This is a genomic window from Mycobacterium sp. NGS48, assembly GCF_059812585.1.
In genome coordinates this window covers 172480-228894 of sequence record NZ_JCALCY010000005.1, presented here as the reverse complement: position 1 = coordinate 228894, position 56415 = coordinate 172480, and the positions used below count along the sequence as shown (strand labels likewise).

Here is a 56415-nt window from a genome sequence, read left to right as displayed (position 1 = left end):
GCTCGGGCGGCGGTTACGCAAACCGCCGCGGGGCTGTTCGGCGGCGACGGTGTCCTCGGCGGCGGGCAGTTCGTCGGCGGTCGACTCAGGTTCTTCGGCGGTCGACTCGGCGATCTCGGTGGGTTGATCGTCGGCCGCGACGGTCTCGTCATCGGCAGCGACGGCTTCCGCTTGTTCCGTCTCAGCGGTTTCGGCTTCGTCCGCCTCGGCTGCTTCGTCCGCCGAGACCTCTTCGCCGGCTTTCTTCTTGCCCCGCAACCGTCGCTTGGCTTTCTTCGGCTTCAGCGGTTTCGGTGGTGGCGGCGGCAGCTCAGCGACGAAGGACAGGTAGAAGCCGAAGATTCCGAGCAACGCGATCGCGGCGGCCGCGCCATAGATCCCGAACAGCCACTGTCCGGTGGCGTCGAGATTCAGCCAGAGTTCGCTGATTGAGGTGCCGACGATCAGCACACCGGCCAGCACGTGCGCGACGATCGACCAGGTGCGCAGACTGAGCGCGAGCTGCGGGGTCCCGTACTCCGGCTTGCGGGTACGTAACAGCGTGAACACGACCGGCAAGGCGGCCAGGGCGATCAGCACCCCGGCCACGATGCGCAGCGCCGTGCCCAACGTGTGCGAGGTGTCGCCCATCAGCTCAAGCCAGCGCGGCAACACGAAGAAGAAATAGAGGACGCCGGCAGCAATCGAGAACGACGCGTGCCACAGCGTGGCGGCGGTGCGCCCCATACCCCTCCTCAACTTGGCGGTCTAGCACGACCATCGAGCCAGGTCGCGCCCCAGACCGAGCGCGGAGGATGCGGGATTTGAACCCGCGAGGGCTATTAACCCAACCCGCGTTCCAGGCGAGCGCCATAGGCCACTAGGCGAATCCTCCGTCGGCCATGGTAGCCGAGCTGTCAGAGAGCGCCTTCGGTCACTGCGCAAGTCGGGTACTACACTCTCGGTGGACCCCGCGCGGCGTTTATCCTGTGAACTCCCCCAGGGCCGGAAGGCAGCAAGGGTCAACGGGCTCTAGCGGGTGCGCGGGGTCCCCCATGTCGGAGCCGGCGGGGCGGTCCGACTTTTGTTACTCACGGCGTTGACGATGAAAGGGCGCATGGTGTCGGTCGGCTCCTTTAGCACCCTCAGCTCAGCGGACCTCGCGGCTCTGCACGCACGCCACCAGCAGGACTACGCCGAGCTGCAGGCCATGAAGCTGGCGCTGGATCTCACCCGCGGCAAGCCGTCGGGCGAACAGCTCGACTTGTCCAACGCGCTGTTGAGCCTGCCGGGGGAGGACTTCCGCGACGCGGACGGCACCGATACCCGCAACTACGGCGGCCTGCACGGGTTACCGGAGCTGCGAGCGATATTCGGCGAGCTGCTCGGCATCGGGGTGCCGAACCTGATCGCGGGCAACAACGCCAGCCTCGAGTTCATGCACGACGTGATCGTCTTTTCGATGTTGCACGGCGGCGTGGACTCGCCGCGGCCCTGGCGGGACGAGCCGAACATCAAGTTCCTCTGCCCGGTGCCCGGCTACGACCGCCATTTCGCCATCACCGAGACGTTGGGCATCGAGATGATCTCCATCCCGATGCGCGACGACGGCCCCGACGTCGACCTTATCGAGGAACTGGTCGCCGCCGACCCAGCGATCAAGGGCATGTGGGCGGTACCTGTGTTCGCCAATCCGACCGGGGTGACGTACTCCTGGGAGACGATTCGGCGCCTCGTCCAGATGCATACCGCGGCAAGCGATTTCCGGCTGTTCTGGGACAACGCCTACGCGGTGCACACCCTGACGATGGACTTCGACCGGCAAGTGGACGTCTTGGGCCTGGCCGCCGCCGCAGGCAATCCCAACCGACCCTATGTCTTCGCGTCGACGTCGAAGATCACCTTCGCCGGTGCGGGTGTCAGCTTCTTCGGCGGATCGCTGGGCAACATCGCCTGGTATCTGCAGTACGCGGGCAAGAAGTCGATCGGCCCGGACAAAGTCAACCAGCTACGGCATCTGCGCTTCTTCGGCGACGCCGACGGCGTACGCCTGCAGATGCTTCGCCACCAGCAGATCCTGGCCCCCAAATTCGCGCTGGCGCTGGAGATCCTCGACAAGCGCCTGGGTGAGTCCAAGATCGCCTCGTGGACCGAGCCGAAAGGCGGCTACTTCATCAGCCTTGACGTGCTGCCCGGCACCGCGCGCCGCACCGTCGCGCTGGCCAAGGATGCCGGTATCGCGGTCACTGAGGCGGGCGCGTCGTTCCCGTACCGAAAAGACCCGGACGACAAGAACATCCGAATCGCGCCGACCTTCCCGTCGATACCGGACTTGCGCAACGCCATCGATGGGCTGGCGACGTGTGCGCTGCTGGCCGCAACCGAATCCTTGGTCAAATCGTCGACCCCATGACGCCGAGCGTGAAGTTAGGGACACGTTCGCGCACAAGCGTGAAGCCAGCTTCACGCTGGGCGTGGGCGGTCGTCCGTCACACCTCGTCGGTAGCCTGCTGACTGTGGCTCTCTACCGCAAGTACCGACCGGCAACCTTCGCCGAGGTAGTGGGGCAGGAGCATGTCACCGAGCCGCTGTCGACGGCTCTGGCGGCTGGTCGCATCAACCACGCGTATCTGTTCTCCGGCCCGCGCGGGTGCGGGAAGACGTCGTCGGCGCGCATCCTGGCGCGCTCGTTGAACTGCGCGCAGGGGCCGACTCCCACCCCGTGCGGCGTCTGTGAGTCCTGCGTCGCGCTGGCGCCCAATGGGCCCGGCAGCATCGACGTCGTCGAACTCGACGCGGCCAGCCACGGCGGCGTTGACGACACCCGCGAGCTGCGGGACCGGGCCTTCTACGCGCCGGCCCAGTCGCACTACCGGGTGTTCATCGTCGACGAAGCGCACATGGTGACCACCGCCGGGTTCAACGCACTGCTCAAGATCGTCGAAGAGCCGCCCGAACATCTGATCTTCGTCTTTGCCACCACCGAGCCGGAGAAGGTGCTGCCGACCATCCGGTCGCGCACTCATCACTACCCTTTCCGGCTGCTGCCGCCGCGCACCATGCGGGCACTGATCGAACGGATCTGTCAGCAAGAGGGTGTCGCCGTCGACGAGGCGGTGTATCCGTTGGTGATCCGCGCCGGCGGCGGCTCGCCCCGCGACACCCTCTCGGTGCTCGACCAGTTGCGGGCCGGTGCCGACGACAACCGGATCGGCTACCAGCGAGCGTTGGGCCTGTTGGGCGCCACCGACGTCGCACTGATCGACGACGCCGTCGATGCGCTGGCCGCAGGCGACGCCGCGGCACTGTTCGGGGCAGTGGAATCGGTCATCGACGCCGGCCACGACCCACGTCGGTTCGCCACCGACCTGCTGGAGCGGTTCCGCGATCTCCTTGTGCTACAAGCCGTTCCGGATGCCGCAGCGCGCGGCGTGGTGGATGCTCCGGAAGACGTGCTGGACCGGATGCGGGATCAGGCGACCCGGATCGGGCCGGCGACGCTGACGCGGTACGCCGAAGTGGTGCAGGCCGGACTCGGTGAGATGCGCGGTGCGACGGCACCGCGGCTGCTGCTGGAGGTGATCTGCGCCCGGCTGCTGCTGCCCTCGGCCAGTGACACCGAGTCGGCGCTGCTACAGCGGCTCGAGCGAATCGAGACGCGGCTGGACATGTCCATCCCGTCGGACACCGCGCCAGTCGCCCCGACGAAGGCCGCTCCGCCAATGGCCGTCCCACCGAAAGCCGCCCCGCCCCCGCCCCAGCCGAAGGCAACTCCGCCGCAACCCGCGGCGGTCCCCGAACCGGCACCTGCAGCCACCGCGGGGGAGCCCGGCGCGGCCGCGGTGCGAACGCTGTGGCCCACGGTGCGCGACAAGGTGCGTCAACGCAGCCGCACCACCGAAGTGATGCTGGCCGGGGCAACTGTCCGCGCGGTCGAGGGCAATACGTTGGTGTTGAGCCACGAGTCGGCGCCGCTGGCCAGGCGGCTCTGCGAGCAACGCAACGCCGACGTCATCGCCGAAGCCCTCAAAGATGCACTGGGCGTCAACTGGCGGGTGCGCTGTGAGCCCGGCGTGGCTGCGGCACCGGTCGAGGACGGCAATTCTGCTCAGCCCGCCGAAGAGGACAGCATGCTCGCCGAGGCCGGCCGCGATGACACGTTGGCGCCGCGTCGCGATCCCGAAGAGGCGGCCCTGGAGTTGCTGCAGAACGAGCTCGGCGCGCGCCGCATCGACAACGCCTAGCGGTGCTACCGCAAAGTTACGGCTGCCACCACGGCCGCAGCGGTAGCCCGCCGTCGTCGCCGCGTGCGTCGGATTTGACGGCCAGCACGTGATGCAGCTGAATGTTGTTCTGCTCGAAGCCGACTCGCGAAGCCGCCATGTACAGGCCCCAGACTTTGGCGATCGGCAGACCGACCTCGGCGACCGCCTCATCCCAGTGCGCCACCAGGTTGCGGCACCAGTCGCGCAATGTCATCGCGTAGTGATGACGGAAATTCTCCTCGTGTAAAACCTCGAGCCCGGTCTCTTGGATTTCGGTGGTGATCCGCCCCGAGCCGGTCAATTCCCCGTCAGGAAAGACGTAGCGGTCGGTGAAGCCGCTGCCGCTGTACTTCGACCGGTTGTCGTGGCGGGTGATGCAGTGATTGAGCAGCAGGCCCCCGGTGCGCAACTTCGTCTTGAGGAAGCCGAAGTAGGCCGGGTAGTTCTTCACCCCGATGTGCTCGGTCAAGCCGATCGACGAGACCGCGTCGAAGCCGCCTTCGCGGACGTCGCGGTAATCGGAGTGTCGCACCTCCGCCAACTGCCCGAGGCCCTCGGCCTCGATCGCCCGCTGCGCCCAGGCGGCCTGTTCGGCGGACAGCGTCGCGCCGATCGCGCGGACGCCGTGGCGGGCGGCGTAGCGGACCATGCCGCCCCAGCCGCAGCCGACGTCGAGCAGCCGGTCGCCCGGCTGCAGGCGCAGTTTGTCGAAGATCAGCCGGTACTTGTTCTCCTGGGCTTCCTCGAGCGTGGCCTCGGCATGGGGATAGACCGCGCAGGTGTAGGTCATCGACGGTCCGAGCACCCACTCGTAGAAGGTGTTGGAGACGTCGTAGTGGTGGTGGATGGCCTCGGCGTCACGGGTTTTACTGTGCCGCAGCCCTTCTGCGATACGACGCCACCGAGGCAGCGCCTCCTGCGGCGGCGGCGCGACGGGCAGCAGTCGCTCGAATCCGATCGAGCGAACGACGTTGGCCAAAACCAGCGGCGAGGGCCGCTTGAAATCGAGTTTGTCGACCAGCGTGGTGAGCAGCTCGTAGGGATCGCCGGGATGCACGCCGTGTGCCTGCAGATCACCGGAGACGTACGCGCGGGCCAGCCCGAGCTCACCGGGCGCGGTGGCCAGGTAGGTGGTGCCGCGCGGAGTCAGCAGATCCAGCCCTAGTACGGCATCGTCGGGGCCGGCGCTGCTGCCGTCGTAGGCGGTGAACTTCAGCGACTGCTTACTGCCTTCAGTCAAGATCGCCAGGATTTCGGCCAAGCTCAACTTGCCGTGGGTCGACGCGGGTGCCCGACCCTCTTTGATCGCCGTCATCGCCGTTGCACCGCCTTCGCGTAGAGGTCGAGGAGACGCGAGTCCGGGTCATACATCTTCTTGACCGTTTTGTAGGCCTCCCCGCCGTAGAGTTCGTCGAACTCCTCACGGGTGTAATAGGACTCGGAGTACAGCGACTTGTGACCGTGAAGCTCGCCGACCTTCGCCTCGATCAACCGGTTCGTCGCACCCACGGCGGCGCCGACCGGCACCGACGACCAGAAGCCGGCGTTGACGTAGGTGCGGCCCGCGCCGATCGGATACAGCGGCCAGCCGTCGTGGCCACGCAGCCGCAGCGGGCATAGCCAGACCGGCGTGATCGGGACATTGCCGAGGAACCACGTCAAGAATTCCTCGACGTGTTCGATCGGCACCTCGATGTCCTGAACCACGCGCTCGCGCGGCGGGCGGCCGTTGCGCTTCTCGATCCGGTCGGCGATATCGAACCGCTGGTCCAACGCCACCAGCTTCCAGTAGAAGCTGCTGCGCCGGTAGCGGCGTGGCCACCACCGCCGGATGCGGGGGTTCTGCGCGCCGAACGAGCGTGAACACCAGAACCAGTCGGTATCCCAGCGCCAGAAGTAGTCGTGCATCGTCAACCGGTCTTCTTTGCTGCCGGTGTCGTGCTGGATCGAGCGGTAGTAGATGTTTTGCCCGGTGTAGTCGCTGACCGGTCCGGGTGTGCTGGTCCGCGCACCGATGCACAGGTAGCTTTCGTCGGCGCTGAACACCACCCCGTCGAGGTAGTCGACGGGGACACCGTCCCATCCGCCGGTGTCGATGATGCGATCCATTGCCGCCACCATGTCGGTCAGAGCATGAAATCGCAGGTGCCGCAGCGCGACGAAAGGTTTGACAGCCTCCAACTCGATCCGCAGCCGGGTCGAATAGCCGAGGGTGCCATACGAATTCGGGAATGCCCGATACAAGTCAGGGTGCTGTTGCGGCGAGACGGTGAGCAATTCGCCGGCCCCGGTCAGAATGTCCATCTCGAGCACCGACTCGTGGGGCAGACCGTTGCGGAACGACGCCGACTCGATGCCCAGCCCGGTCACCGCCCCGCCCAGGGTGATCGTCTTCAGTTGCGGCACGACCAGCGGCGACAGACCGTACGGCAGGGTCGCGGCGACCAGGTCCTCATACGTGCACATGCCGGCCACGTCGGCGGTGCGCGCCTCGGGGTCGACGGAAATGACGTTGGTCAACCCCGATGTGTCGAGCCCGGGCGCAGTCCGCTTACTGCGGGCGCGAAACAGATTGGACGTGGGCTTGGCAAGCCGGACAGACGCCGTCGCGGGAATGGAGCGATAGCTTTCCAATAACCGCTCGACGCCCGCCCGATGTAAGTCGGCTTCGCGAACAGGCACCACAGTTACCCTAGTCCCCGACTGCGGCCAACGCATCGATACAGCAACGTGCGGCACACAAGTGTCAGCACATCCACAGCAAAGGAGTCTTGCCTGATGGGACAGGTCAGCGCAGCCAGCACGATCTTGATCAATGCGCAGCCCGAGGCGGTGCTGACCGCCATCGCCGATTACAGAGGAGTCCGCCCCAAGATCCTGTCCGAGCACTATCGCGACTACCGGGTGCTGCAAGGCGGCCAGGGCCAGGGCACCGTTGCCAGTTGGAAGCTGCAGGCCACCAAATCCCGGGTGCGCGATGTGCAGGCCAGTGTCGACGTCGCCGGTCACGCCGTCATCGAGAAGGACGCCAACTCGACGATGGTCACCAACTGGACGGTGGCGCCGGCGGGCCCGGGTTCCAGCGTCACCGTCAAGACCACCTGGACCGGCGCGGGCGGGGTGAAAGGTTTCTTCGAGAAGACGTTCGCCCCGTTGGGGCTGAAAAAGATTCAGGCCGAGGTGCTGACCAATCTCAAGAAACAGCTGGAGACGTAGCCTGGCTGCCCAGGAACCCCGCGATGCCCTTGACCACCGCGTCGGCGTACTTCTGCCTGCCGGCGGGGGTTTGCATCAGCGCCGAGTCGGCGGGGTTCTTCATGTTGCCCAGCTCAACGAGCACCGACGGGTATTGCGCCAGGTTCAGGCCGGCGAGGTCGGACCGTCCGTAGAGACCGTCCTGGCCGATGTAATTAGCCGGCGGGATACCCGACCCCTGCAGTTGGTCGCGCATGATCCGGGCGAACTGCACTGACGGGCCGGCCTGGGCCTGGTTGAGTGGCGGCGCCGAGTAGTTGACGTGGAACCCCCGCCCGGTCGCCGGACCGCCGTCGGCGTGGATGCTCACGATGGCATTCGGGTGTAACGCGTTGGCCATTGCGGCCCGCTGGTCGACGCAGGGCCCCAGCGCGTCGTCGTTTCCGCGCGACAGGGCGGTTCGTGCTCCCAGCGCGTTGAGCGCGGCGCGGATCCGCAGCGTGGTGTCCCAGGTGAACGTGTGCTCTGGGTAGCCGTCGTTGGCCGTCGTGCCGCTGGCCTGGCAGTCTTTGGTGCCACCGCGGCCGGTGGGCACCTGACGGCCGATGGAAGAGTCGTTGGCTCCGTTGTGGCCGGGATCGAGGAACACGATCATCCCGGCGATGTTGCTGGGCACGGCGGTGGCCGGCGCCGGAGCAACCATGAAGACGGCAGCGGTGATCGCGATCCCGACACGCAGGCAAACGACTGATACGCGCACGGCGCCACGGTAGCCCGGCGCCGACTAGGCTTGATGTTTCGAACCGCCCGATCGACTTAGCCGAAACCGAGCCGAAACCAACTCGAGACCACGACGCAAGGGGACTGTCATGCAACCCGAAGGCCAGCCTGACATGTCGGCGCTGCTCGCGCAGGCGCAGCAGATGCAACAACAACTGATTGCCGCCCAGCAGCGACTTGCCAATTCCGAGGTGCACGGCAAAGCCGGCGGCGACCTGGTCGACGTGACCGTGAAGGGCAGCGGCGAGGTTGTGGCGATCAAGATCGATCCCAAGGTCGTCGATCCCGACGACGTCGAGACGCTGCAAGACTTGATCGTCGGGGCGCTGGCCGATGCCTCCAAGCAGGTCACCACGATGGCGCAGGAGCAGCTCGGCCCGCTGGCCGGCGGGATGGGCAGCGCGCTGGGCATGCCGGAGTCCTGACGCACCGACATGTTTGAAGGACCTGTCCAGGACCTCATCGACGAGCTCGGCAAGCTGCCGGGCATCGGGCCGAAGAGCGCGCAGCGCATCGCGTTCCACCTGCTGTCCGTGGAGCCGGCCGATATCGACCGGCTCGCCGCAGTCCTGGGCAAGGTCCGGGACGGCGTGCGGTTTTGCGCGGTGTGCGGCAACGTCTCCGACGACGAACGGTGCCGCATCTGCGCGGATGCGCGCCGGGACGGCTCGCTGGTGTGCGTGGTCGAGGAGCCCAAAGACATCCAGGCCGTGGAGCGCACCCGTGAATTCCGCGGGCGCTACCACGTGCTGGGCGGGGCCTTGGATCCGCTGTCCGGGGTCGGTCCCGAGCAACTGCGGATCCGCGAGCTGCTGAACAGGATCGGTGAGCAGGTCGACGGGGTGGACATCACCGAGGTGATCATCGCCACCGATCCCAACACCGAAGGCGAGGCGACGGCCACCTACCTGGTACGGATGCTGCGTGACATCCCCGGCCTGACCGTCACGCGGATCGCGTCCGGGCTGCCGATGGGCGGTGATCTGGAGTTCGCCGACGAGCTGACGCTGGGCCGTGCGCTGACCGGCCGACGCGCGATGGCTTAGCTCACTCGGGCGCCCCCACCAGCACACCCTCGATCGTGCCGTCGGTTGTCACCAACAATCCGCGGCCGACCGGCAGCTGCTGCGCACTGACCCGACCGAAGACTTTCACCGTCGCCGGGTCGTTGTCCATGAACAGAGTGGGTGCCCGCGAGCCGATCAGCTTCTGTAAGAACGGGTTCATCACCGACGCGCCGGCCCAGTTGCCGGGCAGCCGCGAGGCGATGACATGCAGACCGATGTCGCGGCTGCGTTCGATCAAACGCCACAGCGGTGCGGTCGCGGCGGGTTTACCGATCCCCCCGTGCGGCCGCAACTCCTGTTCGTCGTCGATCAGCACGAAATGGCGTGGGCCGTCCCAGGTGTCGCGGCTAAGCAGTTCCTGTTGGCTCAGACCCGACGGCGGCAACCGGTGGATCATGAGTTGCGCCAGCTCTTCGACCACCCCGTCAATGTCCTCGGGCGTGTACGCGTAGGCGCGCACATGCGGGCCGCGGATTTTGCCGATCAGTGCGGTCTTTGGGTCGATGATCGTGATCTGCGCTTGGTCAGGCCCGAATCGGCTGGTGATCGCCTGCCCCAAGGCCGCCAAAGTCGTGGTCTTGCCGCACGATTGGCGTCCGACGACCAGCAGATTAGGCAGGGTCCGCATCGGCAGTACCACCGGCTGCAAGGCGCTCTCGCCGAGCGCGAACGCGACGTTCAGCGGATCGGCCGCCTCGGCGCTGTCGGCGAAGCGGGCGATAATGCGTTTCAGCGCAACATGTTCAGGCAGACGGGCGAGGGCTTCGAGCCGCTGAACGCCGGGCAGTTCGGCGATGACGGCTCCCACGTCGCGCGCCGCTAACCGCGCGCCATCAGCGGCGGTGATCTCAGGTATCCCGACCAGCAACTCGTATCCCAGCGGAGTGAGGCCGAACCCCGGCTTGTCCAGGGTGTTTCGCGCGGCCTTGCGCAACTCGATGCCGGTACCCATCTGCGACTCGTCGGGATTGCTGAGCCGCAGCTGTATCCGCGCGTTCGACACGTTGAGCAGCGCCTGCTTCTGTCCGACCAGCCAGCCGTTGGCGCTGGTGATGACGTGCACGCCATAGGACAGTCCCTGCCGGGCGATGGCGATCGCGCGATCACCGAAGGCGCTGTCCTTCTCGTAGAAGTCGCCGAAGTTGTCGATCACCAAAAACACGTCGCCGAATCTGTCGTCAGGGTCTGTGTCGGCATCACCGGCCGCGCCGAAGCGGCGCTCGCGGAATTCCGCGATGTCGATTTGATAGTGCTTGAACGACGCCTCCCGCGCTCGGATCACGGCCTCGACCGTGGCTATGGTGCGCGATACGCCTTCGCTGTCGGTCAGACTGACCACCGACGCCGCGTGCGGGACTCCTTCGACCGGATACAGCGACGCCCCGATGCAGAAGAACGCCACCCGCTCCGGCCGGTACATCAGTGCCGCAGAAGCCATCAACGTCATCAAGGTGGTCGACTTACCGCGTTGCGCGGTGGCGACCACCATGATGTTGTCCATCTCGGCATCGATGGCGTGCACCCGCTGGGCATGCTCGTCGGGCATGTCGACCATGCCGACTGGGAAGACCAGGCCCCGGTTTTGGCCGTAGTCCACTCGCCAAGACTTGCCTCGCCAGCGCGACACCAGCGCATCGATCGGCTCGCTGACTTCCAGAGGCGGAAGCCAGATCCGGTGAGGTGGACGCGCGGGGTGAGCGGCGAGCGACTCTCGGATCACGTCGACCAGCTTCTTCTTCCGGAAGCCGTCGGAATCGTAGAGGAATTCATCGGGTTGCTCGGGCTCGTCAGCGATAGCCAGCGCCGCGCTGTCCGCCTCGTTGAGCGGCTGATACTCCCAGGTGAGGGTGCGGGGTTTGGAAAAGCCGACATTCACGGTGTGATCCAGTTCAGCTGCCTTTTTCGGCAATACGAACGGCGCCGAGACGTAGAAACACCGAAACTGCTCCAAGTCACGTGGCCCGACCTTGAGCAGTGCATAGCCGTTCTCTTTGGACGGCAGGTGCAAGGCCGCATCGCTGCCGATCACGTCACGGGAGTCCTCCGCGGTCTCGGCGCGCAGCGCCACCCGAAAAGCGATGTTGCTCTTGACTTTGCTCAGTGATGACAAGTCGAGCCGTTGGCCGCCGAGGGTGAAGAACACGTTGCACCCGCGGCCCTCTTGTCCGATGTGGATGACCAGGTCGATCCATTGGGGGTGGTGAACGAACAACTCCAGATACTCGTCGATGATGACCAACAGGATGGGCACCGGCTCCACATCGCGCCCGGCCAGCCGCATCTCCTCGTACTCATTGGCATCGCGGGCACCGGCATCCTTGAAAAGCCGGTATCGCCTGGCGATCTCGCCGTTGATGGCTTTGCGCATCCGCTCGGCGAGGTGCCGATCATCCTTGCCGAGGTTGGAGAGTGAACCGGCGACGTGCGGGAATCCCGCCAGGTCCTGGGCCGCGGATTCGAACTTCATGTCGACGAAGATCACGATGAACGCCTCGGGCGAATGCGACAGTGCGATCCCGTTGCACAACGACAAGAAGTACTCGGACTTACCAGACCCGGATGTGCCGATCACCACCGAGTGGAAGCCGTAGCCGCCGAAGTCTTTGGCGCGCAAGATAACGTACTGCAACTCGTTGCCGCGTTTCACGCCGACGGGCACCATCGCCCAGTTCGGATCACCACGGCCGCGGCTTTCGGCCCAAAGCCGGTCGACGTCGAGTTCGCGGGGATCGCTGATACCCAACGCACGCAGCAGTTCGCCGGCCTGGCTTTCAGTGTCGGACGATTCTCCGGGGCCGCTCGGGGACCACCGGGCCAGTGCACGCGCGTAGCGGTCAGCGGCATTCGCGGCGAGCCGATCGGCGACGGCGTAGAAGCCGTCGCGGTGCCACAGCTTGCCGCCGCGAAGCACGAAGCGCTCGTTTTCATCGCTAAACCCCACACCGCTACCGCGACGGGCCGCCAACCGCAGCAACGTGATTCCGGTCATGCCTTTCTGGCCGGTGACGCTCTCCCACTGTTCCGGCATTCCGACACCGTCGTCGATGATCAGCCAGTGCGGACCCAACGTCAGACCGCCGACCGCCTCCATTGGCGACGGCATCGATGTTGGGCTTGCCCCGGTCGGCGGTGTCCACGGCCCGCGGCCTTTACGGTGCAACTCGGCGTCAAGCACCTCCTCGAGTTCGGTGGGCGAGGCGAAGACCAGTCGCCGCATCCCGCACGCGTCGAACATTTCGTCATGCTGGTTGTGCGGCAGCCAGACCAGCCAGGACCACAGTTGCGGTTGACGGGTGACCAACAAGAATCTCAGCTCGCGGGGACTGTGGTAAACCGCGAGCGAGCACAAGATCGATCGTGCCAGGGCATGCAGCTCGCCGGAATCGTCGCCGGTGAAACTGAAGCCGGGCCTCGATCGCAAGCTCAGTACCTTGCCGATATCACGGATCTTGGTCTGCTCCACAATGAAATCCCGTAGTGCTCCGCCGGTTACCGGCTCGAGCTCTTCGCCAATGGGGATATCAGGCCACTGCAACGACACCGCTGATTCACTGGTCTGCTGGACACCGGTCCCGAGGCGGACGTCGAGGAAATCCGGGTCACCCGGCTGGCGCTCCCACATGCGCGGACCGCCGATAACAGCGTCCAGCTGCCGGGGATCAGCATGGACGAACAGTTGGCTACGTCGTTGGTGCTGCGCAGCATGCTGAACTTCGTCGCGATCCTCATCAAGCTGATGCAGATATACGCGACGCTGCTTTTCCTGCTCGCCCCAACTGATCCGGCGGCCTCGGGCGAAGCGACCGCTGAACATCAGCGCGCCGAAGCCGAATAATCCCATCATCGGGAAGACGCCGGACTGCAGAGAACGGGCACCAGACGCATACATCACCACGAGCGTGCCGATGATTCCGACCATCAACGCCGGAAAGGCGATCATCAACAGGATGTTGCGTGGTTCACGCTGCGGCAGCGCGAGAGGTGGACCGACCGCCACTCGGGTGGGCCGAACGATCGGCGGCGGTGTGCGCGCGCCGCTGACGAAACTGCGTTTCGACACGGCTACCCTCCTGCCGTGCGATAGTCGGCACCCGGGATCGGCGCCACCGCGCCGCCGCCGGCGATGGTGTCGTGCGCCAGCAGCGCGGTGTCGCGACTGATCGCCGGCCCCGCCGCGAACGTCCGTACGATCGGCCATGGCGCCTGCACCGCGCCACGCGGATCGATGGCCAGTGCATGGAAAGTCTGTTGGTCCCACTGGATTCCATAGCGCACGCCTTGAGGCGATAGCCAGTACAAACTTTCCCGGCTATCGGACGTCACCGCGCCGCTGGTGATCGCAACCAGATTCGCCGCGCCCGGCAACACCAACGTCTGATCGGCTTCTACCGAATCGGCGCTGCGGTCATCGCGAACCAACCGCACCAGCTGCGAGTCCATGCCGAGCGGGACCGGTAGGCGTCGGCCGCTGACGACGGCGATCTTCGCCTGAGGATCACCGGCCTGCTTGTCCCACGTCAGGCAGGTGACCGGATTCGCGGTGGTGTCGACGAAAGTCAGCTTGCCCGAAGGGTAGTAGTCGACGTCGAGCCCATCGACGGCTGGGACAGTGACCAGTTTGTCCGGTGAAATCAACCTGGGTGTGGCCGAACCCTGCGAATCGGCGGTGCGCAGTAAATCCGCGACAAAGCCGCTGATCTTCTGCACACCGCTCGCCAGCAGCACGTAGAAGCCGCTGATGGCCCCCGCCGCGTCACGCGTCTGCAGCACACTGCCCACGGTCAGGTCCGGCAGCCACGTCGATGGTCCTCCCGCTTCCGGAATCTCCGGCACCACAAGCGGTTCGGTTGCCGGCAGAGCATCGTATAAGGCGTTGGAGATGGCGATCGGACGTGTGACGGCGGGATCGAGACCCAGGTTGAAGGTCACTGATCGGTCGCTGAGGTCCAGCCGTGATCGACGGTCGCCCCAGATCACGTACGTCGCATCACGGTGGCTCGCCAGAATGGCCTGTGCAGGCCCCATCGGGGCGATCCGGTCCCCGTCGGATAGCCGGCCCGCGATGGACGTCACCACCGGCGCTGCGCTGCTGCCCCGAGCGGTGGCGGTATCGCATATCGACCAGGCCGATGCAGCGGTCGACCTGACACCGAAGTTGTCGGGTATTCCAGGGATGCCGATCATCGGTCCGGTTGGGTACTTGGCGATCTCGCTGGCTGTGACCCAGGCAGGCGCAACCGCGCTGCCGACCGCGAGCCGCGCCGAGGCAAGGTTGAGCGCGGGATAGAGCCGCCCATCGACCTTGGCGTAGATTTCGCCGGTGTCGCGGTCGCCGACGATTACCGAGTGCCCCACCAGCCCGGCCGGTTTCATGAAGTGCAGCAATGCCATCCACCCGATGCCAAGGATGACGAACACCAGCGACAACGCCAGCGCGGCCTGCTGTTTGCGGTCGTCGTGCTTCATCCGAACCGAATAGCGGGTGATCGCGGCTCGCAGCCGCCGGTTGTAGAAGAGATGCCCGGAATTCTGATCCCGATTCGACAGGTTGAGCGGCACGATCAATATCCCTTGGGCGGCCGCTGTGGGTCGGCCTGCTGAACCAGCGCCACAAGGTTCGCCCCGTCGGGCGCGACGCCGTAACGTCGCATCACGTAGTTCATCGACGCGCAGATATTGGCGATCGGGTCATAAATATTGGTCGACGTCCCGGATTGGTGATACCGCGCGAAAGTGGCCGGAATCGTTTGGGTGATACCGCGGGCATACCCGAGTCGGTGGCCGTCAGGCTGCACAGGTCCCGGTTGGGTGGCCGGCTCCGGCGCGATCGCCGATGGCCGCCCGCCCGACTCGCGGGCGATCAACGTCTCGTACCCGCGCATCCAGTTGCGACGGGCGACGGGGTCCGTGATGCCAAGGCGATCGAGCGCAGCGCCGATGCGCGCCCGGACATGGCCGGGCGCAAAGGTTCGCTCGTAGCGCACCGCGTCGCGCGGGATGGCGGCTGCCGGCGATCGCTGCTCCCGCGGAGTCCGCCGGTGCGCGTAGCCGAGCCGCCTGAGCTGGTGAGTGAGGATCCGGGCTTGTCGGCGGGAGCGCTGAATGTGCCTCCGCTGCAGGCGAAGTCGAGCTGCGATGCGGCGCACGAGTTCCCGTCGCCCAACGGGGGTGTCGACGGCCGGCATCGAGTCGGCGTGCGCCGCGTCGAGGACGGAGCGGGTCTGGTGTCGGGCCTGGGCATGCTGTGTTTCTACATCGGCCAGCACCGCGGTGAGCTCGGTGTCGGTGGCAGCGGCATGGCGCAGCCCCGCCGCCATCCGCCGCATGGCCGGCGCCGTGAACTCTGGGGCGTCGCGCGGCCACGCATGGCTGAGCAGGACGGCCGGCGTGCGGGGCGGTACGGCGGCGACCCGTCCGGCGTATAGCGCATGCCCACGGGCCAAGAGTTCCAGTGCTTGCCCGGTCAGCGGATCGCATGTCACCGGAGATTTCCGCCGTAGCGAGCTTCATTGTCGGCTTCGGCCTCTTCGCGCAGGGCGGTGATTGCGAGGTTCAGCCGGTCGGCCAATTCGCCGTGGCTGTAGCCGGTCATCACGTCCGGATGCAGGCTCAACTCGATCAACTTGCCGTCGGCGTTGGCGACGGCCTGCACGTCGCCCAAGTCAACGCGGTAAGTGATCGTCTCGGCCTCGGTGACAAGCGCCTCCCATCGGTCGGCTGCCTCGCGCAAATCCCGCAGAACCGACTCGACGAGATCGGTTTCGCTCAGCTGCGTGCGACTCCCCCGCCCCGACATCGTGCAAGTATGTGATCGCCTGCGACCAGCGTCAATTCACGGTTTGGTATGGAGCGCCTGGTACCACGCGAAGTGGTAGTTCGCCGTCAACCGGTCACCGCTGGCCATGCCGTCGGTGGCGGCCAGCAACAAGCAATTGAGCAGCAGCGCGTGGTCGACATCCGGGTACTGGGCCAGCAATTGGAGCCGCGCCGTAGCGAGATGTTCTCGCAGTTCGTCGATCTCGGGTTCCAGGATGCCCGTTCTGGCGGCGCCCGCCTTGGCCAAGGTGTGGACGAGGTGGGGCAAGCCCTCACGCCAATGCGTCGCCCCGCAGAGCAGCCAGCCCAGATCGTCGACGGGCGGTAGCCGACGAGGCTTTGACGACGACGCGGTCGGGTCGAATTCGGTTGCCCAACCAAAAGACCAACCCAAGTGGTCGCCGGGAGCATAGGCCACCGAGACCGTCGTCGGCCCCAAAAGTTCTGGCGCACTGCCGGTGCGACGCTGCGGGGGGAGCAGCCGCACATCGGCCGGCACCGCGATACCTGGCGGTATCCAGCCATGGGCGATGTCAGTGGCGACGACGGTAGTGCGGTTCTCCCGGTCGCCGGCAGCCCAGCACAACCCGGGCTCCTGGCGGGCCATGAACTCTACGAGGCGCTGCAACCGGTCGTGATCCGATTCCGGTTCGCCGCTTTCGGCATCCTCGGCAGCGGGCGTCCGCGGGAAGCTCGCCGTCGCCCGCCGATTGGACCGATACGACTCGCGCGGTGGTTGATCTGCGAGCGGGGCGGTGATGACCGGAAGTTGCTGCGTGTCGTCGAGGCTTGGCCCGCCAGTGGGTTCGGCCGCGACGGGCGGCAGGTATTGGGTGGGAAGGTCTTGCAGCCTATTGCCGAGTTGGCGAAGCGCCGCCGCCACCCGCGCGGCCGCAACACCGCGGGCAGTGTCGACGACGCGGGCTTCTTCAGCATGTAGCGACGGCCCGACGATGCCGGCTCGCCTGATGCTGCGAAGCTCCTCGTTGGCCGAGCGGGCAATCCGTTCCAAGTCAGCCCGGAGATACCGCGCGACCGTGGCATTTTCAGGCGTAATGGTCGAAAGTTCGGCAGGCCAGAGGTCATCGGTCACCCAGGGGGTGCAGTCAACCGCAGAGCCGAAGGCCGGGATCGCGAGGGATTCCCGCGCGGCTTTCCGAAGGCGCCGCCGCGCGGTGTTCCGGCCGAAGATCGCCACCGGCTCAGCGTACCGTCGCGCCTGGATAGGCGACCTGCCGTCTACCTCGGTCGATGTCAGACGGTGAATTGTGGGCATGGGTGTGGCGTACGTAGCCTCGGGGCATGGCTAATTCTGCGTTGCAGCTGGAGCTGGACGAAGTACGCCTGTTGCTGGGTCGCGCGCGAGAGTTGTTCGGCGCCAATCCCATCGAGCCACCGACGGATATCGCGCCGCACCCCGACACGGCCAGAGCCTGGCTGAGCTAGTCCTGCCGGATTCGGTGGCGCAGCCGATGCGCCACCAGCTTTTCGATCGCCGCGTCGAGGTCGCCTGCAGTGGGAACACCGGCTGACGGGCTATGCCCGGCGGCAACGATCTCGCCGCGCACTTGCAGCGAGGCCTTCAGATAGGAAACGTCGGCGGCGAGCAAGATGGCCTTCGCCAGCGTTACGGCGTCGGTGTCCATCGCCGCGGCGCTGAGCGCCAGGCTGTGCAGATATCCGCCACGGCAGGAGCGGACCAGGATGTGTCCGCTCGGGTGCACGGTGTCGAAGGCCGGGATGGCGTTGCTCATCGCTCGTCGTCAACGACGTCGCCCAGGCTCCGCGCAGCGTCGGCCTCGTGCTGTTCCCAGAGGTCGGCTGCTGCGCGCAGCTTGTCTGCGATGTCGGCATGGTCGTCGGCCTGCTGTTGATAGCACCGCCGCCGTTGGTCGAGCAGTTCGCGTCCGGCATCCCGAAGGTTGCCGAAGACCGGTCCCAGCGAGTCGAGACTTTCCTGGATCGCCGGATGCGACGAGGGAATCGTCCGCAGATACTCTGCAATCTGCTCGTGGTGGATCGCCGACTCCCGCAGACTCGCGGGCTCCACGTGGATTCGATCTGCCATCCGGTATCTCCCTGAACTATGTGGTGGCGGCCGGCCGGGTGGGCGCCGGTGTGCCGGCCGCCGGTGGCGCGGTAGCCGGCAATGGTGCCGGCGGGTGCTCCCAGCCGAGGAAACCCGGCCCGTTGACGGTCGAGATGTGTTGGATCTGGCCGTTGAGAAGGGCTTTGCTGTTGCCAAGAGCAAGTGCATGCCGGTTGGTGAACATGCCGATATCCCCCGGCGCCAGCCCCGACGCGTCGAGGGGATCAACGACGGCGGTCCCCGGCGGCGGGATAGCGATGCCCTGCTCGCGAAATGCATCCGAAATGGGTGTCCCACCGGCTGCGGCCTGGATCGCGGCGGCAAGCTGTGGGCTGGCCGCAGTGACCGTCTCACCGTTGGGCAACGTGATGGTGGTCGGGCCGGGCGGCGCCGGTTCTGGCTGCGGCGTGTCTCCCGGTTCGTCCTCATCGGGTGGGTCCTGCTGCCCGTCTTCCGGGATCCGTTCTTCGTTCGACATCAGGTCGTCGTCCGGTATCTCGTCGTGAGGCTGCGGCGAGCGTTCGGTTCCCGCGTCGTGCAAACCGGGCAGCGGTAATCCGCCCGGCATGCCCCAGCCGGGCATCGCTCCCCCGCCAAGACCGGGGATGCTTGGTATCGCCGGTGACATCGGGGCGGACGCCCATGGTGCCGGCGTCGGTTCCGCTGGCGGGACGAGGTCGGGATCGTCGGCGAAGAGCGAATCCAATAACGGGTCGATGTCGGCGTCTGCCGTTTCCGCGTTGTCGGTTGGTGCGGCCGCGGGCATCCGCGTCGGCCGGACGTCGCTCGGCTCGTCGGTAGTCACCACCCTCGAAACGTCGTAGAGCGACGTCCAAGCCGCCATCAGCGCTGACTTCGACGTGTCGTCGAGGTTTGCGTTCGCCACCACGGCGCGGATGTCCCTGAGCTTGCCGACGAGGAACCGCTGGAAGTCCCGCGCTCCGGAGGGGGTGTCCAGATCGGTTCGGGTGCGCACGGCCGCCTGGATCTCCTGCTGCAGGTTATTCAGTCCGGCCCGGCCGTCCACCGACTTCAGGTGCGCGTTCATGATCGCGCTGACTACTTGCAGGTCGAGCTGAGCCGCTGTCGAGTTCTGATGTGCCAGAAACGATTCAGCGTCTCTGATGGCATCGGCTGCGTCGCCGAGGTTTGGCTGCGGCAGCCCCTCCATGCGGCGACAGTAGCCAGCCGCATCTCCGTCGACAATTCACTTCAGCCGGCTGGCGCCGGGCCGCGTCGGCCTATGGCAGTGGTCGCCTGATCTGCACATTGCTGCCCAGCGGGCTGATTCGCACCGTGGCGCCGGCATGCGGCGCTTCGACGACGAGATTGTTCCCGATGGACATCTGGACATGCCCGGCGTGCGGGAAGATCAGATCCCCTGGCCTTACCTGCCAGCGCGGTATCGGGATTCCTTCGTGTATCTGCTGATACGTGGTGCGGCTCAGATGGATTCCGGCCTGGTTGTAGGACCATTGCGTCAATCCGGAGCAGTCGAACTGGTTGGGGCCGGTGGCGCCCCAGACATACGGCCGGCCCAGCCGAGACAACGCCGCCCGGACAGCGATTCCGGCGCGGCCGGTCGGCGACGAGAGCCGCAACATGCCTGTCGCGCGCCGCCGTGTTGCTCGGTACCGCAATGCCCGCAGCACAGCCTGGTGCCGTCGTGCCCGGGAACGGGCGGACAGCACATGCATCCGCTGGACGCGCAACCGAGCCACCCGCCGGCGGATTGCCTCTCGTTGTGCGATCGGGGTGTCCGGTGTGGCCGCGGTATCGGCGCGAGCTTCGTCGACGACGCTCCTGGTCTGGCCGTGGGCAGTGGCGCGATCGCGGTGCGCCCGGCCGATGAGGGCTGCCACCGAGGCGTCGGTGCGGGCGGCCGAACGCAGTGCGTCTCGGCTGTTGTGCAGCGCGAACCGATAACCGTCGTTGGCCGCTGCCGGCGGCTGCGTCAATCCGTCGACGTAAGGAGTGTCCAGCCTCAGTTGCGCGGGCTGACCGGTGCCGGCGAACAGTCGATGAGCGCGATTGAGCAGCTCTAGTTCGCTCGGACTCACCGCCTCCCCTAACCGCTGGTCTGATCTGCCGGTGCCGACGGGAAGATCGTGTCGGCGAAGGCCCGGACCCGCGCCAACGCGCCCGGCGGGATGACGCCCCGATTCCGGATCCCCCACATTTCTGCGCCGGTGACACCGAGCAAAGTCGCGATGACCGGCTCGGGCAGCGACGATTGGGTGCACGCCTGGTCGAAGCGGGCGCTCAAGCTTTTCGGCATGCGCTGCAGAAGCGCGCTACGAGTGGCTTCTAAAGCCTGCAGATGCTGCATCAGTCGGTCCGCCGAAGCCCCGCCGACATTGACGGCCACCCGCCAGGAGTTGGCTGCCAACAGCTCCGCCTTCACACACTGGCCGATCACAGAAAGAATATACGTCTCATATTCGTTTGATGTCACCGCAGGGAGGCGTTCGATTACCGAGTTCAGCGCGTCCAGCTGCGCTTCGGCATATCCTTCGAGCACTTCGGTATCGCTGTGGCGGTCCACCACAATGGTGTCCGCTGCCTGAGCGGCGATAGCCTCGGGCGGTTGGGCGGTGAGCAGCCGGCCCAGTTCGGCCTCCGGATCCTGCGCGACCACCAACCGGGAGTAGGTGCCTGGGGGCAGCCCGAGTCCATTTTCGACCTTTTGAACTGTGCTTTTATGCGGTTTGCGGGCGCCGCGTTCCAGGTAGCTCAGGCCCATGACGCTGACCCCGGTCTCAGCGGCGAGGTCGGCCAGTGACCAGTCGCGCGACTCGCGCAGGGCTCGGATAACCGCGCCCGCCGATTCGCGGCTCACCGCAGCGCTCCGGCCATATCCGGATACTACACAGACCTCGGTACGACCTTGGATATATCTGTTTCTATCGCGTTTCCTTGCGCGGTGCTTACGGGTGTGTATACGCTTTCGCCTACGTTTCAAGCGCGGAGGAGGCGCCTCGATGGGATACCCATGCTCAGTCAACCCCGATTTATGGTTCGGCTATGCCGATGACGACGGCGGCGACGGCGCCGCGAAGGCGCGTGCGTATGAGCAATCGGCCACAGAGGCGCGGCTACAGTGCCTGCGCCGCTGTCCGGTAGCGCAGCAACGACGTTGCGCTCGCTACGCCGTCCAGCATCGGGAGGAGTACGGCGTGTGGGCCGGCGTGAAGCTGCCGGGCGGGCAGTACCGCAAGCGCGAGCAGCTCGCCCGCGCCCACGACACGCTGCGCCGCATCGCGGCGGGCGAGATCACCTCCAGGCAGCTGCCCGAAAACGCTGCCCTCCTCGAGCGCCGTGAGTGTGACTCCGTTGCGGCGACCGCCACGGTGTTCCATCTGCCGGCCTCGCCGGGCCCGCAGTCGGCCGCCTGACGGATCGCGTTTGAGCTGGGCGCAAAGCGGCAACAGTCGGTTCGGACGAGGTGATCGGCGACATCGGCCGAACGCTGTGACCACAGGGGCGCACTGATGAGCTTCGACTTGACACCGACGGCAGCACAACACGACCTGGCGCAGCGCACCCACGAATTCGCCGAATCAGTCATCCGCCCCGTCGCACTCGACTATGACCAGCGACAGGAATTTCCCTGGCCGGTGCTGGAGGAAGCTGCCCAGCAGGGTTTCTACAGCCCACTGTTCTACCGCGACCTCATCGGTGATCCGACTGGCCTATCGCTGCCGATGTTCATGGAAGAGCTGTTCTGGGGTTGCGCCGGAATCGGTTTGGCGATCGTCATGCCGGCGCTGGCACTGTCAGCCATCGGCCAGGCCGCGTCCCCCGAGCAGATGTTGGAGTGGGCGCCGGAATGCTTTGGAGAACCCGGTGACCTCAAACTCGCGGCTCTGGCCATCTCCGAACCTGAAGGCGGCAGCGACGTGCGGAATCTGCGAACCACGGCGCGGCGCGACGGCGGCGACTGGGTCGTCGACGGCCACAAGATGTGGATCGGTAACGGGGGTATCGCCAATGTGCACGTAGTCAACGCAGTTGTCGATGAAGAACTGGGCCACCGCGGTCAGGCACTATTCGTAGTCCCGGGCGGCACGCCCGGACTGGAGTTGGTGCGCAAACTTGACAAGCTGGGCTGCCGGGCGTCGCACACCGCAGAGCTACGTTTCGACGGTGTCCGTATCCCTGAAGCCAATCTGCTTGGCGGGCAAGACAAACTCGAGCACAAGCTGGCCAAGGCACGTGAAGCCGCCGCCGGCGGTAAGCGTTCCAGCTCGGCGACATTGGGCACATTCGAACAGACCCGCCCGATGGTGGCTGCCCAGGCGATCGGCATTGCGCGCGCGGCGCTGGAATATGCCACCACCTACGCCACCCAGCGCGAGGCGTTCGGCGGGCCAATCATCGACAACCAGGGCATCGCGTTTCCACTGGCCGAAATCGCCACCCAGATCGATGCCGCCCGGTTGTTGACCTGGCGGGCTTCCTGGATGGCGGCCAACGGGATCGCGTTCAACCGCGGCGAGGGCTCGATGTCGAAGATGGCGGCCAGCGAAGTCGCGGTCCGTGCTACCGAGCGCGCCATCCAGACGATGGGCGGCTGGGGATACATCACCGACCACCCGGTGGAAAAATGGTATCGAGACGCCAAGCTGTACACCATCTTTGAGGGCACCAGCGAAATCCAGCGGATCGTCATCTCGCAGGCCTTGGGCGCATCAGAAGGCGCGCTGCCGTTGCATTTCGAGATCGAGCCGTCAGGTGGTCCGCTGAATCGCATGTTTGGTCGCGGCACTCCGTTGCGTTCACGTGCGGCAAGCGCCGCACTGTCCATGCAGGACCGGATTCCCGAACCGGTGAAGCGCATCGCGATGAAAGCGCTCCGGCCGCCGCGCTAGCGGGTCAGCATGCCCACACCGTGCACAGTTGCGGGTTCATCGCCGCGAACACATCCTCGTCGCTGATCTCCGTCCAGCCCACGCCCGGTGTGCCAGTCGACCACACGGTCAGCTCGGTCACCGAACTGCCCACGCTCGCCAGATAGACATGCGCACTGGTCTGCTGTGCCGGGACGTCGACGGTGACCGCCAACTGGCTGCACCCGCCGCGTTGACTGCTCGGGCAATGCGAGCGCGGAGTGGTCACCGTCACCTGTGTGCCCGGCGCTGTAGAGCCGCAGCTGCTCAACGTATTTCGCAACGAAGTGAACAGCGCATCAGCAGTTTGGCCCATTCGCCAAGTATCGCCCGGGTAATGAACAATCTGCTGCTGCAATGACCATTCGTCCTGACCCTTGTCAACGCCGGCGCGGCCAGCGTCGACACCAGTGGCATCTACCAATCGGTGAGCGGGCGCATCGACCCGGCACAGCTGCTCGATCCGAAAGGCGTTGTCGGTCGGTGCTTCTGCGATACTCGCGAGGTCGGGCCAGCGTTGGGTGTCGTCGAGCGGCAGCTGCCCGGCGCTGATCCACGCGGCAGCGGGCACGGTGGTCGCCGCTGCGGTCACCGCCGACGCGGTGGCCGCGCCGATGATCAGGCACAGTGTCAGAGCTGCGGCGCGTCGAAAGATCCTCGGCCCCATCTCAATAGCCTTGTGGGTCGGCCTCAGCGTTGGTCTGGGGAACCAGTGCAGCCAGGTTCGACCCGTCCCGATGAACGCCGTAGCGCCCCATGACGTAATTCATCGACGCGGCGATATTGGCGACCGGATCATAGATATTGTTCGACGTTCCCGGCTGATGGTATTGCGCGAACGTGCCCGGAACACATTGCGCCAGGCCCCGCGAGCAGCCATTCCCGTAGCCGTCGGAGACGTCATGCGTCGAATTCGGCGGTTCTGAGTTGATGTCCCAATCATTGACCGCATTCGGGTCATAGCTCGACTCGCGGAAGGTCATCGTCGTGTACCCGTCCAGCCAACGCTGTCTTGCCGCGAGGTCGGTGATACCGAGCTTGTCGAGAGCCTGGTCGATGTAGTCGCGGGTGGCTTCCGGACCGGCTGCGACGTTGGTCTGGTCGTAGTCCACCTGATCCACCGGCATCGGCGCCGACTGGTGAGTGGGCGGGCCGGCAACAGTCGTGGGCAGTGGTGGAGTGTCGCCGTGATTGCCGTCGATTTCGTGGGCGGCCTTGTCCAGACCGCCGCGCAACTGCTCGTCGGCGTGCTCGTATTGTTCAGCCGCTGATCGCAATTTCTCTGCCAGCTGGGAAAAATCGCCACTCACCTGTTTGCACGCATCGTCGATCGCCGTCCCGGCCTCCTGGCAGACAGCGCCGCTGTGAAAGCCGCGCAGAGCTCCGACCAGCTCACTCAGCGAGGGACCTAGACCCATTCCGGAGAGGTCGCTAGCCACCTGCGCCAGCACAGATCCGGTCGACCTGAGAACCGCCGGATCGACACGCAAGCTTTGCGCCATATCAAGAAATCCTATGGCATCGGGGCGCCCCGTCCGACACAAAAAGACAACCCCTGGCCTGCACACCGCGGCGCCGTGTCCACTCGCGGGTAGTGTCGAGGTATCGGCCCGTATCGCCAACGCACGAACGGTGAACGATGAGTAACCTGGAGACCGCACCGGCTGAAGTCGCCTGTGCCGCTACACAAGTCGCCGGTGTGGAGGTTCTACATCCGCGCGAGGTACCACTGGGCGGGCCGCGGGCGATCCGGGTCCGGCGCACAATCCCGCAGCGGCAGCGCTCGTTGATCGGCGGCTGGTGCTTTGCCGACCACTACGGACCGCACGATCTGCGTCACTCGACCGGCATGGATGTGCCGCCCCATCCACATACCGGTCTGCAGACCGTCAGTTGGTTGTTCAGCGGCGAGATCGAGCACCGCGACAGCGCCGGAGTGCTGGCCCAGGTGCGGCCGGGTGAACTGAATTTGATGACGGCCGGCGCAGGCATCTGCCACTCCGAGGTGTCGGTCGACCCCGACGCGGCGCCGATTCTGCATGGCGCTCAGCTATGGGTGGCCCTGCCCGACTCCGACCGCAACACCGCCCGAGATTTCGTCCACTACGTGCCCGAAGTCGTCATGCTGCACGGTGGCGTCGCGCGAGTTTTTCTCGGCGAGTTGGCCGGAAGTCGCTCGCCGGTGCACACGTTCACCCCGCTGCTGGGCGCCCAAATCGACGTGGACCCAGGCGCCACGGTGACGCTCGACGTCGACTCGGCCTTCGAGCATGGCGTGCTGTGCGACCAGGGGGTTCTGGACATGGCCGGAATTGCCCTGAACCTCGCAGATCTGGGCTATCAGGGCGTGGGTTACTCGTCGCTGCAGCTGCGCAACGCCGGCGATCGCCCGGCCCGCGCGCTGCTGTTGGGCGGCACGCCGTTCACTGAGCAATTGGTGATGTGGTGGAACTTCGTCGGGCGCAGCCACCAGGAGATCGCCGAGTATCGCCGACTGTGGGAAGCAGGCGATTTACGCTTCGGCGCCGTTCGGGGCTACCAGGGATCACCCGAACGCCTGCCCGCGCCCCCGCTTCCGAACGCCACGCTTCGGCCGCGCCCGCTGCCGGACAGAAAGGAGCATCGATGACTGCCGACAAGACCGGCGCCCAGACCACGGTCAGCGCCGCGGACGGCAAGTACACCATCGCCGTCGACGGCAAAACCGTCGGATACGCCGCCGTCGCCGACCGCGACAACCAGCGCGTCTTCTACCACACCGAAATCGACGACGAGTTCGGCGGTCGCGGCCTGGCGAGCATCCTGGTACGCGACGCGCTCGAGGCCACCCGGGCCGACGGCAAACGCGTCGTCCCGGTGTGCAAGATGGTGGCCGCAGTACTCAAAAAGCATTCGGAATTCGACGACATTGCCGACCCCGTGACGCCCGAAATCGCACGGTGGGCGGATGCCGTCGCAAACGGATAATCAGGCTTTCCCCGCCAAAAAACCGGAACCAGCGTTGTCTGCGCCGACTTAGGATTACCGGGTGCCTGCACGCCGTCACGGGGTGAGACGATGTTGCTCAACCGACGGCCGGCCTGACCAGGCCAGTAGGCGAAAGGGGCAGTCGATGGTGCGGCGTATCGCCGTGATGGTGGCGGCGTTGGCACTGGGGCTGCTGACAGCACCGCCCGCCTTCGCGATCGCACCTCCGGTAATCGACCCGGGTGCCATGCCGCCGGACGAGACGGGCCCGGACCTACCGATGGAGCAGCGCCGAATCTGCTCGGCGCCGACGTCGTTCCCGGATGCTAAGTTCGCCGACCCGCCGTGGGCCAACGACTACCTGCACGTTGCCGAGGCGCAGAAATTCGCCACCGGCGCCGGGGTGACGGTCGCGGTGATCGACACCGGGGTCAACGCCTCGCCGAGGGTGCCCGCGGAGCCGGGTGGGGACTTCGTCGACGCCGGCGGCAACGGGCTGTCCGACTGTGACTCCCACGGCACCTTGACCGCCTCGATCGTGGCCGGCCGACCCGCTCCCACCGATGGTTTCGTCGGTGTGGCGCCCGAGGCGCGGCTCCTCTCACTACGACAGACTTCAGAAGCGTTCCAGCCCAAGGGCGCCCAAGTCGACCCCAACGATCCCAACACCACCCGGACGGCCGGATCGATCCGCAGCCTGGCCCGCGCGGTGGTGCATGCCGCCAATCTCGGCGCCAACGTCATCAACGTCAGCGAGGCCGCCTGCGTCAAGGTGACCCGGCCCATCGACGAGTCCATGTTGGGTGCGGCGGTGAACTATGCGGTCAACGTCAAGAACGCGGTGATCGTCGTCGCCGCCGGCAACACCGGCCAGGACTGCACGCAGAATCCGCCGCCCGATCCTTCGGTACCCAACGATCCACGCGGCTGGAAACAGGTTCAGACGATCGTCACGCCGGCGTGGTATGACCCGTTGGTCTTGACGGTCGGAAGCATCGGTGAGACCGGAATACCGAGCAACTTTTCGATGCACGGACCGTGGCTGGGCGCGGCGGCGCCGGGGGAAAGCATCATCGCGCTGGGCTATGACGGCGCGCCGGTCAATGCGCTGCAAGGCCAGGACGGCCCGATCCCGATCACCGGCACGTCGTTTTCCGCGGCGTACGTTTCCGGGGTGGCCGCACTGTTGCGCCAGCGGTTTCCCGACCTGACGCCGGCGCAGATCATCAACCGGATCACCGCCACTGCCCGACACCCCGGAGGGGGAGCCGATGACACCGTCGGCGCCGGTGTCATCGACCCCATCGCCGCGCTGACGTGGGACGTTCCGGCCGGCGCCAAGACAGCTCCGTACAACGTGAAGCCGATCCCGCCGCCGGTGTACATCCCGCCCCCGGACCGTGGCCCGATCACCATCGTGGTCGTTGGCGCTGCGGCGTTGGCTCTGATCATGGGGCTCGGCGCGCTGACCCGACGTGCGTTGAAACGCCGATGAGCAGCGCCGTGTCTTTGCGGTTCACCAGCGGCCACGCCTTGGTGGCAGCGGCGCTGGCGCCGGCGTGCATTGCGGTATCCATGAGCCTGGGCTATCTGTGGGCCGGAATTACGCTGGCCGTGCTGGTGGTGCTCGCGGCGGTGGTCACGATCCGCGGCAGGCGCATAACCGGCTGGATCGCAGCGCTGAACTCATGGCGGCGTCGGCACCGCACCGCTCCCGATCCGCCTTCGGAGCCCGCGGTGGGCGCCACCGTGATGCCCGGCGATCACGTGGCCGTGCGGTGGCAGGGTGACCACTTGGTTTCGGTCATCGAGTTGATCCCGCGCCCCTTCACTCCCACAGTCATCCTCAACGGGGAGGCCAAGACCGACGACGTGGTGGACACCGAGTTGGTGGAGCAACTGGTGGCGGCGCACTGCCCCGACTTGGAGGCCGACGTCGTAGCCGCGGGGTATCGAGTCGGCAAGACTGCTCCGGCCAACGTCGTGGGTCTCTATCAGCAGGTGATCGGCCCCTATCCGGCTCCCGCCAACCGCCGGACCTGGATCGTGCTGCGCGCCGACCCCGAGACGACTCGCAGGTCCGCGCAGCGCCGCGCGGCCGGTCTGGCGGGCCTGGCCCGGTATCTGGTCGCATCGACGACGCGGATCGCCGATCAACTGGCCAGCCATGGCATCGACGCGCGGTGCGCACGCAGCTTCGACAGTTTCGACCAGGCCACCGAGATCAGCTTCGAACGCGAGACATGGTCGGCGATCAAGGGGCGCAGCGCGTTCACGGCGGCCTACACCGCGCCGGGCGGCCCCGACGTGTGGTGGTCGGCCCGCGCCGACCACACCATCACCCGTGTTCGGTTGGTACCGGGCATGGCGCCGCAGTCGACGGTCTTGCTGACGACGTTGGCCAATCCCAAGACGCCGCGCGGCTTTTCGTGCCTGTTCGGTGGGCAGCGCGCCGCAATCCTGGGTCAGACACCGGTCAGCGACAAGCACTACCAGCTGCCCATCGGCTCGGCGGGTGTCCTGGTCGGCGAGACCACCGAGCGTTACCCCGTTTACATGCCGTTCGATGACATCGACGTCAGCATCAACCTGGGCGATGCGCGACTGTTCACCCAGTTCGTGGTGCGCTCGGCGGCGGCCGGGGCCGTGGTCACCCTCGAACCGAGGTTTCGGGAGTTTGCCGGCTACGTCAACGGACGCATCGGCTCGGTGAACAAGGTGGCGTGGCCGAACGCGACGACCTACCTTGGCCCGCAGCGGGGTCTGAGCAGGATCATTCTTCGGCACAACTTCATCGGCACACCGCGTCACCGCCAATTGCCGATCCGGTTGATTCACCCGCGCGAGGAAAGTCGCTTTCAGACCGCGCTGGAGAATTAGCCGCCGGGCGTGCTGGACGGCGCATTCTGAGGAGGAACTATGGGAGAAGAACTCAGAGTCGATACGAATGACCTGCGGGGCAAAGCGAACGACATCAACGGGATCGACTGGGCCAACCCGGCAGGTCAGCCGCCGATCACGCCGCCATCCACGCTGAAAACCTCCTTGGACGCGACCGCCAATCTCGTCCATAGCGCACAGTCGTTGTGGGAATACCAGAACTGGGGCGTCATCGAAGGTAAGCGGCTCGCGGAGTCGCTGTATCACGTCGCAAAGGCCTACGACGAAACCGATCTACGGGCTACCAGTGAGATCAACGCGGGTAAGCCGATATCCAGCGGTGCGGTCAAGCCCGACGACTGCTCGATCCCGGCGCCGCCGCATCCGACCGCACCGGGGATGCCGACCAAAGCGGGCCACGCCCATGGTGATCCGGAAGAAATAGAGAACGACCTGGCGAACGGCGATCAAGGGGCTGCCCTTCGCGCGGTGGCCGCCCATTGGCGCACTATCGCGACAAATCTTCAAACGGCAGCTCAACATTTTCACGTCAAGATCCGCGATTGGGAGGGCGCCGCCGCCGAGGTCGCATACGGGCGTTTCAACGAATTCGGCGGATGGTTAAGCGGCCTCGCCGGCTCCTGGCAGGAACTCGCGGCTGAGGCCGACAAGATCGCCGATGCCCACACCACAGCACGAGCCGCGCACACACCGATAGCCGACGAGTGGAAGCAGCTCAAAAAGCAAATGGAATCGTCGGACACCACCGACGAGCAGAAGAAGGCGATCGGAGCGAAACTCCTGAAGCTGTATATGGACTCCGAACACGTGCGCGCGCAATATGAGTCGGCCGCCACCATCGACAAGGTCTCCCCGCCCGAACCCCGCGACGGAGCCCTTCCGTCCACGCCCGTCTACACGAACGGTGACCCGCGTCGGCGGGCGGTGCCGGCTGGGGACGACGAGCAGCAGCCCCGCGGGGGCGGGTCATCACCTGGCGGTGGTGGAGGCTCCCCGGGCGGTGGCGCACCAGGTGGTGCACCGTCGCCGATGGGACAGCCGGTCGCCCCGCAACAGCCCGCTGCCGCACGAACCGGAGGTGCACCCGGCGGCATGCCCGGCGGCGGCCAAGGTGCCGGCCAAGGTGGCGGGAAACCCGGCGGCGGCATGCCGGGCGGCCTGCCCGGGGGTATGCCCGGCGGGATGCCGGCCGCGGCGAAGGCCACGCCGCACCTGCCGAAGGGGCCCGCGGTCAAACCCGCTGCCCACGGAGGTGGCGGCGCGGGCGGCGGCGGTGGCGGCGCACCGCGGTCGCCGCTGCAGCCTGCGGTGGGCGCCAACGCCGTCGCCCCGGCGAATGCTGCCGAAGCGGGGCCGGGAGCCCAAGCGGCCCAAGGTATGCCTGGCGGCGCCATGGGCGGCGGTATGGGGGGTATGCCGATGGGCGGCCATGGTCAGGGCCAAGGTAAGGAACGGCGCCGCACCCCGGGGCTTGCTCCCGACGAGGAACTCTACAAAGAGGATCGGTCCTGGACCGAAGGCGTCATCGGGGCTCGTCGTCGTAAGGACGTGCCGGACGCCAAAGATGGCAAGGAGTCGAAGTGACCTCAGAGATGCATCCGCACGTGGCGGCAGTGTTGAAGCAGGCGCAACGGTTGCAGTCGGCTCTCGACGAGCAGCTGCACAAGATGGAGACCGAAAAGTTCACGGCGACAGACGAATCCGAGACCGTCGAAGTGACCCTCAACGGACATCACTGGCTCACCGATGTCTTTATCAAAGACGGGTCGCTGCGGCTGGGATCGAGAACCGTCGAGCAGCGGGTGAATGAAGCGCTGCAAAGCGCGACCACGCAAGCGGTTGCATCCATCGAAGCCGATCGGGAACGTCTTGATGCCGTCCTCGTCGACATCACTGACGAGCTGAGCGACACGGCCGAAAACTGACCGAGCGGTCTAGTGCGTTTTAGGTTTAGGGCGCGGCGGACCCGGCCAGCGCATCGGCCACCAGGATGCTCACCTGTTGCCAGTAAAGCCAGTCGGCGACCGCCGAGCGTTGCTCGATCGCGTGCACGGCGGTGTGGGCTTTATGCAGCGCCAACTCCTGGGCATGGGCGGCGTAGGTGACGAACGCCTGCAAATGCTGCACTCCCCGATTGGGGTCGCTGCTCATCAGGTGCTTCATCACTTCAAACCACAGCGTGCCGCGTTGGTCGGCCGGTGGATTGGTGTCCACCGGGGCCGGCGGCAACATGTCGATCAACCCCAGGTCGCTGACCCCGGCCAGCTGCGCGGCCTGTCCGGGCGCGACCACTTCTAATCTGGATCGGCCGGCCATCTTCCCCCTCGCCGGAATGTCTTCCTCACGCAGCACTTCCCGGTAGACGCCGGGATCGAACTCGCGGAATTGGGCCTCGGTGGCGATCACGGCCCGCAGCGTGGTGTCGTGGGCCGCCGCCCAGCCTTGGATGGCCAGCATCGGATAGGTGGCCCAGCGGGCCCGCTCGGCGGCCGGGACGGCGGGGTCGACCGAGACCAGCTGAACACCCTCGGGCAGTGTCACCGGCTCGGGGATGTAGCCCATCCCGTAGCTATTGGCGACGACGATCTGGCCGTCGTTGGTCACAGCGGTGATCCAGAAGAACTGGAAATCACCCTGGTTGAGCAAGTCTGGAGCGTTGAGGGCCGCGCCGAGCCGACGGGCTGCCCGCAATGCATCACCGCCGCCACGGCGGTTCGTCGCATCGGCGATCGCATCCTTTTGCGCCCGCGCCGAGGACACCGGGATCGGCGCAGGCGCGGCGTCGGCGTGCGACGAGGTCATCGAGCCACCGACACCGCCCTGGGAGGAGCTAGTCGTGGAGGCCGGGTGCACACCTGGTCCGCCCGGTGCGCCTGGCGTGCCGCTACCCGGTGCGCCTGGGGTGCCGCCACCTGGTGGCACCGGTCCCGCCGGCGGCGGGGTCGCGGGCGGCAGCAACGGCATGGGCGCTGAGCCGCTTCCTCCTGATCCCGACGACATCGATGGCATGCTGACGCCACCACCACCGCCGCCGCTGAAACCGCCGCCTCCGCCGCTGTCGACGGTATGGCCGCGCGGGCCCGACACCGCCCCTCCGGTGTGTTCCACCGGCGCCGACGGGGCCGCGGGTGTCGCACCGGCTGCAGCTGCCGACGCCGCGGCGGCAGCCGTCGACGCTGCGCCCGCGGAGGCGGGCAATACTGCAGGCGATGCCGACCCCGCCGCGGCAGCCGCTGCTGCAATCCCGGAGTCGGGCCTGCCCGCCGCGGGCTGAGTTGAGGGGCCACCCGAACCCGCCTGCGACTGTGGAGCATCCGACATGCCCTGCGGAGCACCGGACGCCGTCGTCGGCGCCGCATTTTGAGCGCCTCCAGCACCAGACGATCCCATCCACTGGGAACCAGCTGTCGGCCCGGAGGAAGCACCCCCCGTGCCCGACGAAGTTAGCGTCGACGGACGCGGCACGGCAGCTGCTGGCGGGATGCCGGGCCCTGCCGGACCGGGTGCGCCGGGCTTGGGGCCGGCACCGCCTGCCGGATTGTTACCGGTTCCGCCCGTACTCGCCGCTGGCTGCACAAGCGGAGCGTCCGGTGGAGGACCGGCTAAGCGACTGTTACCGCCTCCGCTTCTATTCGCCGCGGGCTGCACAAGTGGAGCGCGCGGTGACGGGGGACCAGCTAAACGACTGCTGCCGCCCGCGTCGGCATTCGCCGCTGCCTGTACAGGTGCACCAGGGGGTCGCCCACCGCCGTCATCTGGTTCGGTCAGGTTGGAGGCCTTAGACGGCGCTTCCGGCATCTCCAGCTTGAAGCCCAGCTTGGAACCTTCGCTGGACACGGTTTCCGAATTCTCGTTCCACGCCGCAGTGATCTCATTTTGGACCTTTGTGTCGCGATCCTCGTCGTCATCGGCAATGCGGCCGATTACGTCTTGATGATCACGCACAGTCTGCACGATTTGGTTTTTGGCATCACGCACTCTGTCGTGCGCATCCTGATACCACTTCGCGGCGGCGTCAATCTTGTTTCGCATATCCTGCATCAGGTTAAGCCGTCGCTGCAGGACATTTTCGGCGGCGCTCGCCGCGCCACCTGACCAAACACCATCATTAAAAATCATGTGGTGCTCACGCGCCCAATTCTCGATCACCTTCCCTAACTCCGAACTAGCATGGGAGAAGACGTCCCCGCGAGCTTGCAGCTGATCTTCGTCAGCCTCTGGCCACAACCCATCAATCATCTGAGGAGCGTAATCGCCCGATGGGGGAGCAATCGTCATTATCTAACCTCTAACCGCCAAGCAGGCCTGGTTAATTATCTCCTTCGAGTAATTGGCCGCAGCCGATAAAAAACTATCTGATGGAACATAGGTGGACAATCCTCGAATATAACCGCGTGTGTACACTGCGCTCAGAAACGCAAAATCTTGCACGACTGAGTTATTGCTACGTCGACCAAGCTTTTCAACATTGTCGGCATAGGTCGACATCACCGGCTTGACAGCATCAATAACCGCTTTCTGCTCCGGCGTCCATTGCGTCGCGGGAATACGTGAATCAATTTCTGTCCAGGGTCGGATATCTGCATTGTATTGCGTCGCCAATGGCGTCCAGTCGTCGCAGACGGGCTCACGCACTGCAAGGAACCTTTCCGGGTTTGCCGGATTACTAGGAGTGGCGGTTTTCGATGGCGCTGCCAGCTCCGCTACCGACGGGCCCCAAGCACTCGCCGATCCCTGCGAAATGGCGGTGCATGCGGCGTACATCGCTGATGACGCCTTAACAGCGACCAGAGCCAATTGATCATCCGAAGCGGTATAGGTTGGAATACTGTCTGCATAGGCTCGTGCATAGGCGATGAACTGTTCGTAGATTTCACGCACGACTCGGTGTGGCGTCTGTTTCGCCAGAGGCACAAACTGGTCTGCCATGTTACGCATCGTGTTCCCCATGGCTTCGAACTGAGTGCGCTGGTCCGGCGTCCACTCCGTCGCAGGTACGGCCGGATCCCGGTCATCCCATCCATTTTCTGCCTGATTAGCAAACCCGTAATTTATGGGCACAAATTTGTCGCACGTCGGTTCATCGGTGATTACGGACACGGGGCCAGTATCGTTCGCACTGGCGATTCCGGATGTGGTAGGTGGATTACCCTTATTAGTCGGGCCGTCGTCCGGTCCGCGATGGGTGAAAGCTAACGTCACCGCTACGGCGACCGCGATGACCGCAATCAGGGTGACCGCCCCTAGCGCCCACTTCAACGCGTTGCTCTTCTTCGGCCGGCCAGGCGGTGGCCAACCGGGATACTGCCCGTGCGGCGGACCGTACGGCTGGCCCTGTGCCGGGTAACCGGGCGGTGGAGTGGGCGGCTGACCGGGTGTGGGCGGTCGTGGCTGCCACGGGCCCTGTGGGGGCGGGGGCACACTCAATACACACACCTCCAGGTCACGTCCACGCGCCTTGATCCGGGTGGCCCTTCAAGTGCAGCTCGAACCGACCCGAACACTGTTCTCTACAAGGTTAAGCGACAAACGACCGGCCTCCTGCACCAAAGCGGCCATTCGAACCATCACACACAGCTCAGCGGCGCCACCCGCTCGACGCCGGAACTACATAATCCGCGGGCCGTCAAGGAGGCAACCCGCTAGCGGCGCCGGGCTAGCCGCTGACCGATCAATCATCTGCGTGACGCAATCGCCCGACGGCGGGGCAATGTCATCTCTTAACTCCCAACAACGATGCACGCCCCGACGATGATCGACTTTATGTTGTGAGCCGCCGCCACCAAAAAACTATCCGACGGAACATAGGTTGGTAGGCTCCCCACGTACGCCCGCAGGTACTGGGAACTCAGTATAGCGAAATCCTGAAGCCCGGCATTCCTACTACGTTTACCGAGACGCTCAATATTGTCGGCGTAGGCGGACATAACCGGCTTCACCGCATCGAAGATGGCTTTTTGATCAGGATTCCACTGATTCGCGGAAATTCGCGGGTCCACAGTTTCCCATGCCGATGTGTCGGATACGTACCGGTCGGTCATCGCAACCAAATCCTCACAGACTGGATCTCGGGAGGGGAGAACTCGCTGTGGGTTAGCTGGATCGCCGAGCGTGCCGGGGTGCGCGGGGGGCTCTACCGCCGGCACCGACGATCCCCACGCGTTGGCCGACCCCTGCGAGATAGCCTTGCAAATGTCATACACGGCCGTTGATGCGCCCACAGCAACAAGTGCTAGATAGTCATCCGACGCCGTGTAGGTAGCAATGCTGTTGGCGTATGCCCGCGCGTAGACGATAAATTGTTCATAGATTTCGCGCAGAACCCTGTGCGGCGTCTGTTTCGCAAGGGGTACGAACCGATCTGCAGTAGTGCGCATCAATGTACCGACCGCCTGGTATTGAGCACGCTGATCCGTTGTCCAATCATTGGCCGAGATCGATGGCTCGCGCTTATCCCATCCGTTTCTCGCCTGGTTTGCGAGGCCGTCATTAATCGGCCCGAATTTATCGCAGGTCGGCTCGTCAGTGATGACCGCAACCGGGCCACTGTCGTTGGCGCTGACGATCCCCGGTGTCGAACGCGCACCGCCGCTATTGCTCTGCCCGCCGCCTGCTCCCCCGCGACTGAAAATCAACGTCAGCACCACAGCCACCGCGACAATCGCGATCAGGGCGACCGCTACCAATGCCCACTTCAGGGCGTTGCTCTTCTTGGGCCGGCCATGCGGTGGCCAACCTGGATACGGTCCCGGCGGCGGGCCATAAGGCTGGCCCTGGGGAAACTGCCCGGGCGGCGGTGTGGGTGGCTGGCCAGGCCTGGGCGGCCCAGTGTGCCATGGGCCCTGCGGGGGCGGGGGCGAACTCAAGACACACACCTCCAGGTCAGGTCAACTCACGCCTATTCAGGCGGCCTCAACTACAGCCTTCCTGCACTGAACTTAATGGCGACAGCCTCGAGCAACTGCGGATTAACCCCGCCGGGCGGTCAGAGGTCAATCTCCGAACCGGGCGTCGCCGGCCGGCTCGGCGCCGGGGTGACCGGAACAGTGGGACTTCCCGGCTGGCCGCCGGCTGCACCACCGCCAAGAGACTCGGGATTGGGCTCTAGCCGCTCTCGCTGCGGTCCGGCGGCTTGGTGTTTCGGCTCGGCCGGTTCGCTCGGCTTCTCCTCGGCCTTGTCGTCCTTGTCCTCCGGCTTGTCCGGTTGGAGTTGATCCTGGGGCACGTCGGCCGGCTGCCCATCCTGGCCGTGCTGGCCCAACTGGCCAGAGTGGCCCATCATGCCCTGCAGACCTTGCATGCTCTGCATAACGGTCTGCGGAAGCGCTCCGACCATGCCCACCATCTGCATCGGCATCTGCACGGCTTGGCCGGCCATCTCCATCGGCATGCCGAGCATCTGACCCATCTGACCCATCATCTGGCTCGCCGGGTCGCCGCCCGACCCCGCGGCACCGCCGGACTGCCCCTGGCCGCCGTTCGCGTCGAACTGCTGCTGGCTGATCTTGTTTCCCAGCGCCTCATCGGTCTGCGCGTAGTGCTGGGCCGCCTTGGCGACGTTGGCAGCGTCCCGCTGCGCGTCCGCCTTGAGTTGATCCAGGGTCATGGCCCGACGACCGGAGCTTCCAGCTGGGGCACGTGCGCGGCGATCGCCGCCGATAGCGGGTCACTTCCTGGCACGGTGAAGCCCGGCGGAATCACCGGAATTTCGTCGGCATGGGCACCCAAACTCGCCGCAGCCCGCGCCAGCCGCTCTGGATCTACTTTCAGCGTCTCTTGCGCCATCGCTAAAACCCCCACGCTGCGTCTTCGTAGAACAAATCATACCGGTCCGTTGACACGTCGCGTGCACGAAGTTTGCCGCCACAGACGAGGGCGGATGCTGGCCGGGTCAAACGAGCCCTCATCCCCCGACCAATTCGTCGGTGATGCGTTGGAAGCCGTTGTCAGTGTGGTGATCCTGCATGTTGCGGCACTCACCGAAAAGTCGGATGGAGCCGTGATGCCCCACCGTGCCGCTCTCCCCGATGATGACCATGACCCCGTCTTTGTGGACGGCGGCGCCGAACGGACGCATACCCGGTGGCGGGCCAGCGGACCAGCCAGATTGTCCAGCCATCGTCGCGGCGATCTGCTGGAAGTAGGCCTGGCGGTCGACACCGGCGGGCACCGTGAACAACATGTCCACCCGGCCGCGATAGGGCGGATCCCCTTGGTCGTTGCACGACTCCCACTCGAAAGTGCCGGACAGGTCGGGTAAGTCGGTGACCTTGGCGATCTGTTTCGCCGGGTCGATCACCTGGGCCTTGGCCTGCTCCTCGGACAGCGGCTCGGGAGGTTGGGCCGCGCGGTTTTGCGACGGAAACATCAGCGAACATCCTCCTAGGACAAGAACCACGACCGCGATAAGCGGGGCGACGGCAAGTAACGCCGGTCGTCGCCGTAAGCGGCTATCTCTACGGTTACTAAAAACCATGGTCATCCGTCACAGACGCCCCCGGCCGGTTCCATTCCGGGTCGGTCCACGGGAGATCGATGTGCGGCACCGGGACCTTGCCGATGCCTGGAACCTGCACCTCGGTCGGTGTGACGGGATAGGGGACGTCCACCCGCTGCCCGGCCAACAGTCCCTCGCGTTCCAGATTGTCGCCATGGCCGCTGACGATGTCGGTCATGCTGCGCAACGACTCACTGCCCACGTGGTAGTAGTACGAATGGTCTTCTCTGCGGATGAATTCTGAGCCCGGAACTTCGGCACGAAACCGCGTCGCACCAAAGCCCTCGTGGGCCGGGTCGGTGCCCAAGCCCGCTGCCGCCCCAACAGGATTTCCTAGAGCATCGTTGAGCGCATTGGGCACTCCGCCTGCTTCGCCGAGCCAACCGACGAAGTCAGTGGAAGCGTCGCCGACGTAGACGTGGCCGCCATTGAGGTTGAAATCGGCAGCAGTGCGCGCCGCATCAGTCCCCGGACAACCCAGTAGCACAGCATCATTGGCGTGCATGCCGCTGCGGGCAAACGCGTCGGCCACCGTCGTCGACCCGTACGAGTGTCCGATGACGGTGACGTGCTCCCCCACGCCGCCTTGGTGGGTGACACCCAGGCTGTTGACATCCCACGCGAGCAAGTCCCCACCGGTTTGGGCAAGGCCCGGGTTCCCGACGTTGAGATCGTTGAAGCTCGAGGGGGTGTCGTAGCCCATCCACGCGATCACCGCTGTGGGATGGGTTGGATCGGCCAGCGCCGATTGGTCGTAGAGATTGATCGCATCATTGTGGCCGTCGGATAACCATCCCGACTTCACGCTGGCGCCCGTACCCGGGACGATGACTGCCGTGTTCGGCGACTTGTCCGGGTTTCCAATCGCGATTGCTGCCTTGCCCTTACCGTTGAACGCCAGCGGGTCGTAGGCCCAAAGCATTGCCGGCCGCAGCTTGGACATGTCCAGGTTGTGGTCTTTGGCATACTGGGCAAGGCCTTTGTAGTCTCCGTGGTAGTCGTCAATCCCCATGTCATGGTAAAGACCGCGCTGCGTATTCTTGGCGTTTTGATACCGGGTCACGTCATCGGCCGAAAGTCCATAGGCCCCTGGGTTTTTGACCACATCATCGGCCGAGACGTGGTGGCGGTTGGCAAGATCCTCGACGCGATGGATGTCGTCGTCCATCACCTGGACGTTGACTTGGTCGCGCGCGTCAGCCGGGATACCACCGAGATTGCCCAACAGCGGCGGGTGTTGCGCGATGAGTGCTTGCCGCTGCTCGTCGCTGAGCGAATCCCACCACTTCTTGACGTCCTCGGGGCTGGTGTCCGGCGATGGAATCTGAATGTCTTTGCCCGCCACGTTGACCGGAGGATTAGGGATAGATGGGCCACACGCCTGGGCAATGGCCGCCGCAGTGGCTTGATCGACTTCGTCGAAGGTTTTCAGCAGTTGCTGGAGGACAGTTGTCAGCTTCTCCGCCATCCCGTTCAGGAACCGTCCGACCAGCCACTGGTGCGGCGTGACCACACCATCATTGCTGACCGAGAAACCCAACTTCACCAGCGTGTGGACCATTTCCACGATTGCTTTACGCAGGGCGCCGAGTTGCTCTCCGCCATTGTTCAGCGCGGATTTCAGTTCCTGCAACCTGAGATGAAACCGCTCCTGTTTGCCCAGCTTTCGCAAACCCTCGGCTAGCGCAGCGGTTGCGGCCTCGCCCTGCCAGGACTGCTGCAGGTATGCCAAGTCCTCGCGCTCACCGGCCATGATGGTTTCCAAAGTGGTGATCTTGCCGGAAACCTGTTCGGCAGCGCCGACGAGCTTCTCAGGGTGCGACCCCTCCACCGTCGAGACCGAAACACCCATGCAGCCATGCCTTTCGAACGGCCGATTTCAAAACCGTACCACCGGGATAAGCGGTGTCAGTGCATCAACTAAGGCGTCTTACTTGCCGAATTTGACTTTCTTAATCGCTTCACCCGCCGTGCGGTCGGTGTTGCGGTATTCGGCCGCGGCGGTTTTCAGGTTCCCGCCGTATTCGTCGGCTTCCTTCGCCAAGGCCGCCGTCTGAGCAGCGATGGCCGACTGCGCCTTCCGGCAACCACCCGCGGTAGCCAACTGCGACCCCACCGCGGCCGCATCGCCAAGGGGAGCGTCCGCTTTGAGTGCGGCCAGTTCGCCGCCGGCCTGGCTGAAAGTGCTGCCGACTTTTCCGACCGCGTCGGCGTCGACGGCCAGCTCCTGCCCGCCGCTCACGGGCCGAATCCCAGTGTGGGAGGCTCTATTAGAGCCGACGACATCGCCATCGGCATCAGCCCCGAATATTGCGAATCAGGTCGTAGACGCTGGCGACCCACAACAGCAACGGGATGACGATGGCGATCGCCGCGCCGTCGGCCAATTCGAGAAGCCGCTTGGTCACCGGCGAGACACGACGGCCACTCCCGGTTGCGCCGATGGCAATCACTCCGACGACAGCGAGCGCGAGGTAGATGCTCAACACCAGCCATGCGCTGGCGGGATACCACAAGCTCACCTTCACCATCACACCCGTCGGGATAGCGACGACGGCGGCCAGCAGCGCCCAGGCGCACCACCGTTCGGCGTACAGCCGCGACCGGAACCCGCAGATCACCGTAACCAACGTGGCCACCACGATGCTGTGGATGAAGAAGTGTCCGCGCACCACCACCGCGATCGCGCCGACAGCCAGCACCAGAGTGCCGGCCGAAAGAAAGCCGATCAGCAGCTGCCTGGCCAGCCGGCTGCGTTCGGTCAACCGGGCCGCTGAATCGGGCACCGACGCCAAAATGGCCTGCCAGGTCGCCGACTCTTCGTCCACGTCTTCGGGAGCCTCGACGGCGTCGAGCAACTCCTCGTTGCCGACGGTCTCGCCGGGAGCAGGAATCGGCGGCAGCGCAATCCGCGCGACAGCGACCGTCAGCTTGGCCGCATTGGTCACGACGAACAGGCCGAAACCAATTGCGCCCGCCGGCACCCAGTACTGCCAGCCATAGCCGTAGGCAATTGCCGCCGCCATGATCGCGATCGCCGAGACGGTGACGAAGGAAGCCAGCTCGGCGCGCCGACGCGGGCCACCCCGCGTCGCCAAAGTCAAGAGCAGGATGGCCACCGCGCTGGCCGCCAGTTGCGGCGCACCCAGCGAGTCGCTACCGCGCGGCAGCGGGATCGCGAGCGCGACCGCCGCCGCGACTACCGGGTACGCCGCGACGAGCAGGCTCTCCGCCATCTTCAGGTTTCGGTACCGGCTTCTGGCGACGACACTGCCGACCAGCAGACCGACGGCCAAAACGCCCAGCGCCGGCGCCCACCAGAGGAGATGCCCAGTGTTACTCCAGGCCAGTGCCGACGCCACGGACAGCACCAGCGCTACGACCGGAAGGACAACCACCACAAAGCGATTCAGCGCCCGCCGATCGAACTGCGGTGACTCATCGAGCACCGCGATGGCGTCGATGACGTCCTCGACCAGCGGTCGATACCGCTCCGTACGACTGACCGACACCAGCGTCAACAACGACCCATCGACGACTCCGGCGTCATCGAGTGACTTGTCGAGTTTCAGCGGCGGAGCACCCGGAGGAGCGAACGCCCAGACGCCGCCGGCCGAGAAATCGAAGCCGGCCAGGACATCAGTCGGGGTGTCTTCAAGCAGGTCGGCCAGCACCGAGACGGTCTCGTCGATATAGGTCTCGATCGGTGTCGACGAGGGCAGCACCAAGTCCGTCATCCGCTTGCCGGTAAGGATCGTCACGCGGGTGGTCGCCGGTCTGCTCGGCGTCGCGCCCGAAGTCGCCGAGGCTGCGGCAGCGGGGGCGCTCAATGCCGTTCGAGCCGGTCGAAGTCGTCGGACAGCGCCGCGGCCAACTCGAGGATCCTGCGCTGGTAGGTCGAGCCCAGCAGGTCGAGTTGGATCTCGGTTCCCGACGCGACGTGCTTGTCCCACGGCAACACGAGGACCCGCCCGGGCTGCAGATGGCGTTCGAACTGCTGCACCAGATCGTCGACATCCAGATTCGGCTTACCCGGCACGACGTGGTTAATCACCACACACGCGCGGGATAGCAGGTCCTGGTAACCGTTTTGGCGCAGCCAGTCCATGGCGATCGCCGCCTGCCGCGCGCCGTCGATTGATGCGCTGGCCACGATGACGATGCCCGAAACCGTCGACAGCACAGCTTTGGCCGACGAATCGAACAACCCGGGCCCGCAGTCGGCCAGTACCAGGTTGTAGTACCGCGACACGATGTCGGTGGCGCCCTGCCAGTCATCGTCGTTGAATGCGCGGCGTGCCACGCTGTACTCCTCGGAGGAGAGCACTTCGAGGTTTGCGGCGTTCATGCTGGTGTGCGCGCGGATGTCGTTGTATCGCGACAGCGATTTGTCGGCGAGCAGGTCCGCGATGCTGGCCGCAGATTGGCGCCCCGCGCGATCAGCGAGGTTTCCGGCACCCGGATCGGCATCGATAGCCAGGATTCGGTCGCCCCGCACCTTGGCCAACGCCGAACCCAAAGCCACAGTCACAGCGGTCTTTCCGACGCCGCCCTTTAAGCCCAACACGCCGATCTGATACGAATCGCGGGCGTTGCGCCGCACCCGCATCTGCAGGTCCAATTCGTAAAGCTCGTCGGGAGACAGGCCCAGGTTCATCCTGGTCAGCAGGTACAGCCAGTGGCGCCAGCCGTGTTGCGACGGCATCTTGACCGCGGACTTGACGCCGACGTGCGACAACGCGTCGATAGCGCGGTGATTGCCGATCGTCGCCGCGGACGTCTGCGGCTGGCTCGGCGGCGGCGGCGCTGCGCGCCAGCCACCTGCCTCTTGCTGCGAATCGGCGAAATGTTGGCTCGGCGCGGGCGCTGGCTGCATCGGCGGCGGCTGGGGCGGTGGCGTACGCGGTCGCTCGTATTGTGCGCCGGTAGTTCCGGCGGTCGGCATGGGCGCCGCGGTGCTGCCATTCGGTGGTGGCGGCGGCGGCATATCCGTGCGCGGCGCCGGTTGCGGCGCGGCCTGGGCTTGCCACGACGGCGGGGGCTGCGGCCCGCCGATGGGCATCGGCGGGGCAGGCGCGTCGTGGGATGCGGGTGGGCTTGCCGGCATCGGAGGCGGCGGCTGGAACCGTCGAACGGCATCCAGATCTACCTGCGCCGTTGCGTCCCCGGGCTCGTCCTCGGGGGCGTTGAAGAGCCGGTCATAGTCGGCCGACATGAGCACCTCTCAAGACTGTGTCGGTTGCGGCGGGACACGAGGTGGGCGAGTTCAGCAACTCGTACTCGCCCCCTCGTGCGCGCCGGGCTAGAAAAATCTAGCCGTGTTGGCGGCCTCGGTTTGACCCATTGTCGCACCGGCCTCGTGAATCGCCTGCGCCAGGTTCTGCAACGCCAGGTTCAGTTCGCTGGACGTTTGGTCCCACCGCATCATGAGGGTGTTGTAGGCGCCTTGGGCGTCGCCTTGCCACGCTCCGGCCAGCCTCGCAAGCGAGCCCTTGCCTTCGTCGAGCAAACCGGCCTGGATACCAACCGCTCCGTGAATAGCGGTCGCGTGGCCCTCGATGCCGGCGAAGTTGTAAGTGATTGGCTGTCCCATGTGATGCTCCGTTTCTCTCGAGTCGGGGTCAGAAGTTCATGGCAGCGGCAACGCCGGCAGCCTGATCCTCGTCGGTGCTGGTGTAGTGGATGTTCGACTGGTGGAGGTTCTCTGTGACGTCGTCCAGTTCTTTCACCTGCGCGAGCGCGGCCTCGTTGTAGCGATTCAACGCCGCCTGAGCGGCAGTGCCGGCACTACCCTGCAACTGCGGCATCAGCTCTTGTGCTGTTCCCTCGACCCGGGCCATCACGCCCTTGATCTCTCCTGCGATCCGCTCGAAGTTGCCGGCCTCTGTGGCGAGGACAGCCGGATCGGCTTCCATTGGTGAACCCATGCTGATCTCTTTCTTTTCCTGTTGTCCTCGCCACAGGGCGAGTCTTCCGGCCCTGGTGGCCGGGAAGTCTTTGGTGGGCGACTACCAGTCGTCGCCGTCGTCTTCGCCCAGGTCCTGGGTGAGCGGCGAGGGCGCCTTCAGCCCGCCCTTGGTGCCGCCGGACTTTCCGCGCTGCCCGGTCGGGCCCATCGCGCCCGATCCGCCGCTGCCGGCACCGACCGGTGCCGTTCCGCCAGTGGCCGATGCTCCTGCGGCTGCACCGACGGGTTCGACAGCGGCCGGCGACACCGGCCCGGCCTTGTCGATCAGGCTGGCCATCAGCGGCGTTCGCGGTGCCGAGCCTCCCATGCCGGGCAGTGATGCCGCCCGCACCAGGCCCGCGCCGGTGCTGGCCCCAGACCCACCGGCCAGCGGATGGTTGGAGAATGGGCTGGTCCCCATCAGGCCAAGTTGCTGCATACCGTGATCGCCGGATCCCATGCCGCTGCCGAATTGGCTGAACATCGACGTCACCTGCTGCAGTGGTTGGGTCAGCTGCTGCATCGGACTCTGGAGCATCTGCGGGATTTGGCCCGCCTGCGACCCGATCTGGGTGACCATCTGCATGCCCGACTGCATGAACTGCTGCGGACCTTGCGTCAGCTCATTCTGCTCGGACGGGCGCGCGTTCTGCGCGTGATTGGCCTGCCCCTCCCCCAGTGTTGCCGCCTGACTGCCCGCGCCGACCGCCTCGCCCGCTTTCAAACCGACCGATTCGGCCAGGCCCTGTGCGGTTGCCCGGGCGAACACCGCGTCGCGGTAGACGGCGCCCGGGGCATTTGCGGCCAACTGACCGAGAGCCGCGCCCGCCGCTACCTCGGCGACACCCGGAATGACAACCGGCTTCGCCGGCAAAATCGGCTCGAACATCACATTGGTGGTGGTCTCCGCGAGATACGCGTACATCGTCGCGGCAGCCAGGTCCCACATGCGGATGTAGTCCGCTTCGTTGAACGCAATCGGCACTGTGTTGACGCCGAGGAAGTTGGTGGCGTTCAGAACAAAGTTGGTGATGTGGTTTTCCGCGATCTCGGGTAGCTGCGGGGTGGTTGTCGCCGCGGCGGTGTACGACGCCGCCTGTGCCGCTGCCTGCATGGCACGCTTTTGCGCCTGCAGCGCGGCCGTCTGCAGCCACGCCACCATCGGCATGGTCGCGGCCACCGCGCGTTCGCTGGCCATACCGGACCACGCTCCGCTGAGCGCAGACATGCTCGCGGCCAGCTCCAGCGCCTGAGTCTCCAGAGCGATTGCCCACGCCTCCCAGCCCGCGGCGGCCTGCAGCATCGGCTCTGCGCCCGCCCCGGCCTGCAGCCGGAAGGTGTTGAACTCCGGCAGCAGCGCAGCGAAATCGATGTTTAACGGCGGCAATCCGACCATGGCGTACTAACTCTGGTCTCGACGTGACTGCTTCGGCTGGCGTTCTAAATCAACGTGCCTGCGGCACCCTCATCGACCGCTGCATAGATTGCGGCGGCCTCCGCGTAGGCTGCACCGGCTCGCGCCAGCTCTTCCTGCGCGAACGAGTTCAGCGCAAGCGCCTGCACGCCCTCCGACGCGAATGCCATCGCGGCCTGTGCCGAGACTTCGTCGATTCCGGCCGGCATCAGGCTCGTCACCATCGCCGAGGCGGTGGTGCCGGCGGTCAGCCCGCGGGTGCCGTTCGCGACGACCTGTGTACCGATCGCGGCGATTGCCGGGTCGACTGCTAGAGGTTGCATTTCAAATCTCTCCTCACCTTGTAGCGGAGATCCACATTCACCGTTATGGACGACCGCGCACCATTTCAGGCTGGGATTTGACACCCCTCGCGCATCAGCCCGTCCTACGGCGTTTGAAGTTGTCGAATCGATCCTAACCGCCGTTAGAGGGTGGTGCAGACACTTCTTCTGGAGGGTCGATATAGACCGCTTGGATGACTTCTTTAGCGTCCGGCGCAACCAAAAACGCCTGGCCAGGAGGCCTTTTTTTGACTTTAATCTCGCTGGACGGGAACTCTTGTTTGTCACCGGAGAGAAATAGGGTGGGCGATCCCGACCCGTATGCGACACCGACAAACCGGTCCATGGTTGCTCGGGCAGCCTGGCTCATTTGACACGTGACAATTACGTGCAGCCCAATATCCGCGGCCGCAGGTAATAGCGGGCCCAGCGGCGTCATCGGCGGGACTCCACCAGCAGCGGCCACGATCATGTGCCAATCGTCGACCAACAGCACGATGTCAGGTCCGCTCCACCACGACCGCGCACGCAATTGCGCGGCAGTCAAGTCGACGGGCGGCAGTCGCTTCCGCAGATTGATCGCCATCGCTTTGATGTTCTCGTCCAGTGATGCGGCGTTGCGGTTGATGGCCCCCGCGTCGAGCAGGTGGGAATCCGGTACCGCGTCTAGCAGTCCGGAGCGGTAGTCGGCCACCATGAAACGCACCTGGTCAGGACTGTTGCGGGCACAGATGGCCTGCGCAACGGCGTGCGCGATACGCGTCTTACCCGACTTCGCGGCGCCAAAGATCAGTAAGTGCGGGGTGACCTGCATGTTGTTGTACGCCACCGAAAGGTCTGCCTCGCGCAAGCCGAGCGGAATCATCCATCGGGTGCGGTAATCCGAATCAGGTCCAGGCGGGTTCGGATCCAGTTGGTGCAGATGGATACGTTCGGGCAGCACCCTGACCTCGGGCGCCTGCTCGGTGTGAAGGGCAGCAATTTGCTGCACCGCCGCCGACATCGCTTCGACCAGGTTGTCGGCGCTGTGCACACCGTCGATACGGGGCACGCCGATCATCAGGTGGTGCTTTTCCATCGAGATCGCCCGGCCGGGACGGTTGGCCGGGATCTCGCGGGTTATGCGGTCGATCTGGGTTTCGTTGGTGTCGCCGAGCCGGAACTCCACCTTGGTGCCGAGATAGTCGCGCACGCGGGCCTTCAGTTCAGTCCAACGTGGCGTGGAGATCACGGTGTGGATGCCGAAGGCCAGCCCCTGACCGGCCAGGTCTTGCACTATCGGTTCAAGGTCGGGAAATTCCCCGACGAAAGCCGGCCACCCGTCGATGACCAGAAATACGTCGCCGAAGGGATCGGATGCAGCGGGATGATTCGGGTCGTCGCGCATCTGCCGATACGCCGCGATCGAGCCCACCCGATACTGCTTGAAAATGTTTTCCCGTTGGCGCAGCACGGCTTTCATTTCGGCAACCATGCGGTTGACCCGGTCCGGCTCGGACCGGGTCGCCACCCCGCCGACATGCGGCAGGTCTTCGAGGTAAATCAGCCCACCACCACCGAGATCGATGCAATAGAACTGCACGTGGCGCGGCGAATGGGTAGCCGCAGCCGACAAGATCATTGTTTGCAGAAAAGTCGACTTACCTGTCTGCGGAGCGCCGCCAACGGCGATGTTGCCGCTCGCTGCGGAAACGTCGATGCCCCACACTTCTTGACGATGCCGGCGCGGCTCGTCCATGACCCCCAGGCCGAATCGCAACGGTTGCCGGATGTCACGCTCGACGAGCTCATTGACCGGGGTTGGATCCATCAACGGCGGCAACCACATTCGGTACGCGATAGCTTCACCGGTGCCGAGCTGGTCCAGCACCACCTCGCGCAGTACTCGCGGTTCTTGTTCGATGCTCATCAGCGCCGCTCTCCCCCGCAAGCGGGTGGTACCCCCGCCTCATCGCTAATTGTCAAATTGTCGACGACGCGGCTCATGACGTCACCGCCGGGTCGAAGATCGGCGCCGCGGTGAACCGGTGGATGCGCACATCTCGCCTGCGCTGCGGGACGCCGGGCGCTTCACCGTTTACTTCCCCGTCAAGGTCCATGGCGGGAACGTAGGGCGTACCGGTGTAGACGCTCTTGAATTTGACCGGGTCCTCCATACCGACCCGCAGGAACCCGACACCGCTTTCTTTGTTGGTGATGTATTGCGCTTCGGGGGTTCCGATCACCTGCTTGGATTCCGCCGAACTAGTCGTGCGCAACGCGATGCGGTATGTCAGGTTGGGCTCCAGTTTGTCGATGCGCGCGCCGCCGGTGTTGAGCGACTGGGTCGCCAACAACAAGTGCACTCGCAACGACCGGCCGACACGACAGATCCGGTCGAACAGGGCGATGAAATCCGGATGGTTGGCCAGCAGCTCCGCGAACTCGTCGACCACGACAAAAAGTGTTGGCAGGGGCCGCAAGTCAGCGCCGCGCTCCCGGTGCTTTTCGTACTCAGCCACACCGGATAACGCGCCCGCGGCCCCCACCTGCATGCCGGCCTGGCGCAGTATCGATTGGCGCCGGTCCAGTTCGCCCGTCAGCACCTCACCCATGCGGCTGACAAGCTCTGCCTCTTCCTCCATGTTGGTGACAACCGCGGCAGTGTGCGGCAGTCGTTCCATACCCAGGAACGTGGAACCACCCTTGAAGTCGGTGAGCAGCAGGTTGACCTGGTCCGGATGATGCGTGGCGGCCAGCGACAAGATGAGCGTGCGTAAGAATTCCGACTTGCCCGACCCGGTGGTGCCGATGAGCATGCCGTGCGGTCCCGCCCCGAATTCCGCACCCTCTTTGATATCGAGGCACATGACGTCGCCGGTCCTGAGTTCATGGCCGAACGGGATTCGTAGCCGGTCCTGGTCGGTGTCGGCGAACATCCGCCAACGGTTCGGCAGCACCTCTTCGACCGCCTGGGCGCCGACCAACTGGTGCCAATCGGTCGACACCTTCTTCTGGACTCGGGTGGTCTTGTCGATGATGGTCCCGGTGATGGACCACCCGGCCAGCTTTCGCGCGACGCGGGTGGCTTGTGCCGGGGACATCCGGTCGGTCACCGAAGTCACCTGCCGGAACGTCTGGTTAGGCAGGCGATCGTCGGCGGTGCCATCCTTGTCGACCCGAATTCGGTAGGCCGACCGGTGATTACCCAACGTGATGACCGTGACGCCGGCACGGCCGTCTACCGGGAAACGCGCCGTGCCTCCGGTCAAATCGATGACCACGACGTAGGGACCGCCGGGGCCCGCATCCGGTGTGTGCGGGCCGCGGGCGGTCAAATCGCTGAGACCGTCTGGCCGGGTGAAGATCAGCCGAGTCGTCCCGGCGGCGTCGGTGTCGGTCTGATGCTGGAGATGCGGGAGCCATTTCACCCAGGACCACTCCGGATCTTCGGGGTCCTCGGTGAGCACCCGGATCTGCAACAGGTCCGGTGGATGGAATACGGCCAGGTGGCAGATGATCGCTCTCAGCAACCCCGCCGCACCTTCCGGATCGCCGCCGATCGCGATGGTCGGAAAAGTGCGCAGCTGCAACAGTTTTGGGCAATCGTGGACAAGTCCATGTGTGCGCAGGAACTTCAGCACCCACATGTGGCTTACGGGTTCAAGGTGCGGCTGGGGCGCGGCGTCGGGGCCCGCCAGCTCACCGCCGAGCGCAGGCTTCAGCAGCCGGTCCACCGCCGGCTCGGAGCCGAGTCCGATGCGGGTCGCCGCGTAGAAGTCGGCATTCGCCGGGCGAGACCACTGCCGGTGCGTGCCGACAAGCGACAGTAGATCGTCGGGATGTGGTGCGTGATAACCGAAAAATGTGACCTGCGCGCTGGCCGACGAGGTCACGCGGGTTCGTAGACCGGCCAGATAGCGCAGGTACTCCCTACGGTCAGCGTTGATTTCAGGAACCTTCTTGCCGCCCGGACCACCGCCGGCCATGAATCCCACCGTGGTCATGATCATCATCAACGGCATCATCAACATGTACGGTGAAAGCTGCCGGACGCCGGTGAAGACCATGATCGCGATCATGCCCAGCATGCCGCCGCCCATCACGTACGGCAGCATCTTCTGGATGCCCGATGCCGGAATCTCAATGCCGAGGTCTTCCGGTGGCGTGACGGTGATTTCGCCGGGCGTCAGCCGGGGCCCTCGCTTGACGGTCGGGGTGAACTTCTTGGTCGTCATCAGCCGCCTCGGGTTTCGATTTTCCGGGGTTTGGGATCCGGGGGAAGGGTGTCGTGCTCCAGTAGTGCGGCCTGCTTGGACAGCACCGGCCCGTCTACGAGCAATCGCACGACGGCCCACGGCGCGTTCTTGGGCGACGTCAAGCCGAGATACTTGGCCGTTTCTTCGTCCGGCAACCCGTACCGCACACCCTGTGGATCGATGTAGTACAACGCCTCACCGTGCTTCGGGTCGGGAGACTGGAGGCGCACATACTTTCCACCATCCGTGAAAACGGTTGTGGTTCCTTCGATCTGCTTGATGCCGGTGCGCATCGCCGTTGGTGAAATCGGCAAGTGGCGGCCGGTGAGCACAGCGGTTTTGGCGGACTGGTCGCCGGGTTCACGCTCCCACGACCAGCACAGTACGGGCGCCTCCTGTCGGGGCAGAATCTTCAGCGGTTCATCCGGCAGCGGCGAGCCGTACACCCGCTCTGGGATCCTCGCCACCAGGCTGGACTCGATCGACGGGGGTGCGATCAATCCATAGGAATTGGTTGCGCGTAAGGCCGCCGACGTGGTTGCGTTCACCCGGGCAACACCATCGGGCAGCACCACAAATTTCTGCGGACCCGTCTCACTCTGGGTTTGAAACACTGACCCGATTACCAGATTTTCCGGCAGCCCAACAGAATTCGGCGCGCCCGCGGCGGGAATCGGTGGCACCTGCCAGGGCCCGGCATCGGGTATCGCGTTGTACACCCCTTCGGACATCGGGGTGGCCCTCGCGGTGACGGGTATCCCTACCGCCGACGCGACCGCGCGGTCGGTCAGATCGATGACATGGCGACCGGCTTTGGTCACCACCCATTCCCTGCCTTGATAGGAGGCGATCAGCGCCTGATTGGGCCGTACCGGACCTATCGACGCATCGGTAACCAAAGGCATGGCGATCACCGACGTCTGGACGGCGGGAGCAACACTCTCCGGGTTGGCGACGGTGTCACACAGCGTCCAGTCCGACGAGGCGTCTGACGTAACCGGGGTGGCGTACGGGGCGCCCGGGATGCCGATGCGCTGGCCCTTGGGCATCTTGTCCAGTTCGCTGGACTTCACCGCGTGCGGATTGCCTGAGCTTCCCAGGACCAGCCGCGCCGAGGTCAGGTTGTAAACGGGGTGCAGCTCTCCGGTTCCCGACATCACCACATAGAGCTGGTTGGTGGTGCGGTCAACGAGCAGACTGTCGCCACTTTGCCGGCCAAGCGGTTTGAAATACGCCAGCAATCCGGCGCCGACGCCGATCAACACCGCGATCACAATGCCGAGCCCCACCGCCCGGCTGTAGAACTGCAGCGGATCGTCGAACATGCGGGTGTCTCGCCGCACGATGGCGTGCTCTACGCGCCGCAGCAAGAACCGCCAACCGCTGACCTGAACCTTGGTGGTGAGCCGAAATCCCGCCATCTGTCACTCGCCGATGTTGAGCCGTCGGTGCACCGAACTGATCGCCTCCGCCATATCCTGGCCGTTGACTTCACGCAGCCGGTCCACGTCCAGGGTTTCGAAGTCCACCGCCTGGGTCAAGCGCATATCCCGGTACTGCTCACCGGACTCGACGAGTTGGCGCGCGTAGCGACCGTTGCCGGCCACGTCGAGCGCCGGCTTGTCGCCGACCGTGCGTTGACTGAGCAGTTTCGCCGCCTCCAGCAGATGGTCGGCGGCATCGGTGCTCAACGCCGAGTCATTGGCGCTGGCAATGACTTTCGCGATGTCGAGGATCTCCTCAGGCGAATACGAGTCGAACTCGATCCGAGTCGCAAAGCGCGACCGCAAGCCATCATTGGCTTCCAGCAGCCGGTCGATGTCGGAACTGTATCCCGCGATGATCACCACGAGCCGGTCGCGGTCATTTTCCATCCGGGCCAGCAGGGTGTCCAAAGCCTCGGTTCCGAATGGATCAGCGCGCCCGTCGCGTTCCTGAACCAGCGTGTAGGCCTCGTCGATGAACAGCACACCGCCGACGGCACGGTCGATGGTCCTGGCGGTCTTGACCGCGGACTGTCCCTCGTATTCAGCGACGAAATCTTTGCGGGAGGCCTCGACGAGTTTTGGTTCGGTGATGACGCCCAGCCCGGCCAGGATGTTGGCCACCACGCGGGCGATCGTCGTCTTGCCGGTGCCGGGCGGTCCGGCGAAGATCATGTGCTTGCTCGCCTGGGCGACCTTCATGCCGCGAGCCGCGCGGACCTTAGCCATCTGGGTGGCCGCGCGGTATCTCTCGATCTGCTCTTTGACCCGGCCCAGCCCGATCTGGCGGTCCAGTTCGGCTTGGGCTTCGGCGAGCAGCTTTTCCTGGCCCGAGGTGTCGGCGACAACACTTGAGGGATCCCAAGGGTCTTTGCGGGCTGCGATCTTTTCGGCGCTGGTAGGCACCAGCCGGTATGACGGATCTCTTAATGCCGCAGCGACTTTGGGCTCTGGATAGTTTGCCTGCAGCCACTCCAGCAGTGGCGTCGCTGCTTCTTCATTGCCTTGTCCGCGCCGAATCATCGCCAGATGCCAGGCGATCACTCGCCCACATGCTTGCCCGGCCGGCGAGTCGTGCATCTCGGTCAGCCGACGCTCAGCTTCGCTGAACAATCCCAAGTTCGCGGAAGCGACTCCATGGGCCACGCCGGCGGCAGCAGCCAAGAATTTGTCGGTCCAATGCGGAGCGCCCCTGACCTCGTCGATCACATCGGTCCAACGCTCGGCCGAGCCGTAAACGACTGCCTTGGCCCACGACACCAGGTACTCGGCACCGCTGGACGGCGTGGCTTCCAACGCCTCCATGGCGTCCGCATAGTTGCCGGCCGCGGCTTCGCTCGCCGCGAAGCCCAGCGTGATCGCCAACGGCGAATTGATCGGATAGGTGATGTCGCCGTACAGGCCGCCGATCGGGATCCTGGCGTTGAGGGTGGTCATTGAGGTCTCACCTGCACCCGCCAACCGCCCGAAGTTCATGCGCGAGTACCACGCCCGGAACAACGTCACCCGATCGGTATCGCCGCACCGGATGCGGCCAATCCACGCATCGCAGGCGGACTCGTCGTAGCTGGTGATTTCGGTGAACAGTTCCATGGACCGCGCCGGCGACATGGGCAGCATGTTGACGGCGCTTGCGAACAGGTTGGCCAACTGCTCAGTCATGATCGCTCGCGTATCGCGTGGCAAAAACCTCTGCTGCGGCTGCGGTCGCCTCGTCCGGCGAGGGCAGCCGTAGTTCGCGTGCCAAGAAATCGCGCGTAGTCGCGTTGTCCTGCCCGAGTTCACGCATAGCCTCAGAGATGGACTCGTACTGGGCGGACCGGGCCTTCTGCCGGGCCAGATCCGCGATGACGAGTATCTCGTCAGCCAGATGTGCTTCGGTCATGTTGGTCACTTTCGCCGTCAGTTCAATCCCCTGGATGTGCCCATCCATAAACGCCGACACCGTCACCGTCCCCGCCGGGTTGGTCACTGTGAACAGCGGCGATTGAAGCTCTTCCTCTTCCACGCCAGGGGCAGCGATCGCATTCCAATCCCTGCCCGCATCCGTCGTCTCATCACTCGGCAGATAATCGTCGAACACGCCGAGCACGGACTCCTCACCGTCGTCGTAACCAACGGAGAAGTCCAATGCGGCCAGATCGTCGCGATCGTCGTCGCCGTCTAGTGGGTATGGCGGAGTGCCATCCACCGTGTGTCCTTCCTGATTCTTACTACGAGTACTCGGCCGGGGTGGGCTCGAACCAGCTTCCCGACGGCAGGAATTCGACCAACCCGTCGAGCGCCCGCTGCAGATTTTCCGGTGTTCCGGGAAGAAAGCTGCCGTACAGCTCGCCGTTGACCCGCCGAGGAAGCGATACCACCCTGCCCTGCCGTGAGTCCGCGACTCCGGCGGCCAAGTCGGTTTGCGTCGACGTGCCGCCGGGGTGGCGTTCGCCGGCGGTAATCTCCACCCAGCTGGTCGGGTTGGCGATGATCTCCGCATATACGCGCGCCGAAGCGGGTGCGACGCCGTACTGCGCGATTTGGCTTGCGGTCGTGCACTCGGCCAGCTTGCTCGCGACTCCGGTGAGCGGTTCGACATCGGCGGCCGGCGCAGGACCCAGCACGGTCGTCAGCATCCCGGCCAAGCCGATCTGCGGAGCCACCAGCTGCATTACCAGCATGTCGCCGTCACGAGCTGCGACGACATGGCGTTCTCCCTTGCGGCACAAGACAAATCGCACCATCGTGCCGTCGTTGACGTCGCGGCGCCACCACCGTGCTTCCAGTGTGCGGTCCGCCCTGCTGAGGGTGTCGACCATGGCCGCGACACTGGGATGCGGCGCACCATAGATATCCAGCACCCCCTGATCGGTGAGGTCGCGCCGCACTTGATCCCAGACGACCTCGCGCAGTTCCAGCTGGGGGATGTTGGGCCGGATGGCGAGCGACACCGGAAAGTCCACCAGGCCGAGCCGGTCGGCAATCACCAACATGCCGTCGATGGTCACCTCGACGCCGACGACGTCGCCGACATCGCCGGAGGTGCGGTCCGTGGCATAGGGACTGGTCATCGTCTTCCTCGTTTACATCTGCCGGTCGACGCCGACTGAGAACAACGCGCCACGATTCGCCGCCGTCACGCGCGGTTCGCCGCCCATCGGCAACTCCTATCTGCTGGCAACGTCGTTCTAAATCTACTGCGTTGTAGCTGCGTCCACCCGCTGGACGGTAGAGATGCAGCTGCGCGGCCACACTTCCACCCGTAGCGCGTCGCCGGCGCGCTCATCGGTCTGAAACATTCGATGTCGCAGGTCGACCAGCGCTATATATCGACCCACACCCGAAATTTTAGTGGCACCCTGACAGGCTGCCGCGCACAATTTCCGGCGACCGACCAGCACTCCCAGCGACGGTCAGCGCCAACTGATCTGGTCGACCAGCGACGCGATCGCAGCCGCAGTCGCGGTGGGCAGCGCTTCTTCCCGCTCCGCGGCGACGATCATGTCCTCCGCCACCCCCGCCGCCTGCGCGGTCTCTGTTATCGACAGGTTGGCGCGGCGCCGCGCGGCGTACAAACGTTGCCCCAACGTGGCGGCAGGCGCCGTCGCGCCCAGCATCATCAGCTGGTCATAGTGATGGCGGACTGTGCTGAGCGCTTTGATCAACGGCGGCGTAACCCGGCCGATCTGGGTGGCGCGGACGGCGACCGCCTCAACCCGACGCAGGTCCGCCAGGATCGGCGCCGCTGCGCGGGTGAAGTCTGGATGCTCGACCGGTGGGAGGGCGGCGATAGCGAGGTTGCAGCTGTCCACGGCGGCAATCACCGCATGTGCGATCAACGGCACCTGGTCGTCTCCAGAGAGGACTTCGGTGACTTCTTCACCGGGAACCGACCCGCCCTCTCGGATCCGGGCGATAGCACCTGGCGGCCAGCGCAATACCTCTTCGAGCTTGGCCCTGGTCCGCTCGCGCGGCCAGCTGCGGCCTTTTTCGAAAGCGATGAGCGCTCCGGCGTTAATGACCCCGTCGGCCGCGAGGCCGCGCTGACTGATGTCGAGTTCACGGCGGCGAGCCGCGGCCGCCGCGCCGGCACGGACCACCCCTGGTTCAAGGTCGTCGATCCGCCAGGTACCGGTGACGTCGAGGTCCTCGCCCTCATTCGACCGCTGCTGGTCGATGCCCTTTGACGGCACCACAACTTCGAACACCAGCGTCTTGCCATCGCTGGCGCCGCCCAGACGGACCGTCGTACGATCCGCGACCGTTACCGACCTTGTCGGTAGTCCGTCGACGAACATGCCGTTGGAGCCGTTGTCAACTACCCGCCACTGGCCGTCGGTTGACTCCACTTTCAAGGAGACCCGCGGGTCATCGATCTGCACACTGTCCTGAGGACTACTGCCAATCGTCACGACGCCGCGCCCAGGTCCGATCGCATGAGACTTGTCGCCGTCGTGAACGATCAACAGAGCTGGCGCGACAGTCGACTCGACGTTGGTCATCTCTGGCGATTCCTTGGATTGAGTTGGCGGTGGCGTGGGCTCTCGACCGCCAGCCTGATCTTAACCGTTGCGGGCTAGCGTCCGCTATGGCTCAGCTACGTTTTTTGGTCACATCAACGCGTTAGCGCCAATCGGCCCTAGCCCATTAACTGTGTCAGTGCTACAGCCACACGGGCCGAAAAGCGTTGCAAACAGCAGCGCGACCGGCGCGCCCAGACCGCTGGATTTCCGACGTACCCTGCGCTGCCAGCGACCCCGCCCGCGTCACTTAAGCCAGCGCCTTGACCTGGATCGATAGTGCATCGACCTGCGATCGTGCCGCTGGTCGGTCATCCCCCGCGCGGTAGTGCTTCGGACGGGCACGCCTGCGTGACGGTCCCACTCGCTTCTGTAAAGCAGAGCACTAGCTGCAGCACCGGGCGTAGCGCTTTCTGTTGCATCGCTACGGTTTGTGCTATACGCTTCCGAATCAGCAGCCGCGAGACTGCGGCACTTACCGGAGGAACCAGACACATGACCGCAACCGCTCTCTACGAGCTTCCGCTGGGTGCATGCACACAGGACCCCGAGCGTTGGACGACGGCTGCCGATGACGAGGCCAAGACCATTTGCCGCGGCTGCCCGCGCCGGTGGCTGTGCGCCCGAGAAGCCTGCGAACTGCCTGGCATAGAAGGACTCTGGGCGGGAGTCGTAGTTCCGGAAACCGGCCGCGCGCGGACCTTCGCGCTGCGCCAACTGCGCTCCCTTGCCGAGCGCAACGGTTACCCCGTGCGGGAGCGGCGAGCCGCGCCAGTTCCCGCGTAATCCAGGCTGGCGCCGCCGCTGCAGGTTCGAGGGGTGGCTGCGGGGCGCCCAACATAACCGACCCCTGCGGATCGTCGTATCCGCAGGGGTCGGACTATTTATCGAGTCGGTTGGAAAAGGGCGTGCCCTTAGCCCGCGCCCTGGCCGCCAGTTCCAGAGGTCCCCTGGCTACCGGCCGGTGTCGCCTGGCTGGCGCCAGGCGTTGGGTTCGCCGGGGCACCACCCGTCGCGTCTGGGCTACCGCCGGTGGCAGGTGCCTCCGGGGCACCTCCC

The 56415-nt window shown here is 65.3% G+C and carries 55 protein-coding genes, 1 tRNA gene and 1 other RNA gene (2 of these 57 cut by a window edge); 18 read left to right on the top strand and 39 right to left on the bottom strand.

Annotated features, from left to right (window positions below):
* Window positions 1-726: the 5' portion of a lipid uptake coordinator LucA gene (gene lucA, locus AC5Y42_RS12275; protein WP_499898412.1), read on the bottom strand. It extends 60 nt beyond the left edge of the window; the window shows 726 of its 786 coding nt (coding positions 1-726); its start codon is at window positions 724-726; the stop codon falls past the left edge of the window.
* Window positions 727-788: 62 nt separating this feature from the next.
* A tRNA-Ser gene (locus tag AC5Y42_RS12270) sits at window positions 789-874 on the bottom strand.
* Between the two features lie 67 nt (window positions 875-941).
* On the opposite strand from AC5Y42_RS12270, the gene ffs reads away from it, so the two are divergent.
* From ffs to AC5Y42_RS12255, 3 genes are all read left to right on the top strand, one after another.
* An RNA gene (gene ffs, locus AC5Y42_RS12265) (signal recognition particle sRNA small type) lies at window positions 942-1038 on the top strand.
* Window positions 1039-1096: 58 nt separating this feature from the next.
* Window positions 1097-2392 (top strand): aspartate aminotransferase type Ic, encoded by a 1296-nt coding sequence (locus AC5Y42_RS12260; protein ID WP_499898663.1) that lies wholly within the window; start codon window positions 1097-1099, stop codon window positions 2390-2392.
* Between the two features lie 103 nt (window positions 2393-2495).
* The gene (locus tag AC5Y42_RS12255) at window positions 2496-4223 is read left to right on the top strand and encodes a DNA polymerase III subunits gamma/tau (protein WP_499898410.1); all 1728 of its coding nucleotides are present in this window, start codon (window positions 2496-2498) and stop codon (window positions 4221-4223) included.
* A gap of 16 nt (window positions 4224-4239) precedes the next feature.
* Here the strand turns inward: AC5Y42_RS12255 and AC5Y42_RS12250 are convergent, their stop codons facing one another.
* Window positions 4240-5559, bottom strand: a complete 1320-nt coding sequence (locus tag AC5Y42_RS12250; protein WP_499898408.1) for a class I SAM-dependent methyltransferase — start codon at window positions 5557-5559, stop codon at window positions 4240-4242.
* Entirely contained in the window at window positions 5556-6962 is a 1407-nt protein-coding gene (locus tag AC5Y42_RS12245; RefSeq protein WP_499898406.1) for an FAD-binding oxidoreductase, read from the bottom strand. The genes AC5Y42_RS12250 and AC5Y42_RS12245 overlap by 4 nt, the downstream gene beginning before the upstream one ends.
* A gap of 60 nt (window positions 6963-7022) precedes the next feature.
* On the opposite strand from AC5Y42_RS12245, the gene AC5Y42_RS12240 reads away from it, so the two are divergent.
* Window positions 7023-7460, top strand: a complete 438-nt coding sequence (locus tag AC5Y42_RS12240) for an SRPBCC family protein (protein WP_499898404.1) — start codon at window positions 7023-7025, stop codon at window positions 7458-7460.
* Here the strand turns inward: AC5Y42_RS12240 and AC5Y42_RS12235 are convergent.
* The gene (locus AC5Y42_RS12235; RefSeq protein WP_499898661.1) at window positions 7438-8142 is read right to left on the bottom strand and encodes an Rv3717 family N-acetylmuramoyl-L-alanine amidase; all 705 of its coding nucleotides are present in this window, start codon (window positions 8140-8142) and stop codon (window positions 7438-7440) included. The genes AC5Y42_RS12240 and AC5Y42_RS12235 overlap by 23 nt on opposite strands.
* Window positions 8143-8308: 166 nt before the next feature.
* On the opposite strand from AC5Y42_RS12235, the gene AC5Y42_RS12230 reads away from it, so the two are divergent.
* Window positions 8309-8644 (top strand): YbaB/EbfC family nucleoid-associated protein, encoded by a 336-nt coding sequence (locus AC5Y42_RS12230; protein ID WP_499898402.1) that lies wholly within the window; start codon window positions 8309-8311, stop codon window positions 8642-8644.
* A gap of 9 nt (window positions 8645-8653) precedes the next feature.
* Window positions 8654-9265, top strand: coding sequence for a recombination mediator RecR (gene recR, locus AC5Y42_RS12225; protein WP_499898400.1), 612 nt, complete (start codon window positions 8654-8656; stop codon window positions 9263-9265).
* A gap of 1 nt (window position 9266) precedes the next feature.
* On the opposite strand, the gene eccCa (AC5Y42_RS12220) is transcribed toward recR, so the two are convergent.
* Genes eccCa (AC5Y42_RS12220) through AC5Y42_RS12200 form a run of 5 tightly spaced genes read right to left on the bottom strand, consistent with a single transcriptional unit; the run spans window position 9267 to window position 17300 of the window.
* Window positions 9267-13346: a type VII secretion protein EccCa gene (gene eccCa / locus AC5Y42_RS12220; protein WP_499898399.1), complete on the bottom strand. Its 4080-nt coding sequence runs from the start codon at window positions 13344-13346 to the stop codon at window positions 9267-9269.
* 2 nt (window positions 13347-13348) lie between these two features.
* A complete protein-coding gene (gene eccB / locus AC5Y42_RS12215; protein WP_499898398.1) occupies window positions 13349-14845 on the bottom strand; it encodes a type VII secretion protein EccB in 1497 nt (498 codons plus the stop codon).
* 2 nt (window positions 14846-14847) lie between these two features.
* Entirely contained in the window at window positions 14848-15768 is a 921-nt protein-coding gene (locus tag AC5Y42_RS12210; RefSeq protein ID WP_499898396.1) for a transglycosylase SLT domain-containing protein, read from the bottom strand.
* Window positions 15765-16082: a DUF2710 family protein gene (locus tag AC5Y42_RS12205; RefSeq protein WP_499898395.1), complete on the bottom strand. Its 318-nt coding sequence runs from the start codon at window positions 16080-16082 to the stop codon at window positions 15765-15767. Before AC5Y42_RS12205 ends, AC5Y42_RS12210 begins: the two co-directional genes overlap by 4 nt.
* A gap of 36 nt (window positions 16083-16118) precedes the next feature.
* A complete protein-coding gene (locus AC5Y42_RS12200; protein WP_499898394.1) occupies window positions 16119-17300 on the bottom strand; it encodes a DUF5631 domain-containing protein in 1182 nt (393 codons plus the stop codon).
* A 104-nt stretch (window positions 17301-17404) separates the two neighbouring features.
* On the opposite strand from AC5Y42_RS12200, the gene AC5Y42_RS12195 reads away from it, so the two are divergent.
* Entirely contained in the window at window positions 17405-17548 is a 144-nt protein-coding gene (locus tag AC5Y42_RS12195) for a hypothetical protein (RefSeq protein ID WP_499898393.1), read from the top strand.
* Here AC5Y42_RS12195 and AC5Y42_RS12190 read toward each other — a convergent pair.
* The 5 genes from AC5Y42_RS12190 to AC5Y42_RS12170 all read right to left on the bottom strand — a co-directional run bounded on the left by AC5Y42_RS12190 (window position 17545) and on the right by AC5Y42_RS12170 (window position 21030).
* Window positions 17545-17856 (bottom strand): DUF2694 family protein, encoded by a 312-nt coding sequence (locus AC5Y42_RS12190; protein WP_499898392.1) that lies wholly within the window; start codon window positions 17854-17856, stop codon window positions 17545-17547. The two genes, AC5Y42_RS12195 and AC5Y42_RS12190, sit on opposite strands and share 4 nt — an antisense overlap.
* The gene (locus AC5Y42_RS12185; protein WP_499898390.1) at window positions 17853-18170 is read right to left on the bottom strand and encodes an ESX-1 secretion-associated protein; all 318 of its coding nucleotides are present in this window, start codon (window positions 18168-18170) and stop codon (window positions 17853-17855) included. Before AC5Y42_RS12185 ends, AC5Y42_RS12190 begins: the two co-directional genes overlap by 4 nt.
* A gap of 16 nt (window positions 18171-18186) precedes the next feature.
* A complete protein-coding gene (locus AC5Y42_RS12180) occupies window positions 18187-19362 on the bottom strand; it encodes a DUF4226 domain-containing protein (RefSeq protein WP_499898389.1) in 1176 nt (391 codons plus the stop codon).
* Window positions 19363-19432: 70 nt separating this feature from the next.
* The gene (locus AC5Y42_RS12175) at window positions 19433-20251 is read right to left on the bottom strand and encodes a C40 family peptidase (protein WP_499898387.1); all 819 of its coding nucleotides are present in this window, start codon (window positions 20249-20251) and stop codon (window positions 19433-19435) included.
* An 8-nt stretch (window positions 20252-20259) separates the two neighbouring features.
* Window positions 20260-21030: a helix-turn-helix domain-containing protein gene (locus tag AC5Y42_RS12170; protein WP_499898386.1), complete on the bottom strand. Its 771-nt coding sequence runs from the start codon at window positions 21028-21030 to the stop codon at window positions 20260-20262.
* Window positions 21031-21172: 142 nt separating this feature from the next.
* Between AC5Y42_RS12170 and AC5Y42_RS12165 the strand changes: the two genes are divergently transcribed.
* Both AC5Y42_RS12165 and AC5Y42_RS12160 read left to right on the top strand, forming a co-directional pair.
* A complete protein-coding gene (locus AC5Y42_RS12165) occupies window positions 21173-21586 on the top strand; it encodes a WhiB family transcriptional regulator (RefSeq protein ID WP_499898385.1) in 414 nt (137 codons plus the stop codon).
* Between the two features lie 96 nt (window positions 21587-21682).
* Entirely contained in the window at window positions 21683-23062 is a 1380-nt protein-coding gene (locus AC5Y42_RS12160; RefSeq protein ID WP_499898383.1) for an acyl-CoA dehydrogenase family protein, read from the top strand.
* Window positions 23063-23066: 4 nt separating this feature from the next.
* On the opposite strand, the gene AC5Y42_RS12155 is transcribed toward AC5Y42_RS12160, so the two are convergent.
* On the bottom strand, window positions 23067-23747 hold the full coding sequence (locus AC5Y42_RS12155; RefSeq protein WP_499898382.1) for a hypothetical protein: 681 nt from the start codon (window positions 23745-23747) through the stop codon (window positions 23067-23069).
* 1 nt (window position 23748) lies between these two features.
* Entirely contained in the window at window positions 23749-24582 is an 834-nt protein-coding gene (locus tag AC5Y42_RS12150) for a type VII secretion target (RefSeq protein WP_499898380.1), read from the bottom strand.
* Between the two features lie 137 nt (window positions 24583-24719).
* Between AC5Y42_RS12150 and AC5Y42_RS12145 the strand changes: the two genes are divergently transcribed.
* The 6 genes from AC5Y42_RS12145 to AC5Y42_RS12120 all read left to right on the top strand — a co-directional run bounded on the left by AC5Y42_RS12145 (window position 24720) and on the right by AC5Y42_RS12120 (window position 30873).
* Window positions 24720-25709 carry a pirin family protein gene (locus AC5Y42_RS12145; RefSeq protein ID WP_499898378.1) on the top strand — a complete coding sequence of 330 codons (990 nt, stop codon included), beginning with the start codon at window positions 24720-24722 and terminating at the stop codon, window positions 25707-25709.
* Window positions 25706-26047 carry a GNAT family N-acetyltransferase gene (locus tag AC5Y42_RS12140; RefSeq protein ID WP_499898377.1) on the top strand — a complete coding sequence of 114 codons (342 nt, stop codon included), beginning with the start codon at window positions 25706-25708 and terminating at the stop codon, window positions 26045-26047. The genes AC5Y42_RS12145 and AC5Y42_RS12140 overlap by 4 nt, the downstream gene beginning before the upstream one ends.
* 166 nt (window positions 26048-26213) lie before the next feature.
* Entirely contained in the window at window positions 26214-27542 is a 1329-nt protein-coding gene (gene mycP, locus AC5Y42_RS12135; protein ID WP_499898660.1) for a type VII secretion-associated serine protease mycosin, read from the top strand.
* Window positions 27539-28927: a type VII secretion protein EccE gene (gene eccE / locus AC5Y42_RS12130; protein WP_499898375.1), complete on the top strand. Its 1389-nt coding sequence runs from the start codon at window positions 27539-27541 to the stop codon at window positions 28925-28927. The genes mycP and eccE overlap by 4 nt, the downstream gene beginning before the upstream one ends.
* A gap of 39 nt (window positions 28928-28966) precedes the next feature.
* Complete coding sequence (locus AC5Y42_RS12125) at window positions 28967-30532, top strand: PPE domain-containing protein (RefSeq protein ID WP_499898374.1); 1566 nt, start codon at window positions 28967-28969, stop codon at window positions 30530-30532.
* Window positions 30529-30873 carry a YbaB/EbfC family nucleoid-associated protein gene (locus AC5Y42_RS12120; RefSeq protein ID WP_499898372.1) on the top strand — a complete coding sequence of 115 codons (345 nt, stop codon included), beginning with the start codon at window positions 30529-30531 and terminating at the stop codon, window positions 30871-30873. Before AC5Y42_RS12125 ends, AC5Y42_RS12120 begins: the two co-directional genes overlap by 4 nt.
* Window positions 30874-30898: 25 nt before the next feature.
* On the opposite strand, the gene AC5Y42_RS12115 is transcribed toward AC5Y42_RS12120, so the two are convergent.
* Window positions 30899-31750: an EspK C-terminal domain-containing protein gene (locus AC5Y42_RS12115; RefSeq protein ID WP_499898371.1), complete on the bottom strand. Its 852-nt coding sequence runs from the start codon at window positions 31748-31750 to the stop codon at window positions 30899-30901.
* A 34-nt stretch (window positions 31751-31784) separates the two neighbouring features.
* Between AC5Y42_RS12115 and AC5Y42_RS12110 the strand changes: the two genes are divergently transcribed.
* Both AC5Y42_RS12110 and AC5Y42_RS12105 read left to right on the top strand, forming a co-directional pair.
* Window positions 31785-32222, top strand: coding sequence for a hypothetical protein (locus tag AC5Y42_RS12110; RefSeq protein WP_499898369.1), 438 nt, complete (start codon window positions 31785-31787; stop codon window positions 32220-32222).
* A gap of 602 nt (window positions 32223-32824) precedes the next feature.
* Window positions 32825-33043 (top strand): hypothetical protein, encoded by a 219-nt coding sequence (locus tag AC5Y42_RS12105; RefSeq protein ID WP_499898368.1) that lies wholly within the window; start codon window positions 32825-32827, stop codon window positions 33041-33043.
* 186 nt (window positions 33044-33229) lie between these two features.
* Here the strand turns inward: AC5Y42_RS12105 and AC5Y42_RS12100 are convergent, their stop codons facing one another.
* The 20 genes from AC5Y42_RS12100 to espM form a co-directional block, all read right to left on the bottom strand.
* Window positions 33230-34150: an ESX-1 system-associated protein gene (locus tag AC5Y42_RS12100; protein WP_499898659.1), complete on the bottom strand. Its 921-nt coding sequence runs from the start codon at window positions 34148-34150 to the stop codon at window positions 33230-33232.
* 518 nt (window positions 34151-34668) lie between these two features.
* Window positions 34669-35601 carry an ESX-1 system-associated protein gene (locus AC5Y42_RS12095; RefSeq protein WP_499898367.1) on the bottom strand — a complete coding sequence of 311 codons (933 nt, stop codon included), beginning with the start codon at window positions 35599-35601 and terminating at the stop codon, window positions 34669-34671.
* Between the two features lie 332 nt (window positions 35602-35933).
* Entirely contained in the window at window positions 35934-36554 is a 621-nt protein-coding gene (locus AC5Y42_RS12090; protein WP_499898365.1) for a hypothetical protein, read from the bottom strand.
* On the bottom strand, window positions 36551-36733 hold the full coding sequence (locus tag AC5Y42_RS12085) for a hypothetical protein (RefSeq protein ID WP_499898363.1): 183 nt from the start codon (window positions 36731-36733) through the stop codon (window positions 36551-36553). The genes AC5Y42_RS12090 and AC5Y42_RS12085 overlap by 4 nt, the downstream gene beginning before the upstream one ends.
* Window positions 36734-36851: 118 nt before the next feature.
* A complete protein-coding gene (locus AC5Y42_RS12080) occupies window positions 36852-37430 on the bottom strand; it encodes a lipoprotein LppJ family protein (RefSeq protein ID WP_499898362.1) in 579 nt (192 codons plus the stop codon).
* Entirely contained in the window at window positions 37414-39297 is a 1884-nt protein-coding gene (locus AC5Y42_RS12075) for an alpha/beta hydrolase (protein ID WP_499898360.1), read from the bottom strand. The genes AC5Y42_RS12080 and AC5Y42_RS12075 overlap by 17 nt, the downstream gene beginning before the upstream one ends.
* Window positions 39298-39375: 78 nt before the next feature.
* Entirely contained in the window at window positions 39376-39687 is a 312-nt protein-coding gene (locus AC5Y42_RS12070; protein ID WP_499898358.1) for a WXG100 family type VII secretion target, read from the bottom strand.
* A 55-nt stretch (window positions 39688-39742) separates the two neighbouring features.
* The gene (gene eccD / locus AC5Y42_RS12065; protein ID WP_499898357.1) at window positions 39743-41275 is read right to left on the bottom strand and encodes a type VII secretion integral membrane protein EccD; all 1533 of its coding nucleotides are present in this window, start codon (window positions 41273-41275) and stop codon (window positions 39743-39745) included.
* Window positions 41272-42660, bottom strand: coding sequence for a MinD/ParA family ATP-binding protein (locus tag AC5Y42_RS12060; protein WP_499898658.1), 1389 nt, complete (start codon window positions 42658-42660; stop codon window positions 41272-41274). Before AC5Y42_RS12060 ends, eccD begins: the two co-directional genes overlap by 4 nt.
* Window positions 42661-42747: 87 nt before the next feature.
* Window positions 42748-43038, bottom strand: a complete 291-nt coding sequence (locus AC5Y42_RS12055) for a WXG100 family type VII secretion target (protein ID WP_499898355.1) — start codon at window positions 43036-43038, stop codon at window positions 42748-42750.
* A gap of 28 nt (window positions 43039-43066) precedes the next feature.
* On the bottom strand, window positions 43067-43360 hold the full coding sequence (locus AC5Y42_RS12050) for a WXG100 family type VII secretion target (protein WP_499898353.1): 294 nt from the start codon (window positions 43358-43360) through the stop codon (window positions 43067-43069).
* 93 nt (window positions 43361-43453) lie between these two features.
* On the bottom strand, window positions 43454-44788 hold the full coding sequence (locus tag AC5Y42_RS12045) for a PPE family protein (protein WP_499898351.1): 1335 nt from the start codon (window positions 44786-44788) through the stop codon (window positions 43454-43456).
* 44 nt (window positions 44789-44832) lie between these two features.
* Window positions 44833-45129 (bottom strand): PE domain-containing protein, encoded by a 297-nt coding sequence (locus AC5Y42_RS12040; protein ID WP_499898350.1) that lies wholly within the window; start codon window positions 45127-45129, stop codon window positions 44833-44835.
* A 133-nt stretch (window positions 45130-45262) separates the two neighbouring features.
* The gene (gene eccCb / locus AC5Y42_RS12035; RefSeq protein ID WP_499898348.1) at window positions 45263-47038 is read right to left on the bottom strand and encodes a type VII secretion protein EccCb; all 1776 of its coding nucleotides are present in this window, start codon (window positions 47036-47038) and stop codon (window positions 45263-45265) included.
* Between the two features lie 73 nt (window positions 47039-47111).
* A complete protein-coding gene (gene eccCa, locus AC5Y42_RS12030) occupies window positions 47112-49346 on the bottom strand; it encodes a type VII secretion protein EccCa (RefSeq protein WP_499898346.1) in 2235 nt (744 codons plus the stop codon).
* Window positions 49346-50788 carry a type VII secretion protein EccB gene (gene eccB / locus AC5Y42_RS12025; RefSeq protein ID WP_499898345.1) on the bottom strand — a complete coding sequence of 481 codons (1443 nt, stop codon included), beginning with the start codon at window positions 50786-50788 and terminating at the stop codon, window positions 49346-49348. The genes eccCa (AC5Y42_RS12030) and eccB (AC5Y42_RS12025) overlap by 1 nt, the downstream gene beginning before the upstream one ends.
* 3 nt (window positions 50789-50791) lie before the next feature.
* Window positions 50792-52513 (bottom strand): type VII secretion AAA-ATPase EccA, encoded by a 1722-nt coding sequence (eccA, locus tag AC5Y42_RS12020; RefSeq protein ID WP_499898343.1) that lies wholly within the window; start codon window positions 52511-52513, stop codon window positions 50792-50794.
* Complete coding sequence (locus AC5Y42_RS12015; RefSeq protein ID WP_499898341.1) at window positions 52506-53042, bottom strand: YbaB/EbfC family DNA-binding protein; 537 nt, start codon at window positions 53040-53042, stop codon at window positions 52506-52508. The genes eccA and AC5Y42_RS12015 overlap by 8 nt, the downstream gene beginning before the upstream one ends.
* A 22-nt stretch (window positions 53043-53064) precedes the next feature.
* Window positions 53065-53907 (bottom strand): ESX secretion-associated protein EspG, encoded by an 843-nt coding sequence (locus tag AC5Y42_RS12010; protein ID WP_499898339.1) that lies wholly within the window; start codon window positions 53905-53907, stop codon window positions 53065-53067.
* A gap of 342 nt (window positions 53908-54249) precedes the next feature.
* Window positions 54250-55338: an ESX-1 type VII secretion system transcriptional regulator EspM gene (gene espM / locus AC5Y42_RS12005; RefSeq protein ID WP_499898337.1), complete on the bottom strand. Its 1089-nt coding sequence runs from the start codon at window positions 55336-55338 to the stop codon at window positions 54250-54252.
* 513 nt (window positions 55339-55851) lie between these two features.
* Between espM and AC5Y42_RS12000 the strand changes: the two genes are divergently transcribed.
* Window positions 55852-56142, top strand: a complete 291-nt coding sequence (locus tag AC5Y42_RS12000) for a WhiB family transcriptional regulator (protein ID WP_499898335.1) — start codon at window positions 55852-55854, stop codon at window positions 56140-56142.
* A gap of 128 nt (window positions 56143-56270) precedes the next feature.
* On the opposite strand, the gene AC5Y42_RS11995 is transcribed toward AC5Y42_RS12000, so the two are convergent.
* Window positions 56271-56415, bottom strand: the 3' end of a protein-coding gene (locus AC5Y42_RS11995; protein ID WP_499898656.1) for an MPT63 family protein. 755 nt of this gene lie beyond the right edge of the window; only the last 145 of its 900 coding nucleotides appear in the window; its start codon lies off the right edge, out of view; the stop codon is at window positions 56271-56273.

Excerpts from the sequence above, each read along its gene's own strand:
- eccE (WP_499898375.1), top strand. The coding sequence starts at position 27,539 with ATGAGCAGCGCCGTGTCTTTGCGGTTCACCAGCGGCCACGCCTTGGTG.
- AC5Y42_RS12240 (WP_499898404.1), top strand. The coding sequence starts at position 7,023 with ATGGGACAGGTCAGCGCAGCCAGCACGATCTTGATCAATGCGCAGCCC.
- recR (WP_499898400.1), top strand. The coding sequence starts at position 8,654 with ATGTTTGAAGGACCTGTCCAGGACCTCATCGACGAGCTCGGCAAGCTG.
- AC5Y42_RS12085 (WP_499898363.1), bottom strand. The coding sequence starts at position 36,733 with ATGGCGCAAGAGACGCTGAAAGTAGATCCAGAGCGGCTGGCGCGGGCT.
- AC5Y42_RS12160 (WP_499898383.1), top strand. The coding sequence starts at position 21,683 with ATGAGCTTCGACTTGACACCGACGGCAGCACAACACGACCTGGCGCAG.
- espM (WP_499898337.1), bottom strand. The coding sequence starts at position 55,338 with ATGACCAACGTCGAGTCGACTGTCGCGCCAGCTCTGTTGATCGTTCAC.
- AC5Y42_RS12190 (WP_499898392.1), bottom strand. The coding sequence starts at position 17,856 with ATGAGCAACGCCATCCCGGCCTTCGACACCGTGCACCCGAGCGGACAC.
- AC5Y42_RS12075 (WP_499898360.1), bottom strand. The coding sequence starts at position 39,297 with ATGGGTGTTTCGGTCTCGACGGTGGAGGGGTCGCACCCTGAGAAGCTC.
- AC5Y42_RS12250 (WP_499898408.1), bottom strand. The coding sequence starts at position 5,559 with ATGACGGCGATCAAAGAGGGTCGGGCACCCGCGTCGACCCACGGCAAG.
- mycP (WP_499898660.1), top strand. The coding sequence starts at position 26,214 with ATGGTGGCGGCGTTGGCACTGGGGCTGCTGACAGCACCGCCCGCCTTC.
- AC5Y42_RS12090 (WP_499898365.1), bottom strand. The coding sequence starts at position 36,554 with ATGACCCTGGATCAACTCAAGGCGGACGCGCAGCGGGACGCTGCCAAC.
- AC5Y42_RS12180 (WP_499898389.1), bottom strand. The coding sequence starts at position 19,362 with ATGGAGGGGCTGCCGCAGCCAAACCTCGGCGACGCAGCCGATGCCATC.
- AC5Y42_RS12125 (WP_499898374.1), top strand. The coding sequence starts at position 28,967 with ATGGGAGAAGAACTCAGAGTCGATACGAATGACCTGCGGGGCAAAGCG.
- AC5Y42_RS12010 (WP_499898339.1), bottom strand. The coding sequence starts at position 53,907 with ATGACCAGTCCCTATGCCACGGACCGCACCTCCGGCGATGTCGGCGAC.
- AC5Y42_RS12245 (WP_499898406.1), bottom strand. The coding sequence starts at position 6,962 with ATGCGTTGGCCGCAGTCGGGGACTAGGGTAACTGTGGTGCCTGTTCGC.
- AC5Y42_RS12195 (WP_499898393.1), top strand. The coding sequence starts at position 17,405 with ATGGCTAATTCTGCGTTGCAGCTGGAGCTGGACGAAGTACGCCTGTTG.
- AC5Y42_RS12260 (WP_499898663.1), top strand. The coding sequence starts at position 1,097 with ATGGTGTCGGTCGGCTCCTTTAGCACCCTCAGCTCAGCGGACCTCGCG.
- AC5Y42_RS12045 (WP_499898351.1), bottom strand. The coding sequence starts at position 44,788 with ATGGTCGGATTGCCGCCGTTAAACATCGATTTCGCTGCGCTGCTGCCG.
- eccCa (WP_499898346.1), bottom strand. The coding sequence starts at position 49,346 with ATGACGACCAAGAAGTTCACCCCGACCGTCAAGCGAGGGCCCCGGCTG.
- eccCb (WP_499898348.1), bottom strand. The coding sequence starts at position 47,038 with ATGAGCATCGAACAAGAACCGCGAGTACTGCGCGAGGTGGTGCTGGAC.
- eccA (WP_499898343.1), bottom strand. The coding sequence starts at position 52,513 with ATGACTGAGCAGTTGGCCAACCTGTTCGCAAGCGCCGTCAACATGCTG.
- AC5Y42_RS12185 (WP_499898390.1), bottom strand. The coding sequence starts at position 18,170 with ATGGCAGATCGAATCCACGTGGAGCCCGCGAGTCTGCGGGAGTCGGCG.
- AC5Y42_RS12115 (WP_499898371.1), bottom strand. The coding sequence starts at position 31,750 with ATGACCTCGTCGCACGCCGACGCCGCGCCTGCGCCGATCCCGGTGTCC.
- AC5Y42_RS12080 (WP_499898362.1), bottom strand. The coding sequence starts at position 37,430 with ATGACCATGGTTTTTAGTAACCGTAGAGATAGCCGCTTACGGCGACGA.
- AC5Y42_RS12040 (WP_499898350.1), bottom strand. The coding sequence starts at position 45,129 with ATGCAACCTCTAGCAGTCGACCCGGCAATCGCCGCGATCGGTACACAG.
- AC5Y42_RS12205 (WP_499898395.1), bottom strand. The coding sequence starts at position 16,082 with ATGTCGGGGCGGGGGAGTCGCACGCAGCTGAGCGAAACCGATCTCGTC.
- AC5Y42_RS12230 (WP_499898402.1), top strand. The coding sequence starts at position 8,309 with ATGCAACCCGAAGGCCAGCCTGACATGTCGGCGCTGCTCGCGCAGGCG.
- AC5Y42_RS12060 (WP_499898658.1), bottom strand. The coding sequence starts at position 42,660 with ATGTCGGCCGACTATGACCGGCTCTTCAACGCCCCCGAGGACGAGCCC.
- AC5Y42_RS12050 (WP_499898353.1), bottom strand. The coding sequence starts at position 43,360 with ATGGAAGCCGATCCGGCTGTCCTCGCCACAGAGGCCGGCAACTTCGAG.
- AC5Y42_RS12145 (WP_499898378.1), top strand. The coding sequence starts at position 24,720 with ATGAGTAACCTGGAGACCGCACCGGCTGAAGTCGCCTGTGCCGCTACA.
- AC5Y42_RS12165 (WP_499898385.1), top strand. The coding sequence starts at position 21,173 with ATGGGATACCCATGCTCAGTCAACCCCGATTTATGGTTCGGCTATGCC.
- AC5Y42_RS12000 (WP_499898335.1), top strand. The coding sequence starts at position 55,852 with ATGACCGCAACCGCTCTCTACGAGCTTCCGCTGGGTGCATGCACACAG.
- AC5Y42_RS12140 (WP_499898377.1), top strand. The coding sequence starts at position 25,706 with ATGACTGCCGACAAGACCGGCGCCCAGACCACGGTCAGCGCCGCGGAC.
- AC5Y42_RS12235 (WP_499898661.1), bottom strand. The coding sequence starts at position 8,142 with ATGGTTGCTCCGGCGCCGGCCACCGCCGTGCCCAGCAACATCGCCGGG.
- AC5Y42_RS12055 (WP_499898355.1), bottom strand. The coding sequence starts at position 43,038 with ATGGGACAGCCAATCACTTACAACTTCGCCGGCATCGAGGGCCACGCG.
- AC5Y42_RS12155 (WP_499898382.1), bottom strand. The coding sequence starts at position 23,747 with ATGGGGCCGAGGATCTTTCGACGCGCCGCAGCTCTGACACTGTGCCTG.
- eccB (WP_499898345.1), bottom strand. The coding sequence starts at position 50,788 with ATGGCGGGATTTCGGCTCACCACCAAGGTTCAGGTCAGCGGTTGGCGG.
- AC5Y42_RS12150 (WP_499898380.1), bottom strand. The coding sequence starts at position 24,582 with ATGGCGCAAAGCTTGCGTGTCGATCCGGCGGTTCTCAGGTCGACCGGA.